Origin of the sequence: Streptomyces sp. NPDC079141, from assembly GCF_040686775.1 — a bacterium.
In the GTDB taxonomy this organism is placed as follows: Bacteria; Actinomycetota; Actinomycetes; order Streptomycetales; family Streptomycetaceae; genus Streptomyces.
The window spans coordinates 57,042-113,163 of the sequence record NZ_JBFBLP010000006.1 but is presented as its reverse complement, the minus strand read 5'-3'; the positions used below and the strand labels follow the sequence as shown (position 1 = coordinate 113,163).

Sequence of the window (56,122 nt, the reverse complement as noted above, 5' to 3'; positions counted from 1 at the left end):
GAAGTTGACGTTGTCGGTGAGGTCCTTCCAGACGCCCGACACGCCCCGCACCTGGGCGCGCCCGCCCAGCTGACCTTCGGTGCCGACCTCGCGGGCGACGCGGGTGACCTCGTCGGCGAAGGCGGAGAGCTGGTCCACCATCGTGTTGACGGTCAGCTTCAGTTCGAGCAGTTCGCCGGTCGCCTCGACCGTGACCGTACGGGTCAGGTCGCCGCGGGCCACCGCCGTGGTCACCAGGGCGATGTCGCGCACCTGTGCGGTCAGCCGGGACGCCATGGTGTTGACCGCCTCGGTCACATCCCGCCAACTGCCCGACAGACCCTGCACCTTGGCCCGTCCGCCGAGCCGCCCCTCGGTGCCGACCTCGCGGGCCACCCGGGTCACCTCGCCGGTGAACAGCGACAGCTGGTCGACCATCTTGTTCACGGCGCGGCCCAGCCGGCGCAGATCGCCCCGTAACTGCCGGGTCCCGTCGTGCAGATCGACCCGCTGGGTGAGATCGCCGCCGGCCACCGCGTCCAGCACACGGGTGGCGTTCGCCGCCGGGGCGACCAGGGCGTCGAGCAGCTGGTTCACATCGTTGACCCGGGCCGTCCACTGGCCCTGGCCCGGGCTGGCGGTGAGCCGCTCGTCGAGCCGGCCGTGCCGCACCAGCTCCCGCTTGACCCGCTGCACCTCCGAGTTGAAGTGCAGGCTCCGGTCCAGGATCTGGTTGTAGACCGCGACGAGTTCGGCCACCGGACCGGTGGCCGGATCGGAGACCTTCCGGAAGTCGCCGTCCCGCGCCGATGTCATCGCGGCGAGCAGAGGAAGGAGATCCGATGCTCGAATCTGTCCGTCTTCGAGCACGCGTGTACCACTGTTCTCACTCATGGCGGCCCACTTCGGTAACTCGGTGCTTATGGGCGTGGCCAGTCTGTCACTCTGTGGGCGTCGACTGCGGCGTATTCGTCCGAACCGCTCGGGGAGCTGTCCATGGGGGCCATTCCGGTGCAACGGGAGACTGCTTCCCGTGCCTCCGATGCGCCTGTGCACGAGGGCGCGCGACCGCGTGCGCAGGCGCGCGTGACGCTGCCCGGAAGCTCCCTCGCGCCGGGCTCCGCCCGCGCGTTCGTGCGCGCCCGGATCGCGGAATGGGCCGGACTCGGCCTGCCCGGCAGCGAACACCTCACCGGCTCCCTCGCCGATGACGCCCTCATCGTCACCAGCGAACTCGTCACCAACGCCGTCGTCCACGCCGGAACCGAGGTCGAGCTGGTGTGCCGGGCGGAGGAGACGGGCGCGCTGGTCGTCGAGGTCTCCGACCGCCATCCCTCGCGCGCACCGCACGACGGCCGGGCCGAACTCCCGCACGAGACACCGGAGTACGGCCGCGGACTGCGCCTGGTCGCCCGGCTCGCCGAGGCCTGGGGCGTCACGTATCGCACCGGCATGAAGACGGTGTGGGCCAGACTGCCGGCCGAGGAGAGCGAGGAGCATGCCGCACAGAGCGCCCAGGGCGCTCCCCGCACCCTCGCCATACCCCGCCCCGCCCCGCGGCGGCCCGAGCGCGACCGGGAGTGGCTCAACCGCGGCGCGCTGTCCTTCCTCGCCGAAGCCTCCGACCTGCTCGCCGGACAGCTCGACGAGAACCTGGTCGCCGCGCTCGCCGGGCAGCTGCTGGTGCCCCGGCTGGCCGACTGGTGCGCGGTGTGGCTGGAGGACGAGGCCACCGGCCGCTGGGGCTCCCCGCGCCCGGCCGGAGCCGTGGGCGACCTCCCCGGGGCCGGACCGCACCTCGCCCGGGTCTGGCACGGCAGCGAGACCCGTATCGAGGAACTGCGCCGGACCCTGGAGAAGGACCCGCCGTGCCCGCCGGACGATCTGCGCTCCGGGCCCGTCCCCCACCCCTGGCCCGGCCAGGCGCTCGGCCCGTACGAGGCGGAGGGCACGGCGCTCGCGTACCGGCTGATCGCGGGCGGCCGTCCGCTGGGCACCCTCGTCATCGGGCGGGCCGGACTGCTGGGCTTCCCCGACGAGGTCACCGGGCTCGTGGAGGACCTCGGCCGCCGGGTCGCCCTCGCCATCGGAGCGGCCCGCCAGTACGCCCGCCAGGCCACCATCAGCGCCGTCCTCCAGCGCGGCCTGCTGCCCGGAGCCGTCGCCGAGATCCCCGGGCTGACCAGCGCGCTCGTCTACGAGCCGTGCGACAAGGGCGGACCCAGCGGCGACTTCTACGACCTGTTCCCGGCCGGCGACGGCCGCTGGTGCTTCGCCGTCGGCGACGTCCAGGGCAAGGGGCCCGAGGCCGCCGTCGTCATCGGCCTGGCCCGGCCCTGGCTGCGGCTGCTCGCCCGCGAGGGCTACCGCGTCGCCGACGTCCTCGACCGCCTCAACCAGCTCCTCCTCGACGAGACCACGGAGGCCACCGACGCCGCCGCACGCGCCCTGGCCGGACCGGGCGCCCCCGGCGACGGACCGCAGACCCGCTTCCTGTCCCTCCTCTACGGCGAGCTCGTCCCCTTCGCCGGAGGCGTCCGCTGCACCCTCGCCTCCGCCGGGCACCCGCTGCCGCTGCTGCTCGGCCCCGACGGCAGCGTGCGCACCGCCGCGCAGCCGCAGACCCTCCTCGGGGTCGTCGAGGACGCCACGTACACCAGCGAGACCTTCGAGCTGCGGCGCGGCGACAGCCTGCTGTGCGTCACCGACGGGGTGACCGAGCGGCGCTCCGGCTCGCGCCAGTTCGACGACGGCGACGGCCTCGCGACCGCGCTCGCCGGCTGCGCCGGGCTGAGCGCCGCCCTCATCGCGGAGCGCATCCGGCGGCTGGTGCACGAGTTCGGCGGGCGGCCGCCGGAGGACGATCTGGCGCTGCTGGTGCTCCAGGCCGAGTGAACGCGCGGGGTGCTGGACAATGGAAGGCATGCCTTCCGCACTCCCCGACGGCGAGCCCGTCCCCGACGACGGCGCACTTCCCGCGTCCGCGCTCGCCGGGGCCGCCGACCGACCCCTCGGGTTCTATCTGCACGTCCCGTACTGCGCGACCCGCTGCGGCTACTGCGACTTCAACACCTACACCGCCACCGAGCTGCGTGGCACGGGCGGCGTCCTGGCCTCCCGCGACAACTACGCGGACACCCTGATCGACGAGATCCGGCTGGCCCGGAAGGTCCTGGGCGACGACCCGCGGGCCGTCCGCACGGTCTTCGTCGGCGGCGGTACGCCGACCCTGCTGGCCGCGGACGATCTCGTACGGATGCTGGGGGCGATCCGCGACGAGTTCGGTCTCGCGGCGGACGCGGAGATCACGACGGAGGCGAACCCGGAGTCGGTGGACCCGGCATACCTGGCCACGCTCCGGCAGGGCGGCTTCAACCGGATCTCCTTCGGCATGCAGAGCGCGAAGCAGCACGTGCTGCGGGTGCTGGACCGGACGCACACGCCCGGCCGCCCGGAGGCCTGCGTGGCGGAGGCCCGTGCGGCGGGCTTCGAGCACGTCAACCTGGATCTGATCTACGGCACGCCGGGGGAGTCCGACGACGACTGGCGGGCGTCGCTGGAGGCGGCGCTGGGCGCCGGTCCCGACCATGTCTCGGCGTACGCGCTGATCGTCGAGGAGGGCACCCAGCTGGCCCGCCGCATCCGCCGCGGCGAGGTCCCGATGACCGACGACGACGTGCACGCCGACCGGTACCTGATCGCGGAGTCGGCGCTGTCGGAGGCGGGCTACGACTGGTACGAGGTGTCGAACTGGGCCACCTCGGAAGCGGGCCGCTGTCTGCACAACGAGCTGTACTGGCGGGGCGCCGACTGGTGGGGCGCCGGACCTGGCGCGCACTCGCACGTGGGCGGGGTGCGCTGGTGGAACGTGAAGCACCCCGGGGCGTACGCGGCGGCGCTGGCCACCGGGCGGTCGCCGGGGGCGGGGCGCGAGCTGCTGTCGGACGAGGACCGACGGGTGGAGCGGATCCTGCTGGAGCTGCGGCTGCGCGAGGGCGTGCCGCTGGACCTCCTGCGCACGGACGGGCTGGCGGCCTCGCGCCGGGCACTGTCGGACGGGCTGCTCCAGGAGGAGCCGTACGCGGCGGGGCGTGCGGTGCTGACGCTGCGGGGGCGGCTGCTGGCGGACGCGGTGGTGCGGGACCTGGTGGACTGAGCGGCTACGCGGGGGCCGTGACGAAGTCGATCAGTTCCTCGACCCTGCCCAGCAGCTCCGGCTCCAGGTCCTTGTACGAGGTCACCCTGGCAAGGATCGCCTGCCACACCGCGCCCGTGTTCTCCGACGGCCACCCCAGCGCCCGGCACACGCCCGTCTTCCAGTCCTGGCCGTGCGGGACCCGGGGCCAGGCCTCGATGCCCAGCGACGACGGCTTCACCGCCTCCCAGACGTCGATGTAGGGGTGGCCGACCACGAGGGCGTGCTCGCTGGTCACCTCCTGCGCGATCCGCCACTCCTTCGTGCCGGGGACGAGGTGGTCGACCAGGATGCCCAGGCGCGCGTCCGGCCCCGGGGCGAAGTCCGCGACGATCGACGGCAGGTCGTCCACGCCCTCCAGGTACTCCACCACCACGCCCTCGATGCGCAGGTCGTCGCCCCACACCTTCTCGACCAGTTCGGCGTCGTGCCGGCCCTCGACGTAGATGCGCCCGGCGCGCGCCACGCGCGCGCGTGCACCGGGGACGGCGACGGAACCGGACGCGGTACGGGTCGGTCGCTGCTGCGCCCCGGCGGGGCGTACGAGGGTCACCACCCTGCCCTCCAGCAGGAAGCCCCGCGGCTCCAGCGGGAACACCCGGTGCTTGCCGAAGCGGTCCTCCAGCGTCACCGTGCCCGCCTCGCAGCGGATCACCGCGCCGCAGAAGCCGGTGCCGGGCTCCTCGACCACCAGGCCCGGGTCCGCCGGGACCTCGGGGACCGGCTTGGGCTTCTTCCACGGAGGGGTCAGGTCGGCGGAGTACTGGCGCATTCGGATGACGATAGGAGAAGCCGTCGGGCGATCAGCGCGACACGCCGAAGCGGGCCGCCAGGGCGTCGCGCTGGCGCCGTACGAACGCCGCGTCCACCACCGCTCCGTGACCGGGCACGTACAGCGCGTCCTCGCCGCCCAGGTCCAGCAGCCGGTCCAGGGCGGCGGGCCAGTGCGACGGCACGGCGTCGGGGCCCGCCTGCGGCTCGCCCGACTCCTCGACCAGGTCGCCGCAGAAGACGACCTCCGGGCTGCCCGGGACCAGGACCGCCAGGTCGTGGGCGGTGTGGCCGGGGCCCACGTTCGCCAGCAGCACCTGCCGGCCGCCGCCCAGATCGAGGGTCCACTCGCCGGAGACGTGGTGCCGGGGCGGGGCGAGCGTGTCCACCGCCTCGTCGGCCAGGCGGGCGTCCAGGCCGTTGCGGAGCGCGTCCGCGCGCAGCTCGTCGCGCGCGTGCGGCGCGAACGCCGACTCGATGCCCACCGCGCCGTAGACCTCCGCCCCGGCGAACGCGGCCGCCCCGAAGACATGATCGAAATGGGGGTGCGTCAGCGCGAGATGGGTCACACGGTGACCGGTCAGCGCCTCCGCCCGCATCCGCAGCCGCCCGCCCTCGGCGAGGCTCGACCCGGCGTCGACCACCAGCGCCGTACCCTCGCCGACGACCAGCCCCGCCGTGCAGTCCCAGCCGGGCAGCCGGCAGCGGAAGACCCCGGCCGCCACCTGCTCCCACCCCAGCTCTTCCCAAGTCACCGTCATACGGCGACGCTAGCGGTGACCGCCCGTTCCGGCACGGCGTCGCGGGACCGGCCTTGCCCGGGGTGTACCCCACAGCCGTACACTGGGCCGGGGACGGCTGGCACTCGGACGGACAGAGTGCCAGGTAAGGCGCCAAGGGGACGACTTCTGGAGGTGTGCGCGATGCTGAGTGAACGCAGGCTTCAGGTGCTGCGCGCCATCGTCCAGGACTACGTGGGCACCGAGGAGCCGGTGGGGTCCAAGGCCCTCACCGAGCGGCACAACCTCGGCGTCTCCCCGGCGACCGTGCGCAACGACATGGCGGCGCTGGAGGACGAGGGCTTCATCGCCCAGCCGCACACCAGCGCCGGGCGCATCCCGACCGACAAGGGCTACCGGCTCTTCGTCGACAAGCTGGCCGGCGTCAAGCCGATGACCGCGCCCGAGCGGCGGGCCATCCAGAACTTCCTCGACGGCGCCGTCGATCTCGACGACGTGGTGGCGCGCACCGTACGGCTGCTCGCCCAGCTCACGCGGCAGGTCGCCGTCGTGCAGTATCCGTCGCTCACCCGGTCCACCGTGCGGCACGTGGAACTGCTCTCGCTCGCCCCCGCGCGCGTGATGCTCGTGCTGATCACGGACACCGGCCGGGTCGAGCAGCGGATGGTCGACTGCCCGGCGCCGTTCGGCGAGACGTCCCTGGCCGATCTGCGGGCCCGGCTGAACAGCCGGGTCGCGGGGCGGCGCTTCACCGATGTGCCGATGCTCGTCGAGGACCTCCCCGAGGGCTTCGACATCGAGGACCGGGGCACGGTCTCGGCGGTGCTCTCCACCCTGCTGGAGACCCTCGTCGAGGAGAACGAGGAGCGGCTGATGATCGGCGGCACCGCCAATCTGACCCGCTTCGGACATGACTTCCCCCTCACCATCCGGCCCGTCCTGGAGGCCCTTGAGGAGCAGGTCGTGCTCCTCAAACTCCTTGGCGAGGCCGGGGATTCGGGCATGACCGTGCGCATCGGGCACGAGAACGCCTACGAGGGACTCAACTCCACGTCCGTGGTGTCGGTCGGCTACGGTTCGGGCGGCGAGGCAGTCGCCAAGCTCGGCGTGGTCGGACCGACCCGCATGGATTACCCGGGAACGATGGGAGCGGTACGCGCAGTGGCACGGTACGTCGGACAGATCCTGGCGGAGTCGTAAGTGGCCACGGACTACTACGCCGTTCTCGGCGTGCGCCGCGACGCGTCGCAGGAAGAGATCAAGAAGGCCTTCCGGCGGCTCGCACGCGAGCTGCACCCGGACGTCAACCCGGATCCGAAGACCCAGGAGCGGTTCAAGGAGATCAACGCCGCTTACGAGGTGCTGTCGGACCCGCAGAAGAAGCAGGTCTACGACCTCGGCGGCGACCCGCTCTCGCAGTCCGGCGGTGCCGGTGCGGGCGGGTTCGGGGCCGGTGGCTTCGGGAACTTCTCGGACATCATGGACGCGTTCTTCGGGACCGCGTCGCAGCGGGGGCCGAGGTCGCGTACGCGGCGCGGCCAGGACGCGATGATCCGGCTGGAGATCGAGCTCGACGAGGCGGCCTTCGGCACGACGAAGGACATCCAGGTCGACACCGCCGTCGTCTGCAACACCTGCAACGGCGAGGGTGCGGCGCCGGGGACCTCCGCCCAGACGTGTGACATGTGCCGCGGGCGCGGCGAGGTCTCGCAGGTGACGCGGTCCTTCCTCGGGCAGGTCATGACCTCGCGGCCGTGTCCGCAGTGCCAGGGGTTCGGCACCGTGGTCCCGACGCCGTGTCCGGAGTGCGCGGGCGACGGACGGGTCCGCTCCCGGCGCACGCTCACGGTCAAGATCCCGGCCGGTGTCGACAACGGCACGCGGATCCAGCTCGCGGGCGAGGGCGAGGTCGGGCCCGGCGGTGGTCCCGCCGGTGACCTGTACGTCGAGATCCATGAGCTGCCGCACAACATGTTCCAGCGGCGCGGGGACGATCTGCACTGCACGGTGACCATTCCGATGACGGCGGCGTCACTCGGCACGAAGGTGCCGTTGGAGACGCTGGACGGTCTTGAGGAGGTCGACATCCGGCCCGGGACCCAGTCCGGGCAGTCGATTCCGCTGCACGGGCGCGGTGTCACGCATCTGCGCGGCGGCGGGCGCGGTGACCTCGTCGTCCACGTCGAGGTGCAGACACCGACGAAGCTGGACCCCGAGCAGGAGCGGCTGCTGCGCGAGCTGGCCAAGCTGCGCGGCGAGGAGCGCCCGCAGGGGCAGTTCCAGCCGGGGCAGCAAGGGTTGTTCTCGCGGTTGAAGGATGCCTTCAACGGTCGCTGACGGCATGGGAGGACGGGTGGCCCCGTCCTCCCGTGCCGCACGTACCGGCTGGTCCAGGCCAGGCGGAAGGGTGGATTCGGAACTGTTCGGGGGACGTGACAACATGCCGTCATGTCCTCCGCGCTGACCGATCTTTTCCCCCATCCGATCGTGCAGGCCCCCATGGCGGGCGGCGTCTCCGTGCCGACGCTTGCCGCCGCCGTGAGCGAGGCCGGTGGGCTCGGGTTCCTTGCTGCCGGGTACAAGACCGCCGACGGCATGTACCAGGAGATCAAGCAGTTGCGGGGGCTCACGGGCCGCCCCTTCGGGGTGAACCTGTTCATGCCGCAGCCGGAGTACGCGGACGCGGCTGCCGTCGATGTCTACGCCCATCAGCTGGCCGGCGAGGCGGGCTGGTACGAGAGCGAGCTGGGCGATCCCGACAGCGGGCGGGACGACGGCTACGACGCCAAGCTCGCCGTGCTGCTGGACAATCCGGTGCCCGTGGTCTCCTTCCACTTCGGCGTGCCCGGCCCCGAGGTACTGGAGTCCCTGCGGCGTGCCGGAACCTTCACCCTCGTCACCGCCACCACCGCCGACGAGGCCCTCGCCGTGCAGCGGGCCGGCGCCGACGCGGTGATCGCGCAGGGGATCGAGGCCGGCGGGCACCAGGGAACGCATCGCGACAACCCCGAGACCGACGGGACCGGGACAGGGCTCCTCTCGCTGATCGGGCAGATCCGGGAGACGGTCGCCCTCCCGATCGTCGCGGCCGGCGGCATCATGCGCGGCAGCCAGATCGCCGCCGTCCTCGCCGCGGGCGCGAGCGCGGCCCAGCTCGGCACGGCGTTCCTCGCCACCCCCGAGTCCGGTGCGAACCCCGTGCACAAGCAGGCCCTGACCAACCCGCTGTACGTCCGCACCGAGCTGACCCGCGCCTTCTCCGGGCGGCCCGCCCGCGGGCTCGTCAACCGGTTCATGCGTGAGCACGGGCCCTACGCCCCCGCCGCCTACCCGGAGGTCCACCACCTCACCTCGCCGCTGCGCAAGGCGGCCGCCAAGGCGGGCGATGCGCAGGGCATGGCGCTGTGGGCGGGACAGGGCCACCGGATGGCCCGTGAGCTGCCCGCCGGGCAGCTGGTGGAGGTGCTGGCGGCCGAACTCGACGCGGCCAGGACAGCGTTGTCGGTACGGCAGGAAGGCGGTGCGGGGCGATGACGGCTCCGGTGTTCGTGGTCGAGCACTTCGACGCGCAGGGCGGCGGACGGTACGTCCTCGACGGCCCCGAAGGGCGGCACGCGGTCTCCGTGAAGCGGCTGCGGCCCGGCGAGGATGTCATCCTCACCGACGGGGCCGGGCGCTGGGCGGACTGCGTGGTGCTGGAGACCGAGGGCAAGGACCGGCTCGTGGTGCAGATGGACTCGGTCACGGAGGAGCCCGAGGAGTCTCCCCGGATCACCGTCGTCCAGGCCCTGCCCAAGGGTGACCGCGGTGAGCTCGCCGTGGAGACCATGACCGAGGTAGGCGTCGACGCGATCGTCCCCTGGGCCGCCTCCCGCTGCATCACGCAGTGGAAGGGCGAGCGGGGTCTGAAGGCGCTCGGTAAGTGGCGGGCCACCGCCCGGGAGGCCGGCAAGCAGTCCCGGCGCGTCCGCTTCCCCGAGGTCGCCGACGCCGCAACGTCCAAGCAGGTCGCGGCACTTCTCGCCAAGGCCGACTTCGCCGCCGTACTCCATGAGAGCGGTGAGGAACCGCTGGCGGCCGTGGAGCTGCCTGCCGAGGGGGAGATCGTGCTGGTCGTCGGGCCCGAAGGGGGCGTGGCGCCGGAGGAGTTGGCGCTCTTCGAGGAGGCCGGGGCGAAGCCCTACCGGCTCGGGCCCAGTGTGCTGCGTACATCGACCGCGGGGACCGCCGCCGCGGCCCTGCTCCTCGGCCGCACCGGTCGCTGGTCCTGACACCGAAAGGGACGTGCTCCGTGGAACTCGCCCAAGTCCGGCTCCTCGTCACCGACTTCGCCGCCTGCTACGGCTTCTACGCCGATGTCCTCGGCCTCAAGCCGCAGTCGGGGACGCCGGACGGGCCGTACGAGAAGTTCAGCCCCGCCGCCGGTTCGGCGGGGATCGCCCTCCAGGACCGGGCGACGATGGCCGAACTGCTGGGCGAACTCGGCGACCCGGCCACCGGGCACCGTTCCCTGGTGGTCCTGCGCGTCGACGACCTGGACGCCTACTGCGAGCGGATCACCGCCCGCGGCGCGACCCTCGTGCACGGCCCGGCACCCCTGACCGACCGCATGCGCGTCGCCCACCTCAAGGACCCGGAGGGCAATCTGGTGGAGCTCCAGGAGTGGCTGCTGTTCGGCTGACCAGCACAGCCGGGAACAGCTCCCACCCGTCCAACTCCCCGGAGCCCGGCAGCAGTCCGCGCCGGCCCGCCTCGTCCACGAAGGCGCGTACGACACCGGGTTCGCGGAGGTTGAGCGCGGGGCCGGCGCTCTCGGCGACGAGGCCCGAGTGCCAGTAGGCGCCGCCGGAAACGATCCGGCCCTCGCCCCCCGCGAAGACGATCCGGGCGCGGACGCCGTCGAGGTTCAGGTTCAGGACCTCCCGGCAGACGTCGCCGTCCAGGTGCTCGTGCCTGACGGTCCACCAGTAGACCGTCCGCTCGTCCACGACGAGCCTTCTCGGCTTGCGGTCGTTGCGCACTCTCGAACAGTACGTCGATCGGGGCCGCGGGAGTGTTGAGTGGCCGTATGCGCCCTACCGCGGCGGCCGGGACAGTGGCAGGCTGCCCTCCATGGGGGTATTGAGGCGGATTTGGCTTCGCCCGCGCGGGGCGCGAGTGGCAGGTGCGGCGGGACTGGTCGTGGTCGCCGTGGGCGGTGCCGTCGCGTGCGACGCGGTCGGCATGAGCACCGCGTCCATCGCGTACACCACCGACCAGACCGTGACGCGGGAGCTGGAGCGCCAGAAGGCGGACGTCCAGTGGCTCACCTGCCGCGCCTCCTACGGCGACAACGGCAACGGTGCGACGCCCAGCGCGGGCGAGGAGACCGTGGCCGAGGTCGACTGCAACGGCAAGACCAAGGACGGCAAGGACATCAGCGTCGACGGCACCGTCACCCGCGCGATCGACGGCAAGTGCATCCGCGGCGACCTCACCGCCAAGGTCGACGGCAAGGAGTGGTTCCACGTCGAGGGCCTCGGCGACTGCGACGGAACGCCGTCGCCCGTCGTCGTGCCGAGCGGCGGACAGCAGCAGCCGGGCCCCACCGTCACCGTGACCGTCACCAAGACGCTGTGGTGCAAGGAGGATCCGCAGTGCTGGCCCGAGGGCAAGTGATCGAAACCCCTTACCGCGGATCACACCGCTGCGTAGGGTGATCGGGTGACGCAGCCTGCGGCCCCGGCATCGCTGCCCTCCGGGTACCTCCGTTTCCCTCATCTGCACGGCGACCTGGTCGCCTTCACCGCCGAGGACGACGTCTGGCTCGCCCCCCTCGACGGCGGACGGGCCTGGCGGGTCAGCGCGGACAACGTCCCGGTGACCGCGCCGCGCATCTCGCCCGACGGCACCACCGTCGCCTGGACCTCCACCCGCGACGGCGCGCCCGAGGTGCACATCGCCCCGGTGGACGGCGGAGCCTCCACCCGCCTGACGCACTGGGGCAGTTACACCACCCGGGTGCGCGGCTGGACCCCCGACGGGCACGTCCTCGCGACCAGCAGCCAGGGCCGGGCGAGCCGCAGCCGCACCTGGGCGCACGCCGTCCCGCTCGACGGAGGACCGGCGACGACCCTGCCGTACGGGCCCGTCGGGGGTGTGGCGTACGGGCCGCGCACCGTGCTGCTGTCCGCGGGCATGAGCCTGGAGGCGGCACGGTGGAAGCGCTATCGGGGCGGTACGGCGGGGAAGTTGTGGATCGACCCCGAGGGGGACGGGGAGTTCGTCCGGCTGCATCAGGAGCTCGACGGCAACATCGAGTACCCCGCCTGGGTGGGCGAGCGGATCGCCTTCCTCTCCGACCACGAAGGCGTGGGCGCGCTCTACTCCTCGCTCGCCGACGGGTCCGAGCTGCGCCGGCACACGCCCCTCGACGGCTTCTACGCCCGGCACGCGGCCTCCGACGGCACCCGGGTCGTGTATGCCTGCGCCGGTGAACTGTGGCTGCTCGACGACCTCGACGGGGCCGAGCCGCGCCGCCTGGACATCCGGCTCGGCGGGCAGCGCACCGACCGGCAGCCGTATCCGGTCAACGCCGCCCGCTGGTTCGGCTCCGCCGCCCCCGACCACACCGCGCGCGGCAGCGCCGTCTGTGTGCGCGGCGCCGTGCACTGGGTCACCCACCGCTCCGGCCCCACCCGCGCGCTCGCCGCCGAACCCGGCGTACGGGCTCGCAAGCCGCACACCTTCCGCGCCGAGGGCGAGGACTGGGTGGTGTGGGTGACCGATGCCGAGGGCGACGACGCCCTGGAGTTCGCCCCGGCCACCGGACTCGCCCCGGGCGCCACCCCGCGCCGGCTCGCCGCCGGGCAGCTCGGCCGCGTCCTCGACCTCGCCGTGGCACCGGACGGCAGCCGGGCCGCCGTCGCCGCGCACGACGGACGCGTGCTGCTCGTCGAGCGCGAGAGCGGCGAGGTGCGCGAGGTCGACCGCAGCGGGGACGGCGACGTGTCCGGGCTGGTGTTCTCGCCCGACTCCGCCTGGCTCGCCTGGTCGCACCCCGGCCCGCGCCCGCTGAGCCAGCTGCGCATCGCCAACACCACCGATCTGTCGGTCACCGAGGCGACCCCGCTGCGCTTCCAGGACTACGCGCCCGCCTTCACCCAGGACGGCAAGCACCTCGCCTTCCTCTCCGCGCGCTCCTTCGACCCCGTCTACGACGAGCACGTCTTCGACCTCGCCTTCGTGGTCGGCTCCCGCCCGTACCTGATCACCCTGGCCGCCACGACGACCTCGCCGTTCGGGCCGCAGCGGCACGGGCGGCCCTTCGACGCGCCGGACAAGGACGAGACGCCCGACAGCGAGGGCACCCCGACCACCCGTATCGACCTCGAAGGGCTCGCCGACCGGATCGTGCCGTTCCCGGTCGAGGCCGCCCGCTACACCGACCTGCGCGCCGCCAAGGACGGTCTGCTGTGGCTACGGCACCCCGTCACCGGCGAACTCGGCGCCTCCCGGGCCGTACCGGAGGACCCCGACCCCAAGGCCGAGCTGGAGCGCTACGACCTCGTCCAGCAGCGGGTCGAGCATCTCGCCGCCGACGCCGACCACTTCGAGGTCAGCGGCGACGGCAAGCGGGTGCTGCTGTGGACCGACGGCCGGCTCAAGGTCGTCCCCAGCGACCGGCGGGCCTCGGGCGACGAGGACAGCGACACCAACATCACCGTCGACCTCGGCCGGGTGCGGCAGACGATCGACCCGGCCGCGGAGTGGCGGCAGATGTACGAAGAGGCCGGCCGCGTCATGCGGGACCACTTCTGGCGGCCGGACATGAGCGGGGTCGACTGGGACGGCGTGCTCGACCGGTACCGGCCGGTGCTGGAGCGGGTCGCCACGCACGACGACCTCGTGGACCTGCTGTACGAGGTGCACGGCGAACTCGGCACCTCGCACGCCTACGTCGTCCCGCGCGGCGGACACGGCGGCGGGGCCCGGCAGGGGCTGCTCGGCGCCGACATCTCCCGCCGGGCGGACGGAAGTTGGCGGATCGAGCGGATCCTGCCGTCGGAGACGTCCGACCCGAAGGCCCGTGCGCCGCTCGCCGCGCCCGGGGTCGCGGCGCGGGCCGGGGACGCGATCGTCGCGGTGGGCGGGGTGCCGGTGGACCCGGTGGCCGGGCCCGGCCCGCTGCTGGTCGGCACGGCGGGGCGGCCGGTCGAGCTGACCGTGTCACCGGCCGGCGGGGGCGAGCTGCGGCACGCGGTGGTCGTTCCCGTCGCCGACGACGAGCCGTTGCGGTACCACGACTGGGTGGCCGGGCGGCGGGCGTACGTCCATGAGCGGTCCGGCGGACGGCTGGGCTATCTGCATGTGCCGGACATGCAGGCGCCCGGGTGGGCCCAGATCCACCGGGACCTGCGGGTCGAGGTGGCCCGGGAGGGGCTCGTGGTGGACGTCCGGGAGAACCGGGGCGGGCACACCTCCCAACTGGTCGTGGAGAAGCTGGCGCGGCGGATCGTGGGGTGGGCGGTGCCGCGGGGCATGCGGTCGTACAGCTATCCCGAGGACGCACCGCGCGGGCCTGTCGTCGCGGTGGCGGACGAGTTCTCCGGGTCCGACGGCGACATCGTCAACGCGGCCATCAGGGCGCTCGGGATCGGACCGGTGGTGGGGACGCGGACCTGGGGCGGCGTCATCGGCATCGACAGCCGCTACCGGCTGGTCGACGGCACGCTGATCACCCAGCCGAAGTACGCGATCTGGCTTGAGGGTTACGGCTGGGACGTGGAGAACCACGGCGTGGATCCGGACGTGGAGGTCGTGCAGCGGCCGCAGGACCATGCGGCGGGCCGGGACGCACAACTGGACGAGGCGATCAGGCTCGCGCTGGAGGCGCTGGAACAGAACCCGGCGAAGACACCACCCTCGCTGCCCTGACCGGCTCGATACGATGCCCCGTACGAGATCACCGGCGTGAAGGAGACACGCGCATGGCAGGGGAGCCGCAGGACGACTGTCTGTTCTGCAAGATCGTCGCCGGGACCATCCCGGCCACGATCGTCCGCGAGACAGAGACCACCATCGCCTTCCGGGACATCAACCCCCAGGCGCCCACCCACGTCCTGGTCATCCCCAAGGCGCACTACAAGAACGCCGCAGCCCTCGCCGCCGGCGCTCCGGAACTCACCGCCGACCTCCTGCGCGAGACGCAGGCGGTCGCCGACGAGGACAAGCTGGAGAGCTACCGCATCGTCTTCAACACCGGCAGCGGTGCCGGCCAGACCGTCTGGCACGCCCACGCGCACGTCCTCGGCGGCCGTGGCCTGGAATGGCCTCCCGGATAAGTCACCGTGTCCGTACGTGAACTGGTGGTGCTCGGCACCGCGAGCCAGGTGCCGACCCGGCACCGCAACCACAACGGCTATCTGCTGCGCTGGGACGGCGAGGGCATCCTCTTCGACCCCGGCGAGGGCACCCAGCGGCAGATGCTGCGGGCCGGAGTCGCCGCCCACGACCTCAACCGGATCTGCGTCACGCACTTCCACGGGGACCACTCGCTCGGCCTCGCCGGGGTCATCCAGCGCATCAACCTCGACAAGGTGCCGCACGAGGTGACCGCGCACTACCCGAAGTCCGGGCAGCGCTTCTTCGATCGTCTGCGGTACGCCACCGCCTACCGCGAGACCGTCGACCTCCGGCAGGCACCGGTCGCCCAGGACGGCGTGATCGCCTCCGGCGGCGCGTACACGCTGGAGGCCCGCAAGCTCTCGCACCCCGTCGAGTCCTACGGCTATCGCGTCGTCGAACCCGACGGCCGCCGCATGCTGCCCGAACGGCTCGCCGCGCTCGGCATCAAGGGCCCGGACGTCGGCCGGATCCAGCGCGAGGGCTCCCTGCGTGGTGTCTCGCTGGACGAGGTCAGCGAGGCGCGTCGCGGGCAGCGGTTCGCGTTCGTCATGGACACCCGGCTGTGCGACGGCGTGCACGCCCTCGCCGAGGGCTGCGACATGCTCGTCATCGAGTCGACCTTCCTCGACGAGGACGTCGACCTCGCGGTCGAGCACGGCCACCTCACCGCCGGACAGGCGGCACGGGCGGCGCGGGACGCGGGCGTACGGCATCTGGTGCTCACGCACTTCAGCCAGCGCTACAGCGAGCCCGAGGAGTTCGAACGGCAGGCGCGGGCGGCCGGGTTCGAGGGCGAGCTGACGGTGGCGCACGATCTGCTCCGGGTGCCGGTTCCGAAGCGTCGGTGAAACGCCCGTACGATGCTTTGATGCCCCTCCCGAAAGCTGAACTGCACCTCCATATCGAAGGCACTCTGGAGCCGGAGCTCGCCTTCGAGCTGGCCGCCCGCAACGGCGTCGAGCTGCCGTACGCGGACACCGACGAGCTCCGTAAGGCCTACCGGTTCGAGGACCTCCAGTCCTTCCTGAACCTGTACTACGAACTGATGGCGGTGCTGCGCACCGAGCGGGACTTCGAGGACCTCGCCGACGCCTACCTCGCCCGCGCCGCCGCGCAGGGCGTGCGGCACGCGGAGATCTTCTTCGACCCGCAGGCCCACCTCGCCCGGGGCGTCGCCATGGGCACGGTCGTCGAGGGGCTCTCCCGCGCGCTGGAGCGCAGCGAGGAGCGGCACGGCATCTCCACCCAGCTGATCATGTGCTTCCTGCGGGACGAGTCGGCCGAGTCGGCCATGCAGACCCTCGACGCCGCCCGCCCCTACCTCGACCGGATCGTCGGCGTCGGTCTCGACTCCGCCGAGGTCGGCCATCCGCCGGTGAAGTTCCGCGAGGTCTACGAGGCCGCCGCGGAGCTCGGGCTGCGTCGGGTGGCGCACGCCGGTGAGGAGGGGCCGCCGGAGTACATCACCGAGGCCCTGGACGTGCTCGGCGTCGAGCGGATCGACCACGGGCTGCGCTGCATGGAGTCGCCCGAGCTGGTGGAGCGGCTGGTCCGGGAGCGGGTGCCGCTGACGTTGTGCCCGCTGTCCAACGTCCGGCTGCGGACCGTCGACGTGCTTGCCGAGCATCCGCTGCCGGCGATGCTGGAGGCGGGGCTGATGTGCACGGTCAACTCCGACGACCCTGCCTACTTCGGCGGGTACGCGGGGGACAATTTCCACGCAGTGCGTGAGGCGCTGGGCCTGGGGGAGGAGCAGCTGCGGGAGCTGGCCCGGAACTCGTTCCTGGCGAGCTTCTTGGAGCATGACGAGGAGCGGCGGGCTCGGTATCTCGCGGAGGTCGAGGCGTACGAGTTCTAGGCCGCCGTTGCCTTGTCGTAGGCGTGCGTTTCCACCGCGATTTCCACCACCGGCAGTGAACGCCTTCCCGCGGTCATCGCCACCACCGTCATCGGCACCGCCACCACCAGCAACCCCGCCGCCAGCACCGCCCCCATCGTGGGGAAGCCCGCCCGGGCAGCCAGCACACTGCCCGTCAGCGGGCCCGCCGCCGTGCCCAGCGAGGACGCCGAGCCGACCAGGACCGCCCAGCGGCCCCGGCCGTCGAGGGAGGCGGCGAGGCCGATGACGTACGAGAGAACGATCGGGTAGAGCGCGTTCCAGGTGATCTCGCCGGTGGCGAAGGTGGTCAGGTCGGTCGCGGACGCGCTCACCGCGATGCAGGCGGCGATGACTGCCGTACCGACGCCTATGGGGACGGCGAGCCCGAGCCGGGGGCCCAGTGCGCTCGCCACCACGACGCCGACCAGTCCGGCGCCCAGGGCGATCGCGAACACCGCGCCCACCGTGACCTCGCTCAGGTGCGCCTGGGTGAGGCCGATCCGGCCGCTGACGCCCCACAGGGAGTTCTGCGCGAGCGACCAGCACATCAGGGCGGCGGCGAGGACGAGGCCGGAGCGGGGGTGGGGCAGCGGGTCCGTTTCGCGGAGGGCGCGGTCGGTGGCCGTGGCGGGGGAGAGCCGCGCGGTCAGCGGCCAGACGGCCAGGGCCGTGAGCGCGATCGCCGCGAGCGGCAGGCCGTGACCGGGGCCGAGGTGCGGCACCGTCAGATACACCGCGCCCGCGAGGGCGGAGACGCCGAGCAGGCCGAACGTGGTCGTGCGGTGGGGGTTGGGCTGGGCGGCGATCCCGGTCGCGGCGACCGCCGTTGCCGTACCGGAGCCGAAGCCGCCGACGACGGTGCCCGCGACGACCGCGGGGACGGAGTGGGTGAGCGCGGCCCCGCCGTAGCCGAGGGCGGCGAGCGTGAGGCCGAGGCGGGCCAGGGTGCGCGGGCCGACGCGGTCCACGCGGGAGGCCAGCAGGAATCCCGCCGAGGCCGAACTCAGCAGCAGGGCACTGCCGATGGCCCCGGCCTGGGTGGCGGTGAGAGGGAGTCCCGAGTCGAGCCTGCCGACGGTGGTCGGGAGCAGGTACGGGGCTAGGTACCCGGCCGTGAAAAGGGCGACGAGGGGCCAGGGCAGGGTGGTGCGGGCGGACACGGGCGTTCCCAGGGCATGCGAAAGAAGCGGCTCAAAAGGGGGATTGGGCGACGACCGTCGACGGACAGGAACGCGCGGGCAATTTGTATCAAGCGGGGGCAGGCGGGAAGAAGGGGAGGGGGTGTGATCCGGCTCACGCTTTGTTTGGCGTCCGTGAAGCCGGGTAGACGCGGCGGCTAGCGCCAGTGCACGGACCCGCCGCCGGACGGCACCACCGCCTCGATCTTCGCCCGGATCTCCCGCATCACGGCCACGATCTGCGCCTCGTGCGCGGGCGTCAGCCGGGCCACCGGCACCGAGCAGCTGATCGCGTCCTCGGCGGGGGAGTCGTAGCGCAGGGCGAAGCCGAAGCCGACGATGCCCGTCACGCCCTCCTCGCGGTCGACGGAGTAGCCGCGTGCGCGGATGGCGGCGAGGTCGGCCGCCAGGGAGGCGCGGTCGGTGTGGCTGTTGGGGGTGAGCGCCTCGTACGGGCCCTCGGGGAGGTCGTCGTCGGGGCGTTCGGCCAGCAGCGCCTTGCCCAGGGCGCCCACGTGCGCGGGCAGCCGGCGGCCCACGCGGCTGATCGTGCGCAGGTACTCGTGGGACTCGCGGGTCGCCAGGTAGGCCACGTCCCGGCCGTCGAGGCGGCCCAGGTGGATCGTCTCGCCGAGCGCCTCGGACGCCTCGTCGAGATACGGGCGTACGACGCGGACGCGGGGGTCGGAGTCGAGGTAGGCGGTGCCGGTGAGCAGGGCGTGGATGCCGATGCCGTAGAGGGAGCCGGTGACGTCGGTGCGGACCCAGCCGCGGGAGATCAGGGTCTGCAGCAGCGCGTACATGGAGCTGCGCGGGACTTCCAGCTCGTCCGCCAGCTCCTGGAGGCGGGCCGGGCGGTCGCCGCGGGCGGCGAGGAGTTCCAGCAGCTCGACGGTGCGTGCGGCCGACTTCACTTCGCGGACGCCGCCTGCTTCCGAGTGGCCGCCCCCTGTCTCTGACATGCGCCGATCGTAAACGGGCGGGGCGGCGCCATTGACGGTCGTCGTTCGTGTACCTAGCCTCGATTTTCATATATGGATTGCGTCTACATAGGGAGATGGGTGTGGGTACCGACACGGCCCGGCGGCTCCGGGACGGCATGGCGCGCGGCGTGCTGTCGTTCCCGCTCACGAGCTTCCACGAGGACGGCTCCCTCGACCCGGACGGCTTCCGCGCCCATGTCGCGGCGCAGATCGCCACCGGGCCCGGCGCCGTCTTCCCCGCCTGCGGCACCGGGGAGTTCTTCTCGCTGGACGAGGACGAGTACCGCACGGTCGTCACCATCGCCGTCGAGGAGGCGGGCGGACGCCTGCCCGTCGTCGCCGGCACCGGCTACGGCTGGGCCCAGGCCCTGCGGTTCGCGCGCATCGCCGAGGAGGCCGGCGCCGACGCCTTGCTGGTGCTGCCGCACTACCTCGTCGCCGCACCGCAGGACGGCCTCGTGCGTCAGGTGGAGCGGATCGCCGCGGGCACCCGGCTGCCGCTGATCGCCTACCAGCGCGGTCAGGTCGCCTTCACCGCCGACTCGCTGAAGCGCCTTGCCCGCATCCCGAACCTCATCGGGCTCAAGGACGGCCACAGCGACCTCGACCGGCTCCAGCGCCTCACCCTCGCCGCCCCCGAGGACTTCCTGTTCTTCAACGGCGCCGCCACCGCCGAGATCCAGGCCCGCGCCTACGCCGCCGTCGGCGTCCCCGCCTACTCCTCCGCCGTCCACGCCTTCGCGCCCGAGATCGCGGACGCCTTCTTCGCCGCCCTGCGCGACGGCGACGACAAGGTCGTGGAGCGGCTGCTGCGCGACTTCTACGTCCCGCTCGTCGAACTCCGTGACCGGCAGCCCGGATACGCCGTGTCCCTGGTGAAGGCGGCGGCCCGGCTGCGCGGCCGCCCGGTGGGACCCGTGCGCGCCCCGCTGGCCGACCCCTCGGCCGCCGACCTGGCCGACCTGAGGAACCTTCTGACCGCCGGACTCGATCTCGTAGGAGCCTCGCTGTGAACCTCGCCATCGCCGACGTCCGGCTCACCCCGATCCTGATCGCCGACCCGCCGCTGCTCAACACGCAGGGCGTGCACCAGCCGTACACGCCCCGGCTGATCGTGGAGGTCGTGACCGCCGACGGGATCACCGGCGTCGGCGAGACCTACGGCGACACCAAGTACCTGGAGCTGGCCCGGCCCTTCGCCACGAAGCTGATCGGGCGTCAGGTGCACGACCTCAACGGGCTGTTCACCGTCGCGGACGAGGTCGCCGTGGACTCCGCGCGGGTCGACGAGCAGGTCGACGTCGGCGGGCTGCGCGGTGTCCAGACCGCCGACAAGCTGCGGCTGTCCGTGGTCTCCGGGTTCGAGGTGGCGTGTCTGGACGCGTGGGGCAAGGCGGCCGGGCTGCCCGTGCACGCGCTGCTCGGCGGCAAGGTGCGGGACACGGTCGAGTACAGCGCCTACCTCTTCTACAAGTGGGCCGGCCACCCCGAGGGCGTGGCGGCCGAGCAGGACGACTGGGGTGCCGCCGTCGACCCGGCCGGAGTCGTGGCACAGGCGCGGAAGTTCACCGAGCGGTACGGCTTCACCTCCTTCAAGCTCAAGGGCGGTGTCTTCCCGCCCGAGGAGGAGATCGCCGCCGTACGCGCGCTCGCCGAGGCGTTCCCCGGGCATCCGCTGCGGCTCGACCCCAACGGCGCCTGGAGCGTGGAGACTTCGCTGGCCGTCGCCAAGGAGCTCGGTGACGTCCTCGAATACCTGGAGGACCCCGCGCTCGGCACCCCCGCCATGGCCGAGGTCGCCGCCGGCACCGACGTACCGCTGGCCACCAACATGTGCGTGACGACGTTCGCCGAGATCAAGGAGGCGTTCACCCGCGACGCCGTCCAGGTCGTCCTCTCCGACCACCACTACTGGGGCGGACTGCGCAACACCCAGCAACTCGCCGCCATCTGCCGCACGTTCGGCGTCGGGGTCTCCATGCACTCCAACACCCACCTGGGGATCAGCCTCGCCGCGATGACCCACGTCGCGTCCACCGTCCCCGATCTCCATCACGCCTGCGACTCCCACTACCCCTGGCAGTCGGAGGACGTGCTCACCGAGCGCCTGCGGTTCGAGTCCGGCAGGGTCACCGTCTCCGACGCGCCCGGCCTCGGTGTCGAACTCGACCACGACAAGCTGCGGTTCCTGCACCAACGCTGGCTCGACGACGACGGCACACTGCGCGACCGCGACGACGCGGCCGCGATGCGGGTCACCGACCCCGACTGGGTCACGCCGTCCGTGCCGCGCTGGTAGGCGGCGAGGGTGTCGCCGGTGCCGCGATGACCGGATCCGTACGCGTCCGGGGAAGGCGCCCGGGGCCGCCGGGACGGAGGTGACACCGGGCGCGGCGCGGACCGTACGCGCGGGACCTGCGACAACCTGACGCGACGGGCGGTCGCGGAGTGACGGGCGGCGTGTTGTCAGTGGCGTGGTGCACACTGGCCTGATCCGCACCACGTCAGGGAGCGCACCGTGATCGCGTCCGCCTCGTCCACCGGAAAGGGACCGTCCTCCGTCGCAGGGGGCCCGCTGTGTCCGGACCAGGTCGACCCCCTGGCCGCGCTGCGCACGCCCCTCGACCCGCCCGTGGACGTCTATCTCACGGGCACCGTCTTCCTCGACATCATCTTCACCGGGCTCGACTCCGCTCCGGTGCGCGGGACCGAGTCCTGGGCGCGCGGAATGGGGTCGAGCCCCGGTGGCGTGGCGAACATGGCGACGGCCCTGGCCCGCCTGGGCCTGCGGACCTCACTCGCGGCGGCCTTCGGCGACGACCACTACGGCGAGTACTGCTGGGACGCGCTGGAACAGGGCGAGGGCATCGACCTCACCCCGTCGCGCACGGTCCCCGGCTGGCACTCCTCGGTCACCGTCTCGATGGCGTACGAGGGCGAGCGCACGATGGTCTCCCACGGCCACGAGCCGCCCCCGGAGGAGCCCGCCCCCGACTGCCCGCCCCGCGCGCGTGCCGCCGTCGCGTCCCTGGAGCCGGGGAAGCGGGCGCCGTGGATCGCGCAGGCCGCGGCGAAGGGCGCGCGGATCTTCGGCGACGTCGGCTGGGACGACACCGGGGCGTGGGACCTGGCGGGGCTCGCCGACCTCGAACACTGCGAGGCGTTCCTGCCGAACGCCGAGGAGGCGATGCGCTACACCGGCACGACCTGCCCGCGCGAGGCGGCACACCGGCTGACCGAGCATGTGCCGCTGGCCGTGGTCACCCTCGGCGCGGAGGGCGCGTACGCGGTGGACCGGCGGACCGGGGAGACCGCGGAGGTCCCGGCGATCGCCGTGGAGGCCCTCGACCCCACCGGCGCCGGGGACGTCTTCGTCGCCGGCTTCGTCACCGGCACCCTGGCCGACTGGCCCCTCGCCGACAGACTCGCCTTCGCCGGCCTCACCGCCGCACTCTCCGTCCAGGAGTTCGGCGGCTCACTCTCCGCACCCGGCTGGGCCGAGATCGGCGCATGGTGGCGCCGCATCCAGTCCTACGAGGAGCAGGATCCGGCGGCGCTGCAGAGGTACGCGTTCCTGGAGGCCCTGGTTCCGGAGGAGCTGGCACGGCCGTGGCCGCTGAGGCGGGCGGTGCCGACGATCGGGTTCCGCAGGTCGGCGTGAAACAGGCGCGGCCGGGCCCACCTGGCGGGGGCAGGGGAGGCAGTCTCCGCGGGTGGTGAGGGCAGCGCTCGTTGGGCCTACTCGGCGGGGTGCAGGGGAGGCAGTCCCCGCGGGTGGTGAAGGCAGTGCTTGCTGGGCCTACTCGGCGGGGTGCAGGGGACGCAGTCCCCGCCGGGGTCCAGGGGCGGAGCCCCTGGCAGGGGCTGAAGGGGACGGAGTCCCCTGGGGGTGGGACGGGTAAGGGCGGCGGGGGCGAGGAAAACCCTCAGAACCCCAGCCGCCGCAGCTGCTTCGGGTCCCGCTGCCAGTCTTTTGCGACCTTGACGTGCAGGTCCAGGAAGACCGGCGTCCCGAGGAGCGCCTCGATCTGCTTGCGGGACTTGATGCCGACGTCCTTGAGGCGCTTGCCCTTGGGGCCGATGATGATGCCCTTCTGGCTGGGGCGCTCGATGTAGACGTTGGCGTGGATGTCGAGGAGGGGCTTGTCCGCGGGCCGGTCCTCGCGCGGCAGCATCTCCTCGACCACGACCGCGATGGAGTGCGGCAGCTCGTCGCGCACACCCTCCAGCGCCGCCTCGCGGATCAGCTCGGCGATCATGACCTGCTCCGGCTCGTCGGTCAGGTCGCCCTCGGGGTAGAGCGCCGGCCCCTCCGGCAGTAGCGGGACCAGCAGATCGGCCAGCAGGTCCACCTGCTTGCCCGCGGTCGCCGACACCGGCACGATCTCCGCCCAGGTGATCCCCAGCTCCCTGCCCAGCTGGTCGATGGCGATCAGCTGCTCGGCGAGGGCCTTGGAGTCCACCAGGTCGGTCTTGGTGACGATCGCGACCTTCGGCGTCTTCTTGATCCCGGCCAGTTCCTTGGCGATGAACCGGTCACCGGGGCCGATCTTCTCGTTCGCCGGCAGACAGAAACCGATCACGTCGACCTCGGCCCACGTCGTGCGCACGACGTCGTTCAGCCGCTCGCCCAGCAGCGTGCGCGGCTTGTGCAGACCAGGGGTGTCGACCAGGATCAGCTGGGCGTCCTCCCGGTGCACGATGCCCCGCACGGTGTGCCGGGTCGTCTGCGGCTGGTTGGCGGTGATCGCCACCTTCTGCCCGACCAGAGCGTTCGTCAGGGTGGACTTGCCCGCGTTGGGCCGCCCCACGAAGCAGGCGAAGCCGGCCCGGTGGAGTTCCTCGGCCGGCTGCTGGGATGACTGGCTACGAACGCTCATGGCGTTCATTGTCCCTGATCCACAGGACCCCGCCGTACAACCGTCCGCACACCCCCGCCACGGTGAGTTTCCGGAAACCCCCGTGCAATGAAACGCCCCCGAAACACATCGGTACACGACCGGAAACGCACGCCGGTGAATCTCTGACGAGCCCCCACCCCGTTGGAGACGACACGTGACGACCGTGACCCTCGCCGCTCAAGGCATCGACACCGGCGACACCGCCTGGCTGCTCGCCGCCACCGCCCTCGTCCTGCTGATGACCCCGGGCCTGGCCCTGTTCTACGGCGGCATGGTCCGCACGAAGAGCGTCCTCAACATGCTGATGATGAGCTTCGTGTCGATCGCCCTGGTCACGGTGGTGTGGCTGGCGGCCGGCTACTCCCTCGCGTTCGGCGAGGACGCGGCCGCGGGCCTGATCGGCGGCCTCGACCACCTCGGCATGTCCGGCATCGGCCCGGACAGCGTCCAGGGCACGGTCCCCACCGTTCTCTTCGCCACCTTCCAGCTCACCTTCGCGATCATCACGGCGGCCCTGATCAGCGGCGCGATCGCCGACCGCGCGAAGTTCGGCGCCTGGCTGGTCTTCGTCCCGCTGTGGGCGCTGCTCGTATACGTTCCGGTCGCGCACTGGACCTGGGGCCCGGGCGGCTGGATTCTCACCCACCTCGGCGCACTGGACTTCGCGGGCGGCCTCCCGGTCGAGATCACCTCCGGCGCCTCGGGACTTGCCCTGTGCCTGGTCCTGGGACCGCGGCTCGGATTCAAGAAGGACGCCATGAGGCCGCACAACCTGCCCATGGTCATGCTGGGCGCCGGTCTCCTCTGGTTCGGCTGGTTCGGCTTCAACGCGGGCTCGGCCCTCGGCGCCAACGGCCTCGCGGCCGCCGCCTTCCTCAACACCCTCGCCGCCGGCTGCACCGGCCTGCTGGGCTGGCTCTTCGTGGAGCAGAAGCGCGACGGCCACCCGACCACCCTGGGCGCCGCGTCCGGCGCGGTCGCGGGACTGGTCGCCATCACCCCGTCCTGCGGCTCGGTCTCCCTGCTCGGCGCCCTGGTCGTCGGCCTCGCCGCCGGCATCGTCTGCTCCTACGCCGTGAGCTGGAAGTTCAAGCTCAACTACGACGACTCCCTGGACGTCGTCGGCGTCCACCTGGTCGGCGGTGTCATCGGCACCCTCCTGATCGGCGTCTTCGCCGTCGAGTCGATGACCGGCGGCACCGAGGGCCTCCTCTACGGCGGCGGACTCGCGCAGCTCGGCAAGCAGCTGGTGGCCGTGGTCGCCGTGGCGGCGTACGCCTTCGCCGTCACCTACGGCCTCGGCAAGCTGCTGGACAGGACGCTCGGCTTCCGGGCGAGCGAGGACCAGGAGCACACCGGCCTGGACCTTACGGTGCACGCCGAGACGGCATACGATCACGGCGTCCTGGGCCACGGCGCCCCGGTCAGCTCCTCCGTCGTCCCCTCCGCCCAGAAGGTCAAGAGCCAGGCATGAAGCTCATCACCGCGATCGTCAAGCCCTACCGCCTCGACGAGGTGAAGTCGGCCCTCCAGGAGCTCGGCGTGCACGGTCTGACCGTGACCGAGGCCAGCGGCTACGGCCGTCAGCGCGGCCACACCGAGGTGTACCGGGGCGCCGAGTACCAGGTCGACCTGGTGCCCAAGGTCCGCATCGAGGTCGTCGTCGAGGACGCGGACAGCGACGCCGTCATCGACGCGATCGTGAAGGCCGCGCAGACCGGCAAGATCGGCGACGGCAAGGTCTGGGCGCTGCCCGTCGAGACCGTCGTACGGGTCCGGACGGGCGAGCGCGGCCCCGACGCGCTCTGAGAGCCGCGCTCACCCGTGCGCCTTTGACCGAAAGGTCAGTCGAAGACGAACGGGCCCGGCGACTGCGGCCCGGTCGCCGTGCACGTGATGGTGATGCCGAAGACGGTCATCGTCAGCGAGCCGCCGTAGGCCTCCAGGCTGTCGCCGGGGGCCACGGTGCCGCTGAGCGGGCCGACCTGGACGGGGTCACCGGCGGCCATCGCCGGGTTCTCCGTGCCGGAGAAGACGGTGGTGCCGCCGCCCGCCTTCACCAGGGTGAGGGTGGAGGCGATGGAGTCCTCCGCGAGCGCGACAGGCGCGGTGATCGCGGAGGAGTTGAGGGTCATCGTGGCGGCCGTGCCGTCCTGGGTGGCCGTGAGCGTTGCCTCACCGCCACCGAAGAAGCCGCAGTCCGCGGTGATCGTCGCCGTGCTGGGGGACACGGCGACAGCGGCGGGTGCGAGGACGAGTCCGGTCAGGGCGAGCGTGCCGACCGCGAGTGCCGCACCGGTTGATAAGCGTGTGCCTCTCATGGGGTTCCGGATCCCTTCGGGTGTGGGGGGACCGACGGCCCGTCCTCGGCAGGTGGGTGCGGACACACTGCGGGAGGGCCGAATCTGACGGTCCGTCGGAACTTACGGTCCCATTGATGCGCGAGAGGCCAGGCGCGGCAAGGATGAATTCCGGACGACTCCGAAAGCCCTTTCTGTCCGCTTCAGCCCGCGGTGACCGTCTGCCGCACGGTCCCGTCGGGTCCGGCCAGCAGCACCGGCGTCCCGGCCCCGCCCAGATCCCCTACCGCCGCCAGATCCTCCGCCGACACGTTCTCCGCCTCCGTCACGACCGCCGCCGCCTCCAGCGACTTCGCCCCGGACGCCACGGCCATCGCCACGGCGGTCCGCAGCGCGCTCAGCTTCAGCGAGTCCAGGGCCACGGTGCCGGCGACATAGGTACGGCCGGTCTCGTCACGGACGGCCGCGCCCTCGGGTACACCATTGCGGGCGCGGGCCGAGCGGGCCAGGGTGACGATCTTGCGGTCCTCGGGGTCGAGGGCGTTGGTGTCGGTCATGGGTCGAGGATACGTAGGCGGACGCGCATGCCCCCGTCCTGGGGCCCGCCGGCTCCCGCACGACAGGCCCGAGACGCGGATCTAGAGTGGAACCAGCAACGCATGGGAAGGGCGGCAGCTCATGAGTGTGGTTGCGAGATCTGCTGCGTCGTGTGCCTCGGTTCTTCTGCTGGCGGTGAGCGGAGCGACCGCGTACAGTCTGCCCGCTGACGATCCGTCACCTCAGGAGCTCTTCGAGAAGGCCTCTCCCGCCACCGTGCACATCCTGGGCGAGATGGGCAGCGGAACCGGATTCGTCTACGACGCCGATGAGGGACTCATCCTCACCAACGCGCATGTCGTGGAGGGGGAGTCCGTCCTGAAAGCGGTCGTCGACGGGGGGAGCCCGGTCCCGCTGCGTGTGCTCGGCAGCGATCCCTGTGAGGATCTGGCGGTGCTGAAGCTCAACACCCTGCCGGAGGACCTGAAGGAGCTGGAGTTCGGCGACAGCGAGGAGGTGGAGGCCGGGGACACCGTGACGGCCATCGGCTACCCGCAGTCCCTGCAATCCGATACGGCCGCCGAGAAGCCTGTGTTCACCTCGGGCGCGGTGCAGTCCCCCGACGTCTCCGCCGACCCCGACCCGTACACCCTCCCGCACTACCCGGCCACGATCCAGCACTCCGCCACGGTGAACCCCGGGAACTCCGGAGGACCCCTGCTCGACAGCGACGGCAAGGTCGTGGGCATCAACAGCCTGGGCAACAGCGACGTGGAGAACCAGTACTACTCCATCACCGCCAAACACGCTCAGCGCTTCCTCGACCCGCTCGTCGAGGGCGACAAGAAGAACGCTCCCGGATGGTGGGTCAACTCCCTGGAGGATCCCGCCCTCAGCACCATCTGGGAGGACCCGCAGGACCAGCAGATCATCACCGACGCGCAGACGCAGCTCCTGGAGGAGGGCGTGCAGGGCCTGTTCGTCGTCAACACGTCCAGCAACTCCCCCGCCGAGGAGGCCGTGCTCGGCACGGGCGATGTGATCACCGCGATGAAGGACACCGCCGTGACCTCGGTGCCGGACATGTGCAATGTGCTGCAGTCGTCGGCGGCCGGCGAGCGGATCCGGATCGAGGGTGTGTACGGCCTGGACCTCGACGAGCCGGGAAACCAGGTCGGCCAGGCATGGCAGACCGACCTGGTCCTGTCCGGCAAACCCTAGGACCGGTCCAGGCGGAGGCGTTCGGCGCGCGGCAGACCGGCGACGACCAGGTCGTAGGAGTCCTCGATGAGCTCCCGCACCAGCCTGTCCGGGAGGTCGCCGTCGAGGGTGACCGTGTTCCAGTGCCGCTTGTTCATGTGGTAGCCGGGGGCGATCAGACCCTCGTACTCGCCGCGCAGCCGGATCGCGTCCTCCGGGTCGCACTTCAGGTTGACCTTCAGGGGCCGCGCGTCGATCCAGCTCAGCGCGAACATCTTGCCCAGCACCTTGAAGACCGAGATCTCCGGGGCGAAGGGGAAGTCCTCCTCCGCCGCGTTGAACGACAGACAGAAGTCGCGCAGCTCCTGCGGGGTCACTCGTCCTCCGGCTCTTCCCTCTGGGTGCCCACCGGCTCCACCAGCACGGTCACGATCTTGTTCCGGCGGCCGGCCGCGGCCTCGGCGGTCAGCCGGAGCTCCCGGCCGTCGGGCAGCTCGACCACGGACGAGGCCCCGGCGATGGGCACCCGGCCGAGGGCCTTGGCCAGCAGCCCGCCGACGGTCTCCACGTCCTCGTCGTCGTACTCGTCGAGGCCGTACAGCTCGCCCAGGTCGGTGATGTCGAGGCGGGCGGTGACCCGGTAGCGGTCCTCGCCCAGCTCCTCCACCGGCGGCAGCTCGCGGTCGTACTCGTCGGTGATCTCGCCGACGATCTCCTCAAGGATGTCCTCGATGGTGACGATGCCGGCCGTGCCGCCGTACTCGTCGATGACGACGGCCACGTGCGTGCGGTCCTTCTGCATCTCGCGCAGCAGGTCGCCGGCGTTCTTGGTGTCGGGCACGAAGGCCGCGGGCCGCATCGCCGTGGACACCAGTTCGCTCTCGGCGTCCCGGCTGATGTGCGTCTTGCGGACCAGGTCCTTCAGGTACACGATCCCGACGATGTCGTCCTCGTTCTCCCCGGTGACGGGGATGCGCGAGAAGCCCGACCTGAGCGCCAGGGTCAGGGCCTGGCGGATGGTCTTGTACCGCTCGATGACGACGAGATCGGTCCGCGGAACCATGACCTCCCGCACGAGCGTGTCGCCCAGCTCGAAGACCGAGTGCACCATCCGGCGCTCCTCGTCCTCGATGAGGGACTCCTTCTCGGCGAGGTCGACCAGCGCGCGCAGCTCCGCCTCGGAGGCGAAGGGGCCGCGGCGGAAGCCCTTGCCGGGGGTGAGGGCGTTGCCGATGAGGATCAGCAGCGGCGGGATCGGCCCCATCACCCGGGCGAGCGGCAGCAGCACATACGCGGCGGCCGTCGCCGTGTTCAGCGGATGCTGGCGCCCGATGGTGCGCGGCGATACACCGACCGCGACGTACGACACGAGCACCATCACGCCGATCGCGGCGAGCAGCGCCTGTGTGGTCCCGTCGATCTCGTTCAGACAGGCGTACGTCACCAGGGCGGCGGCGGCCATCTCGCAGGCGACGCGGACCAGCAGCGCCACGTTCAGATAGCGGGTCGGGTCGGCGGCGACCTGGGCGAGCTTCTCGCTGCCGCGCCGCCCGGACCGTACGGCCTCCTCGGCGCGGAAGCTGGAGACGCGGGCCAGGCCCGCCTCCGCGCAGGCGGCGAGCCAGGCGACGACGACCAGCGCGATCGCGCCGAGGACGAGTTGCGGGCTCATGACACGGTCGGCGCGGGGGACGGGCCGGTCATGCCCTTCTCCGCACGCCAGCCGTCCACGATGGCCGCCTGGAGGCCGAACATCTCGGCCTTCTCGTCCGGCTCCTCGTGGTCGTAGCCGAGCAGGTGCAGCACACCGTGGACGGTGAGCAGCTGGAGCTCCTCGTCCATGGTGTGCTGCGTCGGTGCCTCGGCGCCCTGCTTCGTGGCGACCTCGGGGCAGAGCACGATGTCGCCGAGGAGCCCCTGCGGGGGCTCGTCGTCGTCCTTGGACGGCGGCCGGAGCTCGTCCATCGGGAAGGACATGACATCGGTCGGCCCGGGCAGGTCCATCCACTGGATGTGCAGCTGCTCCATGGCGTCGGCGTCCACGACGATCACCGAGAGCTCGGAGAGCGGGTGGATGCGCATCCGTGCGAGCGCATAGCGGGCGATGTCGAGGATCGCCTGCTCATCGACCTCGGTTCCGGATTCGTTGTTGACGTCGATCGACATGGCGCTGTGCTTGTCTACTTCCCCTTGCGCGCGGACTTCGCCCGGCCGCCCTTGTGCGTGCCGTTCTCGGTGCCGTGCTTGCTGTCGTACAGCTCGTACGCGTCGACGATACGGCCGACGAGCTTGTGCCGGACGACATCGTGGGACGACAGCCGGGAGAAGTGGACGTCGTCCAGGCCCTCCAGGATGTCCTGCACCTGGCGCAGACCGGACTTCGTGCCGTTGGGCAGGTCGACCTGCGTCACATCACCCGTGATCACGATCTTCGAGTCGAAGCCGAGGCGGGTGAGGAACATCTTCATCTGTTCGGGGCTGGTGTTCTGGGCCTCGTCCAGGATGATGAAGGCGTCGTTGAGCGTACGGCCGCGCATGTAGGCCAGCGGCGCGACCTCGATGGTCCCGGCGGCCATCAGCCGGGGGATGGAGTCGGGGTCGAGCATGTCGTGCAGCGCGTCGTACAGCGGCCGCAGATACGGGTCGATCTTCTCGTAGAGCGTGCCGGGCAGGAAGCCCAGGCGCTCGCCCGCCTCGACCGCGGGCCGGGTCAGGATGATCCGGTTGACCTGCTTGGACTGAAGCGCCTGCACGGCCTTCGCCATGGCGAGATAGGTCTTGCCGGTACCGGCCGGGCCGATGCCGAAGACGATCGTGTGCTTGTCGATCGCGTCGACGTACCGCTTCTGGTTGAGCGTCTTGGGCCGGATCGTGCGGCCTCTCGACGACAGGATGTTCTGGGTGAGCACCTCGGCCGGGGTCTCGGCGGGCCCCTCGCCGTTCTCGCTCGCCCGGAGCATGGCGATCGAGCGTTCCACTGCGTCCTCCGTCATCGGCTGACCGGTGCGGAGCACCAGCATCATCTCGTCGAACAGGCGCTGGATGAGAGCGACTTCCCTGCTGTCGCCGACCGCGCTGATCTCATTGCCCCGGACATGTATGTCGACCGCCGGGAAGGCCTTCTCGATCACGCGCAGCAGGGAGTCGCCGGACCCCAGCACGGTCACCATGGGGTGCTGGGCGGGGACGGTGAACTGAGCTCGTGCCTGCCCCTGCGCGGGTGTGTGAGCTGTGGGTGTCTGAGTCATGGGCCGGCGCTGTAGGCCTTGCTCGTCCTCCTCGAAAGGGTGTCCGCCCCAGGGGCGGCCTGGCGATTTCCAGGGTACGCCGGGGGACTGACAACCTCGTAGGGCTTTTCACACCGGGCCCGGCAGCACCTCGGACGGCGCCGCCCGGGCCCGGTATCCGTCCGGGGACGGACGGAGGCGGTACCTTGCCCGCCGGCCGCCGGCGCGCTCGGGCGGACCTCTGGAGGGCCGGTGCCGCCGAGCCGCAACCGCACCTCCCGCACCAGCGCCTCCGCGTCCCGGCGGAACGTCCCGGGCCTGCGCGGCCGCAGCACGTCGTTCGCCCTGGCCGCCCCCCTCCCGGACACCGCCCGCCCGGTCATGCCCGGCAGCGCCTGTGCGCGCTGCCCCGCCGTCGTCTCCCGCGCCCGGCGGCCGCGATCCGGACGACGCCCTCGGCGGAGCCCTGCGGGACTTCGCCGACGCGGCCGGTGGCGAGCCGGGCCGTGGGGAGCGTTCCGTGCGGTCAGGGCCGGTGCACCGACATGTCCTGGAGGCCCACCACGCGCAGCAGCCGCAAGCGCTCGTGGGACTCCGTGCCCGGCCGGGCCGTGTGGATGACCAGCAGCTGGTGGTCGCCGTGGCTGAGGAGGATCTCGCAGTCCAGCTCCAGCAGGCCCACCAGCGGGTGCCGGAAGCGTTTGGTGGAGCTCTGCCGCACGGCCACCTCGTGCTTCTCCCACAGCAGGGCGAACTCCTCGCTGCCGGAACGCAGTTCGGCCACCAGCGCGGCCGGCTCCGGGTCGTCCGGGCGGGCCGCCGCCACCGCCCGCAGGTTCGCCACATGGCTGCGCGCGTGCTCCGCCCGGTCCTCCGGCGGGAACAGCTCACGCGCCTCGGGGTCCAGGAAGTAGCGGCGCAGCAGATTGCGCTCGCGCGGCGGCCGGGCCAGGACGTCGCCGGACAGCGCCTTCGCCATCGTGTTCTGCGCCAGCACCTCCCCGCAGTCGCTCACCACCTGGGCCGGGGTGTCGTGCAGCCGGTCCAGGACCAGCAGCAGACCCGGGCGGACATGCGCGGAGCCGCCCGGCCGGCGCGGCGGCTCCTCGCCCGCCAGATGGAAGAGGTGGTCGCGCCCGTCGTCGGTCAGGCGCAGCGCCCGGGCCAGCGCCGTCAGCATCTGGCGGGACGGGCGCGGCCCCCGGGACTGCTCAAGCCGCGTGTAGTAGTCGACCGACATCCCGGCCAGCGAGGCCACCTCCTCGCGGCGCAGGCCGGGCGTGCGGCGCCGGGCGCCCGCCGCCAGGCCCACGTCGGACGGTTCCAGGCGGGCACGGCCGCGGCGCAGGAAGTCGGCGAGTTCGGCTCGGTTCACCCCTCCAGCCTGCGCGAAGCCGCGCGCCTTATCCAGGGACTGCCGATCCCCTGATCGGAAGGTCTCTCCCGGCCCGGACGCCACCGCCCCAGGCTGGTCACCAAGCCGAACAGAGGAGCAACACCATGCTGACGTTGGTGACAGGCGTGACCGGCCAGGTGGGCCGCCGCTTCGTACCGAGGCTGCTGGCGCGGACGGACCGGCGGACGGACCAGGTACGGGTGCTGGTACGGGACGAGGCCCGGGGCGAGCCCTTCGCGGAACGGGGCGCCCAGGTCGTCGTAGGTGATCTGCGCGACGAGGAGGCCCTCGCCAAGGCGGTCGCCGGGGTGGACGCGGTCGTCAACGTCGCGGCCTCCTTCCGCGGGGTGCCGGACGAGGAGGCGTGGGCCGTCAACCGGGAGGCGGCGGTGGAACTGGGCCGCGCCGCGCTGGCCTCCGGCGTACGGCGCTTCGTGCAGCTCAGCACGGGGCTCGTGTACGGCGAGGGCCGGGGCCGCCCGGTGACCGAGGAGGACGAGAGCCGCCCCGGAGGCCGGATGTGGGGCGCCTACCCCGAGGCCAAGGCCATGGCCGAACGCGAACTGCTCGCTCTGGACGGCATGGACGTACGGATCGCCCGCCTCCCCTTCGTCTACGGCGAGGGCGACCCGCACCTGGCCCAGTCCCTGATGTGGGCCGCGCACTGGGCGGCGACCCAGCGCCTCCACATGGGCCACCACGCGGATGTGGCCCAGGGGCTCCTGCGCATCCTCCACGCGCCCGGCGCCGACGGCCGGATCTACAACATCGCCGACGACGCCCCGGTCACGGCGGTGGAGCTGCACCAGCTCAACGGGGTCGAGATCCCCGCCGAGCTGTACGACCGCACGGACCCCGACCCCTGGGCCGTGATCATGTCCACCGAGCGGATCCGCCGGGAGCTGGGCTATCGCCCCCTCTACCCCTCGGCCTGGTCGGCCCGGGAGGCGGGCGCGCTCTGAGCCCGCAGCACGTCGCGGAACCAGCCGTACGACGCCTTCGGAGTCCTCTGCAGCGTCTCGAAGTCGACGTGCACCAGCCCGAACCGCCGGGCGTACCCCTCCGCCCACTCGAAGTTGTCCAGCAGTGACCAGACGAGGTACCCGCGGATGTCCACACCCGCATCGGCCGCCCGGTGCAGCGCGCGGATGTGGCCGTCCAGGTAGGCGATCCGGTTCCGGTCGTCGATGCCCTCGTACGAGCAGCCGTTCTCGGTGATGACGATGGGCGGGAGCCGGTCGCCGTAGCGCTCGCGGAAGCCGGTGAGCAGCTCGGTCAGCGCCTCCGGTACCACGGGCCAGCCGAAGTCGGTCACCGGGACGTCCTCGATCTGCCGTACGGAGAAGGGGAGTTCGGCGGGAATGGTCACGCCGCCGAACTCGATGTCGGCGCCCTGCGGGGCGCCCACCCGGGTCGGGGCGTAATAGTTGATGCCGTAGAAGTCGAGCGGCTCCCCGATGACCTTGAGGTCGGCGGCGACGTCCCCGGGCATCAACTCGCCGAGGCCCTCCGGGTATTCGCCGAGCAGCACGGGATCGGCGAACAGCCGGTTCAGCAGCAGGTCGTAGAAGCCGGCCGCCTCCAGGTCGGCCGGTTCCCGGGACGCGGGCCAGGTCGGACCGTGCGAGTTGGCGATCCCGATGTCGTCGGCCCCGGCCGCGCGCAGCGCCCGTACGGCCAGTCCGTGGGCCAGCAGCTGATGGTGGGCGGCCGGCAGGGCGTCGAACATCAGCTGCCTGCCGGGCGCGTGGACGCCGAGCGCATGCCCGAACAGGGTGTGCTCGGCGGGCTCGTTGATGGTGATCCACTTCTTGACGCGGTCACCCAGCCGGTCGGCGACGACCGACACGTACTCGGCGAGCCGCGAGGCGGTGTCCCGCTCCAGCCAGTCCAGTCCGGCCGGCAGATCCCAGTGGAAGAGCGTGGGGACCGGGCGGACGCCCGCCGCGCACAGCTCGTCGACCAGCCGGTCGTAGAAGTCGAGACCGCCGGCGGACCGGACCCTCGGCCAGGACACGGAGAAGCGGTACGCGCCGACGCCAAGGCCTGCCAGCAGCGCCACGTCCTCGCGGTAGCGGTGGTAGTGGTCGCAGGCCACCGCCGCCGTGGAGCCGTCCTTCACCGCGAAGCCGTCCCACACGGACGGCTCCCGGAGATCGGCCGCGCCCTCGATCTGATGGGCCGAGGTCGACACGCCCCACAGGAAGCCGCCCGGGAACTGAGGTATCGGATCAGTCGCCATGCGCCGGATCATCCGTACCGCGGGTAACGGAAGTCAACGGCCGGGCGTGAAGAACCCGTTACGCCCCTTCCTTGAGAACCTTTGTGATCAGCTTCCGCTGCTCCTCGCTGAGCCGGGGATCCGCGCAGTACACCGTCTTCCCGTCCACGGTGATCTGGTAGCTGAAGCCGTCCGGAACGCCGACGGGCGGCGTGCCCCGGCCGCCGGCGACCGCCTTCTCGGCCAGGGCCTGCCACTCGGACGCGTCGGGCCGCCCCGAGGTCTCCACCTCGGCGAACCGCTCGATGCCCGCAAATCCGCCGGTGCGCCTCACCTGAATACGCATGAGGACCTGTCTAGTACGGATTCACAGGGTGCGCACCCCGACCTGCTCCCAGGCCTTCAGCACCGCCTGGAGCTCCTCGCCGCCGTCGCCGTACCGTGCCTTCGCGGCATCGACGGTCAGCTTGGCGAAGTCGGCGAACAGTGCCTGGGACTTCAGCTCGCCCCCGGTCAGCACGTCGTACCAGATCTGTCCGGCGCGCTCCCAGGCGTGGCCGCCGAGGGCGGTGGCCGCGAGGAAGAACGCGTGGTTGGGGATGCCGGAGTTGATGTGGACTCCGCCGTTGTCGCGGCCGGTGCGGACGTAGTCGTCCATGGTCGCGGGCTGCGGGTCCTTGCCGAGGACGTCGTCGTCGTAGGCCGTGCCCGGCTCCTTCATGGAGCGCAGGGCCTTTCCGGTGACGCGCGGGGCGAGCAGGCCCGCGCCGATCAGCCAGTCGGCCTCGGCGGCGGTCTGCCCGAGCGTGTACTGCTTGATGAGCGCGCCGAAGACATCCGACATCGACTCGTTCAGCGCGCCGGGCTGGCCGAAGTAGGTCAGGTTCGCGGTGTACTGCGTGACGCCGTGGGCCAGTTCGTGCCCGATGACGTCGATCGGGATGGTGAAGTCGAGGAAGATCTCGCCGTCCCCGTCGCCGAACACCATCTGCTCGCCGTTCCAGAAGGCGTTGTTGTAGTCCTTCTCGTAGTGCACGGTCGCGTCGAGCGGCAGTCCGCCGCCGTCGATCGAGTTGCGCTCGTAGGCCTTCAGGAACAGCTCGAAGGTGGCGCCGAGACCGGCGTAGGCACGGTTGACGGTGGCGTCCTTGCCGGGCTCCTCGCCCTCGCCGCGGACCTGGCGGCCGGGCAGGTCGGTGCCGTGCCGGGCGTCGTAGATCGTGCGCTGCGGCTTGTCCGGCTCCGCCCCGACGGGCGGGGCCACGGACGGTGCGCCGAGGACGGTGGTCAGCCGGCGGTGGGTGCGCTCGTAGGCGTCTCGCTGGAGGGTCCGGCGGGCCGGACCGGCGAGCACGGGGTCCTCGGCCTGGGCGAGCTTGTCGAGGACGTGGGGCGGTACGACGGTGCAGAAAACGGGCACGTGGCCCCCGTTGGTCGTCATGCCCGGCACCCTTGCACTGCGTTATGCCGCTGTCACTACCCGCAACCATGATTGGTGAAATGTGCCGACAAGACGCCCGTCCAGCGGTCACGGAGTGGTATGGCGCACTTTTCGTCCAGTTTGTCCCGCCGGTCCCGCATACTGATACGCACCGCCGTATCCGGAGAGGGCTCGGCTAGCATGCGGAGCATCATGCATTTCGGGCTGCTCCTCCTTAGCTGCCGCGGCGAGGGCCTGTAGTCGAGGCCGACCCCCTCCCCGCGGTGCTTGGCGTTGCGTCGTCGGCCGTCCTTCCGGACACCTTGAGGAGCCCGAAGCATCATGGCGAATCGCCAGCAGCCCAGCCCCATGCCGATCCACAAGTACGGTCAGTACGACCAGGTCGACATCCCGGACCGTACCTGGCCGAACAACCGGATCACCGTCGCTCCCCGCTGGCTCTCCACGGACCTGCGCGACGGCAACCAGGCCCTGATCGACCCCATGTCGCCCGAGCGCAAGCGCCGGATGTTCGACCAGCTGGTCAAGATGGGCTACAAGGAGATCGAGGTCGGCTTCCCGGCCTCCGGCCAGACCGACTTCGACTTCGTGCGCTCCATCATCGAGGAGCCGGGCGCGATCCCCGACGACGTCACCATCTCCGTACTGACCCAGGCCCGTGAGGACCTGATCGAGCGCACGGTGGAGTCCCTGAAGGGCGCCAAGCGCGCGACGGTCCACCTGTACAACGCCACCGCCCCGGTCTTCCGCCGGGTGGTGTTCCGCGGCTCCAAGGACGACATCAAGCAGATCGCCGTCGACGGCACCCGCCTGGTGATGGAGTACGCCGAGAAGCTGCTGGGCCCGGAGACCGAGTTCGGCTACCAGTACTCGCCGGAGATCTTCACCGACACCGAGCTGGACTTCGCGCTGGAGGTCTGCGAGGCGGTGATGGACGTCTACCAGCCGGGCCCGGGCCGCGAGATCATCCTCAACCTGCCCGCCACGGTGGAGCGTTCGACGCCGTCCACGCACGCGGACCGCTTCGAGTGGATGAGCCGCAACCTGTCGCGCCGCGAGTACGTCTGCGTCTCCGTCCACCCGCACAACGACCGCGGTACGGCCGTCGCGGCGGCCGAGCTGGCGCTGATGGCCGGCGCCGACCGCGTCGAGGGCTGTCTGTTCGGGCAGGGCGAGCGCACCGGCAACGTCGACCTGGTCACCCTGGGCATGAACCTGTTCTCGCAGGGCGTCGACCCGCAGATCGACTTCTCCGACATCGACGAGATCCGTCGTACGTGGGAGTACTGCAACCAGATGGAGGTCCACCCGCGCCACCCGTACGTGGGCGACCTGGTCTACACGTCCTTCTCCGGCTCCCACCAGGACGCCATCAAGAAGGGCTTCGACGCGATGGAGGCCGACGCGGCCGCCAAGGGCGTCACGGTGGACGACATCGAGTGGGCCGTCCCCTACCTGCCGATCGACCCGAAGGACGTCGGCCGCTCCTACGAGGCGGTCATCCGGGTCAACTCGCAGTCCGGCAAGGGCGGTATCGCGTACGTCCTGAAGAACGACCACAAGCTGGACCTGCCGCGCCGGATGCAGATCGAGTTCTCGAAGATCATCCAGGCGAAGACGGACGCCGAGGGCGGCGAGGTCACCGGCGGCGACATCTGGGCCGTCTTCCAGGACGAGTACCTGCCGAACCCCGGGAACGCGTGGGGTCGTATTCAGGTCAAGAACAACCAGTCGACCACCGACACCGACGGCGTGGACACGCTGAAGGTGGAGGCCACGGTCGACGGCCAGGACACCGTCCTGACCGGTTCCGGCAACGGTCCGATCTCGGCCTTCTTCGACGCCCTGCAGTCCATCGGCATCGACGTACGCCTGCTGGACTACCAGGAGCACACGATGAGCGAGGGTGCGTCCGCGCAGGCCGCCTCCTACATCGAATGCGCGATCGACGACAAGGTTCTGTGGGGCATCGGCATCGACGCGAACACGACGCGTGCCTCGCTGAAGGCCGTTGTTTCGGCCGTCAACCGCGCTACGCGCTGACCAGCCTGACCGGCGGTTTGGGACCCCGTTCGCCGTTTTGCCGGCGGGCGGGGTCCCGTCGTATACCGGCCAATGACCATGCAGGTCACGGAAAGGTCTCGTCCGGGGTACTGACTCCGCCTCTTGTATGTGGCTAACATCACGCAAGCGCGGCGATGTTGCCGCGGGGTTTCGCGGAGGTGCGACGTGCTGCCAGGACGGGGACGAAACGGCCGTGCCGCGAGGCCTGCCCGGATTCTGGGGACCCGCACCGCGTGGACGACCGTCGGCGACGGCGAGTTCTTCTGTCCCGGCTGCGGAGGCGACCGCAACTACCAGCGGCTGACCGGACGACGCCGCTTCACCATGCTCGGGGTGCCCGTGCTGCCGCGCGGCGAGACCGGACCGGTCGTGGAGTGCGCCGCCTGCCGCCGCCACTTCGGCACCGACGTCCTCGACCACCCGACCACCACCCGCTTCTCCGCGATGCTCCGCGACGCCGTCCACACCGTCGCCCTGGCCGTGCTCGCGGCGGGCGGCCCCTGCGCCCGTACGGCGCTGGAGTCGGCGGCGGTCACGGTCCGCGCGGCCGGCTTCGACGACTGCACCGAGGAACAGCTCGACGCCCTGGTCGAGGCGCTGGCCGCGGACACCGGCCGGATCGCCGGCGAGCCCTGCGGGGCCGGTCTGGCCATAGAGCTGCACGAGGCCCTGGACCCGCTCGCCCCGCACCTGGCCCCCGCCGGCCGCGAGTCGATCCTCCTCCAGGGCGCCCGCATCGCCCTGGCCGACGGCCCCTACACGCCCGCCGAACGCGAGGTCCTCAGCACCGTCGGCGCGGCCCTCACCATCTGCGGCGACGACGTGACCCGGCTGCTGGCGGCGGCGCGTACGCCGTCCTGATACTCCCGCGGGAGTAACGCCCCCGCGGCATCACCCCCGGCAGTACTCCGCAACTCGCCCTCACGCCCGACGATCGGGCCCCCTCGCGCCGGGAGTCTGGAGACGAACCAGACCACCCGACCGGAGGGAGGCCCGTCTCATGGGGGCCGTTAGGACAGCCGTACGACGTCGGCGGGGCGTTCCCTGGCTTGTGCTCGGGCTGTGGATCGCCGTGCTGGCGATCACCTCGCCGTTCGCCTCGAAACTGGAGGACGTGCAGCGCGACCGCGCCGTCGACTACCTGCCGGCCAGTGCCGACTCCACGCAGGTCGCGAAGCTCCAGGAGCAGCTGCCGGGCGGCGAGACCACGCAGATGGTGGTGGTCTACCACCGCGACGGCGGACTGACCGCCGCCGACAAGGCCACCGCCGCCGACCAGATCGCCGAGATCGCGGGCGCCCACCGGCTCACCGGCGACCCGGCCGCCGTCCCGTCCAGGGACGGCACCACCCTGATGTACCCGGTGGCCAGCAACGAACCCGGGACGGACGAGAAGCTCCGGGACGAACTCGTCAACGACGTCCGGGACGTGGCCGTCGGCGGCGACGGGCTCAGCGTCGAGGTCGGCGGCGAGGGAGCGCTCGCCACCGACGCAGCCGAGGTCTACAACTCGCTCGACGGACCGCTGCTTTACACCACCGTCGCGGTCGTCGCGCTGCTGCTGATCCTGATCTACCGCAGCCCGTTCCTGTGGCTGGTGCCGCTGGTCGTCGCGGGCACGGCCAACTACCTGTCGACGGGCGTCGCCTACGGGCTCAACCAGTGGTTCGGCACCTCGGTGACCGGCCAGAGCACCGGCATCATGACGATCCTCGTGTTCGGCGCGGGCACCGACTACGCCCTGCTGCTCGTCGCCCGCTACCGCGAGGAACTGCGCCGCATCGAGCGCCCGTACGAGGCCATGGTCGCCGCCCTGCGCGGCTGCGGGCCCGCCGTGCTGGCCTCCTCCGGCACCGTCGCCGCCGGTCTGCTCTGTCTGCTCGCCGCCGACCTCAACTCCAGCCGCGGCATGGGCCCGCTCGGCACCGTCGGCGTGCTGTGCGCCCTCGTCGCCATGCTGACCCTGCTGCCGGCCGTCCTGGTCCTGCTCGGCCGCCGCGTCTTCTGGCCGCTGATCCCGCGCTACGGCAGCACCCCCAAGGCCCGCCGCTCCCTGTTCGCGGCGATGGGCAGCTCCGCCGGACGCCGCCCGCTGACCGTCCTGGCCGGCGGCGGTCTCCTGCTCGGTGTGCTGGCGCTCGGCACCCTCAACCTGCCCGACGCCATCAAGCAGGAGGACTCCTTCACCAGCAAGCCCGACGCGGTCGCCGCCATGGAGACCCTCAACCGCGCCTACCCCGAGCGCGGCACCCAGCCCATCAGCGTCATCACCCCCGCCGACCGCGCCGAGACCACCCTGGCCGACATCCGTGGCACCGAGGGCGTCGACAGCGCCGAAACGGGACGCAGCAGCGAGGGCTGGACCGAGATCTCCGTCATCGCCAAGGACGCTCCCCAGTCCGCCGGGGAGACCGCGACCATCGAGAACCTGCGCGACGGACTCGACGGCTCCTACGTCGGCGGACCGAGCGCCGAACAGATCGACCTGAAGGACACCAACGCCCGCGACCGGATGGTCGTCGTACCGCTCGTGCTGGTGTCCGTGCTGCTCATCCTGGTCGTCCTGCTGCGCTCGCTCGTCGCGCCCCTGCTCCTGGTGGCGGCCGTGGTCGCCGTGTGGGGCGCCGCCCTCGGCATCGGCGGACTCGTCTTCGGACCCGTCTTCGGCTTCGAGGGCACCGATCCCGGCCTCGGACTCCTCTCCTTCGTCTTCCTGGTGGCGCTCGGCGTCGACTACGGCATCTTCCTGATGCACCGGATGCGCGAGGAATCCCTGAACGGCGCCGAACCCGTCGCCGCCGCGCTCACCGCGCTGCGCACCACGGGCGGGGTCATCGCCTCCGCCGGACTCGTCCTCGCCGCCACCTTCGCGGTGCTCACCAACATGCCGCTGGTGCAGCTCGTCGAACTCGGCTTCGTCATCGCGGTGGGCGTGCTGCTCGACACCTTCCTGGTCCGCACCTACCTGGTGACCAGCGCCGCCGTCGCGCTGCGCCGCAAGGTGTGGTGGCCGGGCGCCCTGTCCCGCGAACCCGAGACGCCGACGCCGCCGAAGGAGCCGGAGCGGCTGGAAGCGGTGACGCACTGAACCGGACCGACCGGCGCCCCTCCTCTCCCGGAGGGGCGCCGTTCCGGCGGAGGATGGGCCCCATGCACCTCACCACGACTCCGGTGCGGCCCCGCCTCGGCGAACGGATCATGGCGGCGGTCAACCGCGACCCGCGGACCGCCCCGCACGGCACCCGCAACGACGCGCTGCTGGCGGCCGCGCTCGCCGTACTCGCCGTGCTCATCGGGCTGTTCATCGACAAGGGCCGCCGCCCCGACGCGCTGGGCTGGACCCTGCTGCTCGCCGCCCATGTGCCGCTGGTGTGGCGCAGGCGGCGGCCGCTGCTCGTGTTCGCCACGGTGGCGGCGCTCGTCATGACCTACCACGTCCTCGACAACAACCACGGCGCACCCATCGGGGCCTCGCTGGTCGTGCTCTACACGATCACCGTCACCCAGCCGCCGCTGCGCTCGATCCTGGTCGCCGCCGTGGGCCTCGGCATCTCCCTGACCGCGATGCTCACCTTCGGCGAGGACAAACGGGCCGTCGACCTGCTGCGCATCTACGGCTGGGTCCTCGCCGTCATCTTCATCGGCATCGCCACCCGCTACTACCGCCAGTACGTCGCCGCCATCGTCGAACGCGCCGTACGCGCCGAACGCACCCGCGAGGAGGAGGCCCGCCGCCGGGTCGCCGAGGAGCGGCTGCGCATCGCCCGCGACCTGCACGACCTGCTCGCCCACAGCATCACGCTCATCGGCGTGCAGACCTCCGTCGCCGCGCACGTCCTGGCCGCCGACCCCGAGCGCCTGGACCGGGAGACGGTCGCCAAGGCGCTCGACGACATCGCCGAGACCTGCCGCAGCGCCCGCGGCGAACTGCGCACCACCCTGGAGGTGCTGCGCGAGCAGGGCGCGGTGGGGGAGCCGCGCGGCCCGCTGCCCGGCCTCGACGGGGTGCCCGACCTGGTGGCGGCCGCCCGGCTCGCGGGCGCCCGGGTCGACGAGGACGTACGGGTACGGCAGCTGCCGCCCGCCGTCGGCGCCGCCGCCTACCGCATCGTGCAGGAGGCGCTGACCAACGCGGTCCGGCACGCGGGCCCCGAACCGGCCGTCCACGTCGAGCTGTACGAGCGGGACGGCGCCGTCCGCCTGTCGGTTGCCGACGACGGCACCGGCCCGACCCCCGGCGGCTCGCCCGGGTTCGGACTGGTGGGAATGCGGGAGCGGGCGCGCAGCGTGGGTGGCACACTCGACGCCGGGCCGCGCAGGCAGGGCGGCTTCGAGGTGACCGCCGTACTGCCGCTGACGTCCTTGGAAGGGGCCCGATGACCATCCGCGTACTGCTCGCCGACGACCAGACCCTGGTACGGGCCGCGTTCGCGATGCTCGTGGAGTCGGCGCGGGACATGGAGGTCGTCGGCCAGGCGGGCACCGGCCGGGAGGCCGTCGCGCTGGCCCGCAGCGAACGGGCCGACCTGGTGGTGATGGACATCCGGATGCCCGACCTGGACGGCATCGAGGCGACCCGGCTGATCGCCGGCGACGAGGAACTGGCCGGGGTGCGGGTGCTCGTCCTGACCACCTACGACACCGACGAGCACATCGTGGAGGCGCTGCGGGCGGGCGCCTCCGGCTTCCTGGTGAAGGACACCCGGCCGGCCGAACTCCTCGACGCCATCCGCACGGTGGCGGCCGGGGAGGCGCTGCTCTCGCCGGGGCCGACGGCACGGCTGATCGAGCGGTTCCTGCGCAGCCCGTCCACGCCCACGGCGGGCGGCCCCGAATGCCTGTCGGAGCGGGAGCGCGAGGTGCTGGCGCTGGTCGCGCGCGGCCTCAACAACACCGAGGTGGCCGAGGCGTTGGGGCTCAGCCCGCTCACCGCGAAGACCCACGTCAGCCGCATCATGGGCAAGCTGGGCGCCCGGGACCGGGCGCAGCTGGTCATCGTGGCGTACGAGTCGGGGATGGTGACACCGGGAACCCTGTGACGGACAGGTCACTGTCTGACACTCCGTCAAGGGAGCTCGATGACCCCCCTGAGCCGCACACTCGTAGTCGCCGCTGCCCTCCTCCTCACCCCGCTCACCGCGACCGGCAAGGCCTCGGCGGCCGGCTGCGTCTCCTCCGTCCCCTACGTCTCCGGCCGGGGCGGATACGACACCTACCGCATCCCGGCGACGGTCACCACCCGCCGGGGCACCGTCCTGGCCTTCGCCGAAGGACGGCACGACGGCGCCGGCGACACCGGGAACATCGACATCGTCCTCAGACGCTCCACCGACGGCGGCTGCACCTGGGGTCCGCAGACCGTGGTCGCCGCCGGGAACGGCGACACGCGGGGCAATCCGGCGCCGGTGGTGGACCCGCGCACCGGCGCGGTCGTGCTGGTCACCTCCTACAACAGCGGTGCCGTGACGGAGGCGCAGATCATGCGGGGCGAGGCGGCGCCGCAGGACAGCCGCCGCGTCTTCGTCCAGAGGAGCTGGGACGACGGCTACCGCTTCACACCGCCGCGCGACATCACCGACCAGGTCAAGCCGTCCCACTGGCGCTGGTACGCCACCGGCCCGGGCCACGCCGTGGCGCTTCGGCGCGGCGCGCACGCCGGACGCCTGGTGGTCCCGGCCAACCACTCGGCGGCCCCGCCGCCCGGCTCCGCCGACACCGGCCAGGAGCTCCGCTACTACGGTGCCCACGCCCTCTACAGCGACGACGGCGGCACCACCTGGCGGACCGGGTACGTCGACGACTCCTACGACGGCCTGCACAACGCCAACGAGTCGACGGTCGCCGAACTCCCCGACGGCAGGCTCTACTTCAGCGCCCGCGACCAGCACGGCACCGCCGTCGGCAACCGGCTGGACAGCCACTCCGCCGACGGCGCCGAGACCCTGCTGCGCCCGTACGCGGTCCAGCCCACGCTGAACGAGGTGCCGGTGGTGCAGGGCAGCGTCCTCCAACTGCCCGACCACGGAGCGCCGTTGCTGTTCTCCGGCCCGTCCGTCCCCACCGCCCGCCAGGCCATGGCGATCTGGCGCAGCACCGACGGCGGACTGACGTTCACCAAGGCGCTGACGCTGTCGCAGCACCGGGCCGCCTACTCCGACCTGGTGCGCATCGACCGGGACACGGTCGGGATCCTGTACGAGACGGGGGTGACGGGGACGTACGAGACGATCGAGTTCCGGCGGCTGCCGGCCGGGGCGTTGTACGAGGGGATGGCCCCGGCGCGGCAGCCTTGGGGGGTCAGCGGCTGAAGTCCTGACCCAGTCGGCCCTGCGCGGAGGTCATCCCCAGCTTCGACGAGCTGAAGGAGGCCGAGCCCGTGCCGGTCACCTGGGTGGAGGTGCCCTTGAGCACCCAGACCCCACCGGCCCCGGAGTTCTCCCCCGGTGCCCCGGTGAACAGATCGGCACGCCCGTCGCCGGTGGTGTCGGCCAGGCGCACGGCGGCGCCGAAGGAGTCGGCCTGCTCGGCGGTGCCGGGCACCGACGTGGAGTTCTGGTGGAAGGACTTCGCGCCGGTCACGGTGAGCCCGGTGCCGCCGCCCAGCAGGACGGTCACCGTACCCGCGCCGGTCAGGGTGCCGATGGCCTCCCCCGGGGCGCCGATCGCGAGGTCGAGACGGCCGTCGCCGTTCACGTCGCCGAGGTCGACCGCGCTGCCGAAGCCGTCCTCCTTCTCGGCGGTGCCCGGGACACCCGCGCTGTCCTGGTGGAGCTGGACGCGCGGGCTCGCGGTGTCCGGGCCGGACGCGGTGCCGCGCACGATCTCGACGGCGCCGCCCACCTCGTTGACGTCGCCGACGCCAGGCCTGTCGTCCACATTGGCCCGACCGAGCACCATGTCGGCGTAGCCGTCCCGGTCGAGGTCGCCCACGGCGATGTCGACGCCGCCGTCCAGGAGCTCGCCGGTCTTCGCGTCCTTCAGGGTCTGCGCGGCCGCCAGCCCGTCCCGGCTGCCCGCGAAGTAGCGCACCAGGCGGGGGCCGTGGTCGCCCAGCTCCCCCGAGGAGGTCGAGACGACGCCGACGACGTCGGTGATGCCGTCGCCGTTGACGTCTCCCGTGGCGAGCGCGGGGTTGTCCCACGGCTCCCATCCCGGAATGTCATAGTCCGGGTTTTCGACCTGGAGGTCCATCGCCTCGGTGCGGGCCGGACCGGTGGTCCGGCTGAACGGGCCGTAGGAGACCGTGGTGCCGGTGGCGACGTCCTGGTGGCCGTCCCCGTCGAAGTCGCCGGCGGTCAGGACCGCGCCGAGGTTCTCGCGCTGGTACGTGCCCCTGACGGCGGTGCCGCCGGTGAGGCCGCTCTGGCCGCCCCACAGCACGGTCAGCGAGCCCGCCGCGCCGAGGGTTCCGGTGGTCTCGCCGGACGATCCGACGACGAGGTCGGTGTAGCCGTCGCCGTCCAGGTCCGTGGCCGTCATGGCGGAGCCGAACCGGTCGTAGGCCTCGGCCGTGCCCGGCACCCCGGTGGTGTTCTGGTGGTGGACCTTGCGGGTCTGGTCCTTCAGCGCGAGGGTGCGGCTGCCGTACGTCACGGCGACGTATCCGGCCTGCTGCTGGCCGCTCACGGTGGCGTGCGGCGCGGCCGCGGCCGTGTCGGCGACGCCGTCGCCGTTGAAGTCGGCCTTGGCCAGGCCGGTGGTGGTCCCGGCGGCTGGGGCGGCGGCCTGGGCCATCGGCGCGAGGGCGGCCGATGCCGCCATCGCCACGGCCGTGGCCACCGTCATACGAAGTGTGCGCTTGCGCACAGGGCCTCCTGCTCAGAGTGCGGTTGCATGACGGGTCGTCAGATCCGACCCGCACACACCACAAGACCCACGGCGAAACCGAATGGTTGTACGCACTCCACGCACACTCCATTCGGTGTTCACCTCACAGGAGACCGGCCGCCGCCAGGAACTTCCCCACCCGCTCCACCTCGGTGCCGGACAGCGGCACCTGCGGTTCGGCCGTCACCGGGCAGTCGATGACCCCGCGCAGATGCAGCGCCGCCTTGAACGCGCCGAGCGCCGAGGAACTGCCGCCCATCCGGGCCGGGTCCCCGACGCCGACGATCCCGAACAGTGCGCACAGCCGCTCCTGTTCCGCCCGCGCACCCTCCCGGTCGCCCTCCTGGAACAGCCGGTGGAGACGGACGTAGCCGTGCGGGTCGACGTTGGCCAGGCCGGGCACCGCGCCGTGGGCGCCGAGCGCCAGGGCCGCGTCGACGAGCAGCTCGGAGCCGGTCAGGACGCTGAACCCGGGATGCGCGCGGGCCCCGGTAACCACCGTGCGGAAGGAGCCCAGGTCGCCGCTGGAGTCCTTCACCCCGGCCAGCACCCGGTCGGCGGCGAGCCCCAGCAGCAGCTCGGCGGGGAGCTTGGTGTGCACGGCCGCCGGGATGTCGTAGGCGATCACCGGGACCGGACTCGCGGCCGCGATCCGGCGGTAGTGGTGGACGATCTCCGAGGGGTGGGTGCGGGCGTAGAAGGGTGCGGTGACGACGACGGCCTCGGCGCCGGCCGCGGTGACCGCCGTGACGTGGTCCAGCACCCGCGGGGTGCTCATGTCGATGGCCCCGGCGAGCACCGGGAGTTGGCCGCCCACATGTCCCACGACGGCCTCGACCACCTGCCTGCGCTGCCGGTCCGTCAGAAAGGCCGCCTCCGAGGTCGAGCCGAGCACGAACAGCCCGTGCACCCCGCCGCCCACCAGATGGTCGACCAGCCTGAGCAGCGAGTCCACGTCCACCTCGCGGTCCGGTGTCAGGGGCGTGCAGACGGGCGGAACGACACCGGTGAGCGGGATCATGAAGGCTCCCTTGCGGACTGCGCCAGGTCGCGGGTCGACCGGCCCTCCTCCACAGGATGGTGGCAGCGGAAGCGATGTCCGGGCGTGGACGCGGCGGAGAACTCCGGCATCTCCCGCTCGCACACCTCCGTCGCCCGCCAGCACCGTGTCCGGAACGGGCAGCCGCTCGGCGGACGCGTCGCCGACGGCACCGGCCCGGCCAGCGGGATCGGGTCGACCGGGTCGAGCAGCCCGGGCGTGGCGGAGAACAGGGCGCGGGTGTACGGGTGACAGGAGCGGTCCGTCACCCGGTCGGCCGGCGCCTCCTCCACGATCCGGCCCAGGTACATGGTGATCACCCGGTCGCTCATCCGCCGGACCGTCTGGATGTCGTGCGAGACGAAGACCAGGGCCAGGCCCAGGCGTTCCTTGAGGTCCAGCAGGAGGTTGAGGATCTGGGCGCGGACCGAGACGTCCAGCGCGCTCGTCGGCTCGTCCGCCACCACCAGGTCCGGGTCGAGGGCCAGGGTGCGGGCGATGGCGACGCGCTGGCGCTGGCCGCCCGACAGCTGGCCGGGCAGGGCTCCGGCGAGCGCGCCCGGCAGCCCCACCAGGGACATCAACTCCCGTACCCGGTCCTCACGTTCGCGCTTGGTGCCGTGCTCGTGCACGTCCAGCGGGTCGCGCAGGATCTGCCGGACCGTCAGCCGCCGGTTCAGGGCCGTGGCCGGGTCCTGGAAGATCATGCCGGTGCTGCGGCCCACCGTCGCCCGCCGCTCGGCCGCCGGCATCGTCCACAGGTCGCGGCCCCGGAAGGACACCGTGCCCGACGTCGGCCGGTCCACGCCCACCAGCACCTTCGCCAGCGTCGACTTGCCGCACCCCGACTCGCCCACCACGCCGACCGTCTCGCCGGGCGCCACCGCGAGGTCGGCGCCGGTCAGCGCGTACACCCGGTCCCGGGTGAACACACCGCCGCTGCGCGCCTTGTGGACGACATGGGTGCCCAACAGCTCGACGATCGCGCTCACTTCACGGCCTCCGTCGTCACCAGTTCGACCGCCGGGTGATGGCAGGCCGCCGTGTGCGTACATGTGCCCACCAGGTCCGGCGGGGTGGTGCGGCAGATCTCGCTCGCCAGCGGGCAGCGGTCGGCGAAGCGGCAGCCCTCGGGGAAGTCGGCGGGGGAGGGCACGACGCCCTTGATCTGCGTCATCCGCTCGGCCGCCCCCTCCAGCGACAGCACGCTGCCGAGCAGCCCGCGCGTGTAGTGGTGGGCCGGCGCCTCCACCAGGTCGGCGGTCACGCCCGTCTCGACGACCTGGCCGCCGTACATCACCACCACCCGGTCGGTGACGTCCGCGACCAGGGCCAGGTCGTGCGAGACGAGGATCAGCGCGAAGCCCAGCTCCGCGCGCAGCCGCAGCAGCAGGCCCATGATCTGGGCCTGCACGGTCACGTCCAGGGCGGTCGTCGGCTCGTCGGCGACGATCAGCTTCGGGTCCCGGGACAGGGACATGGCGATCAGGACGCGCTGGCGCTGGCCGCCGGAGAGCTCGTGCGGATAGCTGCGCAGGATGCGGTCGGGGTCGAGGCCGACCAGCGTCAGCAGCTCCTCGGGGCTGCGGCGGCCGCCGCGCCGGACGACCTGTTTCAGCTGGGCGCGGATGGTCATCGCCGGGTTCAGGGAGGACAGGGCGTCCTGGTAGACCATCGCCATCTCGTGGCCGAGCAGCCGGCGCCGTACCCGCATCGGCTCGGCCAGCAACTCCCGCCCGCCGAAGCGGACCTGGCCGCGCACCCGGGCGCCCCGCGGCTCCAGGCCCATCACCGCGAGCGCGGTCAGCGACTTGCCGCAGCCCGACTCGCCGACCAGGCCCAGGACTTCGCCGGGCCGCACCTCGAAGCTGATGCCGTCGACGATGTCCACGCCCCGGTGCCGGCCCTCGAAGCCGATGGCCAGGTTCTCCACGGCCAGCACCGGCCGGTCGCCCTCGGGCAGCGGCCGGGCCCGGGCGCGCAGCCGCCGGGCGGCCTCCGCGAGCCCCGGCAGCTGGACGACCTCGCCGCTGCCGGGCTCCGGCGCCTGAAGGCGGTCGCCGTCCTCGGGTACCTCGACGTCGCGGGCCGCCGGTGCCGCCCACGCGTCCGAGACCCCCTCGGAGAGGATGTTCAGCGACAGCACGGTGACCAGCATCAGCAGGCCCGGGAAGACCGTCGCCCACCAACCCCCGGTCAGCACCATGTTCTTGCCGTCCGCGATGACACTGCCCCACGACGGGTCGGGCGGCCGCACCCCCGCGCCGATGAAGGACAGCGACGCCTCGAAGACGATCGCCTCGGCGACCTGCACGGTGCAGAACACCAGCACGGGCGCCGCGCAGTTGACCGCCACGTGCCGCCACACGATGTGCGGGGTGCGGGCGCCGATCACCCGTTCCGCGGTCACATAGTCCTCGCCGTACTGGTCGAGGATGTTCGCCCGTACGACCCGCGCCACCGGCGGGGTGAACAGGAACGCGATCGCGCAGATCAGGACGGTGATCCCACCCCCGAAGACGGCCACCAGCACGGCCGCCAGCGCGATCCCGGGGAACGCCATCACCACGTCCAGGCAGCGCATCAGCGTCTCGTCGACCGCCTTGCGGGAGGTCGCCGCGACCGCCCCGATCAGCGCGCCCGCCACCAGGGCGAGCGCGGTCGCGCCGAGCCCGATCGCCAGCGACCAGCGGGCCCCGTACATCAGCCGGCTGAGGATGTCCCGGCCCAGGCTGTCCTGGCCCATCCAGTGCTCGGCGGACGGATGGCCGGTGCCGTCGACGGGCGGCTGCTGGTCGAGCGGATCGTGCGGGGCCAGGAGCGGGGCGAACACGGCGACGAACACCACCAGCGCCAGGAAGCACACGGCGAGCCTCGACAGCAGCGGAAGCCTGCGCCAGCCGCGCAGCCGGACGCCGGGCCGGGCGAGCGCCTCGGTGAGGCTCTTGCGCGTCATGATCATGCGGCGGAGTCCCTCAGTCGCGGGTTGACCAGCAGATAGAGGATGTCGATGACGAGGTTGACGACGACGAAGCCGAACGCCGTCGTGAGCACGACCCCCTGCACGACGGCCGGGTCGCCGTTCTTCACGGCGTCGATCATCAGCTTGCCCATGCCGGGCAGCGAGAAGATCGTCTCGATGACGACCGCGCCGCCCAGCAGATAGCCGACCCGCAGACCGAGCACGGTCAGCGGGTTGATCAGGGCGTTCCGCAGCACGTTGCGGCCCACGACCACCCGCGGCGGCAGCCCGCTGCCGATCGCCGTCCGGACGTAGTCCTTGTCCAGCTCCTCCACCACCGACGTCCGCACGATCCGGGTGAGCTGCGCCGCGACCGGCAGCGACAGGGCGAGCGCGGGCAGGGTCATCGTCCTGAGCCAGCCGGTGAAGGAGTCGGCCGGGTTGATGTAGCCGCCGGTCGGGAACCAGCCGAGGTCGACCGCCAGGTACTGGATCATCAGCAGCGCCAGCCAGAAGCCGGGGGCGGCCACCCCGGTCAGGGAGAGCACCCGGATGATCTGGTCGGGCAGCCGGTCGCGGTGGACGGCCGCGGTCACACCGCCGGCCAGCGACAGCACCACCGCGATGCCGAGGCCCAGGAACGTGAGCTGGAGGGTGAGCGGCAGCGCGGTCATCACCTGGTCGACCACCTCGCCGCGGGTGAGGGTGCTGGTGCCCAGGTCGCCGTGGGCCAGGTCGCCGACGAAGCCGGCGTAGCGCACGGGCAGGGGGTCGAGCAGGCCGTGCTCCTCGCGGAAGTCGTGCAGTTGCTGCGGGGTCGGGTTGGCGCCCTGGAAGAACGCGGACGCCGGGTCGACGTCGGAGAACCGCATCACCAGGAAGACGAACAGCACGATGCCGAGCGTCAGCGGCACGAGCAGGGCGATACGGCGGAGCAGGATGCGGACGACCGCGGTCATGGCCTCAGGCCCACTTGGCCTGGAGGAGGTTGATACCGGGGTACGGCTGTGCCCTTATGCCGGTGAGCCGGCCCGGGTCCCATGCCGTCATCAGCTCGTTGTGCACGACCGGGTAGAGCACGGCCTGTTCGGCGACGACGTCGATGTAGTCCTGGATCATCGCCTTCTTCCGGGCCGGGTCCGGCTCCCGCGTGGCCCGGTCCATGTCCTTGAAGAGCTGCTTGGCGACGAGGTCGTCGGCCCAACGGGTGTACTGCATCCACAGGTTGGCGGGTCCGTAGTTGTAGTGCATGATCAGGTCCGCGTCGAGGCCGAACTGGTTGGGGTTCGAGGCGGCGGCCACGACCTGGTAGTCCTGCTTCTGGTCCATCTTGGTGAAGACGGCGGTCGTCTCCTGCGGGGAGAGGGTCGTCCGCGCACCGATCGCGTCCCAGGAGGACTTGATCGTCGGCAGACAGTCCACGATCCAGCTGACGTTCACCGCGAGGATGTCGATCTTCAGCCCGCTGACCCCGGCCTGCTTCAGCAGCGCCTTCGCCCGGTCGGGGTCGTAGTCGTAGACCGTCTTCGCCCTCCGGTACGAGGGGTTGGCCTCGTTGAGGAAGGAAGTCGACGGTGTGCCATGGCCCTTGAGCGCCACCTCGACCATCTTCTCGGTGTCGACGGCGTAGTGCAGCGCCTGCCGTACCCGCACGTCGTCGAAGGGTTTGTGCCGGGTGTTGAACATCAGGAACAGGTTGTTCATCCCGGACCCGCCCGCGACCGTCAGCCCGCCGCTCTCCAGCCGGGGGGCATTGGCGTACGGGATGTTGTCCGCGATCTGCGCGCCCGCCCGGTCGCCCGAGATACGGGCGACGCGCGGGGCCGCGTCCACGATCGTCAGCCAGTTCATCCTCCGGAAGGCGGGCGGGCGCGGGCCGTTGTAGCCGTCGAAGGCCTCGAAGGTGGTGTTGGACTTCGGGTGGTGCGCGGTCTGCCGGTACGGCCCCGAGCCCACCGCGAGACCCCTGATCGCGTCGTCCCAGGCGCCCGGCCGGGAGAACACGTGCCGCGGCATGACCTTGGCCAGGGTGAGCCGTGAAATCCCCTCCGGGAAGGGGAACTTGAGCACCAGCTCGACACTGCGGTCACCGGTCCTGCGGACCTCCTTCAGCCAGCTCGCGAAGAAGCCCTTGGCGAGGGTCTGGGTGTCCGGGTCGAGGATCCGGTCGAAGACGAACACGACGTCGTCGGCGGTGACGGGCTTGCCGTCGTGGAAGGTCGCGCCCTCCCGCAGCGTGAACCGCCATGAGGTGCCGCTCAGGTCGCCCGGCACCTCGGTGGCCAGGGCCGGGTACGGCTCGCGGGAGATGGGGTCGGTGTCGAGGAGCCCCTCGTAGATGTGGTGGTTGGCCGCCATGGCGAACGCCGACGCGGTCTGGGTGGGGTCCCAGCTGCCGTCGTTGCCGTAGCCGATGACCGCCGTCAGGGTGCGGTTCGCGCCCCCGCCCCCGCCGCCCGTGTCGTTCGTGGACTCCGGCCCGGCGGAACAGGCCGCGACGGCGGCCGAGGCCCCGAGGGCGCCGGTGTACTTCAGGAACGACCGGCGGTGCAGCGCCGGCACGTCGTGGGTCACGTCGCGCACGGTTCCTCCAAGGGGGGAGTGAAGAGGAGATACGACGTCCTACGTCCTGGTCAGCCGCGACCATAGGAGCGGCCGTGGGGGCGGTCAAGGCATCGCACACGAATGGCGTATTCCGCCACAGGTCGGACCAATGGCGGTGCGAAATGGCGGGAGTTGACCCTGATGGGCGCCGGAGGTGGGACGTGGGACGTCCCGGCGCGTACGATGCCGCGCATGGCCGGGGAGACCGGGAACAGTCGCATACGGCGCGCGGTGGTCCAGCTCATCCTCGACCGCAGGCTCCGGCCGGGCGCGCCCCTGCCCACCGAGACCGAGCTGATGACGGACCTCGGCGTCAGCCGCAACTCCGTCCGCGAGGCCCTCAAGGCGCTCCAGGCGCTCGACATAGTGGAGATCCGGCACGGCTACGGCACCTATGTCGGGCAGGCCTCGCTGACTCCGCTCGTGGACGGCCTGACCTTCCGCGCCCTCGCCGGACATGACCACGACACCGGGGCGCTCGCCGAGATGCTCCAGGTGCGCGAGGTGCTGGAGGACGGGCTGCTGCGCCGGGTGGTGGCGACGATCACCGAGGCCGAGCTGGACCGGCTGGAGGAGGTGGTCGACCGGATGGGCGCCGCCGGCCGCGCGGGTCTGCCCTTCGACGAACTCGACCGGGAGTTCCACGAGTTGCTCTACGCCCCGCTCGGCAACTCCCTCGTGCCGCAGCTCCTCGGCGCCTTCTGGACCGTCTTCCGCCGTGTCTCCGGCACCCTCGGCCACCCCGGCAGGCCGGCCCCCGAACTCACCGTCCGCCGCCACCGCGACATCGTCACCGCACTGCGCGCCCGGGACGTCGAGGGCGCGCAGCACGCGATGGCGGTCCACTTCCGCGGCATCGAGGCCCGTACCGCGCCGGGCGCAGACGCATAGGGGGTGCCGCCCCCTGTAACGGCACCCCCTCTGCGCCGGCCGCCCGCCCTACGGCAGGGTCTTCTCGTACGTCTCGTCCTGGTCGGAGTCGTACAGGAGCTTGCCGTCGGCGTCGTAGCCCTTGACCCGGGGGGCCACCGTGACCTGCTGGTTCAGTTCGCCCGTGGCCACGAACCAGCCGTGGTCCAGGACGGCCTCGCCGGTCTCGCCGCCGTAGGAGACGGTCACCCTGGCCACCTTCGGGTCGACCGTGCCGATCGCACCCCACCGGAAGGGGAGCTTCCAGTTGCCGCGGTCCAGATAGGACTGCTGGTACAGCTTGCCGGCGTTCATGTCCGGCACGACCGCGGGGGTGTCCGGCCCGTAGGAGCCGCCGCTGCCCGCGTTGATGCCCTGGGCCTCGCCGTCGCGGATGTTGCAGATCATCCGCCGCTGATCGGGGTCGTCCTTGCGCACCCCGACGACGTACATGCCGTCGCCGGGCGCGTTGGAGTCGCCGGTGCTCCTCATCGCCAGGAGGATCCGGTAACCGTCCGCCCGCCCCAGGTCCGTGCCGGGCGGGCCGGCGGAGAACTTCTGGTCGTAGGCGAGGCACGCGTCGATCGCGTCCGCGGCCTGCTCGAAGGTGATCCCGTCCATGAGCTGCCCGTCCGTGGCCGGCCGCGCGGGACCGGACGGGGTCGGGGACGGTGTGGGGGAGGCGGCCCGCGTGGCACTGACCGTCGGCGTCGGTGTCGTCGCCACCTCCGAGCCCCCGCCCCCGCCGAGCGCGTACGCCCCCACGGGCATCGCGGCCAGCGTCACCAGCACCGCCCCGGCCGCCGCCACCCTGCGCCGCCGCTCCACCACGCCCCGGCGGCGGATCTCCGGGTAGGGCGCCGCCGACGGACGGATCGTGTACGCGTCCTGCGCGAGCAGCTCGCGCAACTGCTCCTCGAAGTCCCGCTCGTTGTGTTCCTCGCTCACCTGTGGGTCCCCCCGTTCGGCACATGGCTGTGGTCGGAGCCGCCCATCACCCGCGCGAGCCCCGGATACGTACGCAGCTTCGCCAGGCCCTTCGACGCCTGGCTCTTGACCGTGCCGGGCGAGCAGCCGAGCACCTCGGCGACCTCCGCCTCGGACAGGTCCTCCCAGTAGCGCATGACGACCACCGCCCGCTGTCGGGGCGGCAGTTGGGCGAGGGCGGGCAGCAGGGCGCTGCGCTCGTCGGCCCAGGCGTAGGCCTCGTCGCGGCCCGCCGTCTCCGGCGGCGCCGCGGTCAGCGCCTCCGGGACGCGCCGCTTGCGGAACCGGTCGCTGTTGCAGCTGACGAGCATCCGCCGGACATACGCCTCCGGGTTGTCGCTGCGCGCGACGCGCCGCCACGACCGGTACGCCTTCGCCAGCGCCGTCTGCGTCAGATCCTCGGCGTGGTGTGCGTCGCCCGTCAGCAGATAGGCGGTCCGCACGAGATGGGACCACCGCGCCCGGACGAATTCCTGGAACCGGTCCTCTTGTTCGGCCTGCATCAAGCACCCTCCCTCGCCCTCCAGACCACCATTGCCGCGGATTCGGTTGCCCGGGTTCCCCGGCCGGGTTGGAATGAGCGGATGGCGCAGGAGAAGGAGTGGGACGAGCGGGACCCCGGCGTGCTCCGGCTGCCCTCGGGACGCCTGATCCGGGGCCGCGCCCTGCGCCGCCCCCTCGACCCCGGGGCGCCCGCCCCCTCGTACGGGGTCTACCTCCTCGGCGCCGAACCCCCCGAAGTCCCCTGGGAGTCCCGCTGGCTGCGCTGGCCCGACTTCCGGCTCCCGGCCGACCGCGCTGAGGCCCGTGCGGTGCTGGCCGAGGCCTGGCGCCGGGCCGCGGCGGAGCGGGTCGAGGTCGCCTGCGGCGGCGGACGCGGCCGTACGGGCACGGCGCTGGCCTGTGTGGCGGTCCTGGACGGGGTCCCGCCCGCCGAGGCCGTCGCGTACGTCCGCCGCCACTACGACCCTCACGCGGTGGAGACGCCGTGGCAGCGGCGGTACGTACGACGGTTCAGCTGAGCGTCTCGGCCAGCACCGACGCCGTCTGTGCGACCAGGGCGTTGTCCCAGGCCGCGCTCTGGTCGGGCTTTGTGGTCAGCACGGCCAGGACGATCGGGGTGCCGTCCTCCGTCCAGGTGATGCCGGCGTCGTTGGCGGTGCCGTAGGAGCCGGAGCCCGTCTTGTCGGCGAGCGTCCAGGCCGGTGGCAGGCCCGCGCGGAAGCGGGCGGTGCTGGTGGTGTTGGCGAGCAGCCAGCGGGTGAGCAGCTCGCGGTCCGGGCGGCTGAGGGCGTCACCGAGGACGAGGCGGCCGTAGGTGCGGCCGATCGCCGCCGGACTGGTGGTGTCCGTGATCCGCCACGGCTCGGCCGAGTTGAGGTCCGGCTCGTAGCG

53 protein-coding genes (2 of these 53 only partly in view) are annotated in these 56,122 nt (G+C 72.0%); 27 read left to right on the top strand and 26 right to left on the bottom strand.

Annotation, left to right across the window (positions count from 1 at the left end):
- Positions 1-795 carry the 5' portion of a HAMP domain-containing protein gene (locus AB0Q90_RS19095; protein WP_363160186.1) on the bottom strand. The gene continues 3,228 nt to the left of window position 1, outside the view, so 795 of the gene's 4,023 nt are visible here — the first part of the coding sequence; the start codon lies at positions 793-795; its stop codon lies off the left edge, out of view.
- Between the two features lie 180 nt (positions 796-975).
- Between AB0Q90_RS19095 and AB0Q90_RS19090 the strand changes: the two genes are divergently transcribed.
- Both AB0Q90_RS19090 and hemW read left to right on the top strand, forming a co-directional pair.
- Entirely contained in the window at positions 976-2,874 is a 1,899-nt protein-coding gene (locus AB0Q90_RS19090; RefSeq protein WP_363160185.1) for a SpoIIE family protein phosphatase, read from the top strand.
- Positions 2,875-2,902: 28 nt separating this feature from the next.
- Positions 2,903-4,135: a radical SAM family heme chaperone HemW gene (gene hemW, locus AB0Q90_RS19085; RefSeq protein WP_363160184.1), complete on the top strand. Its 1,233-nt coding sequence runs from the start codon at positions 2,903-2,905 to the stop codon at positions 4,133-4,135.
- A 4-nt stretch (positions 4,136-4,139) separates the two neighbouring features.
- Here the strand turns inward: hemW and AB0Q90_RS19080 are convergent, their stop codons facing one another.
- Entirely contained in the window at positions 4,140-4,946 is an 807-nt protein-coding gene (locus tag AB0Q90_RS19080; protein ID WP_363160183.1) for a DUF3097 domain-containing protein, read from the bottom strand.
- Between the two features lie 31 nt (positions 4,947-4,977).
- Positions 4,978-5,706, bottom strand: a complete 729-nt coding sequence (locus AB0Q90_RS19075) for an MBL fold metallo-hydrolase (RefSeq protein ID WP_363160182.1) — start codon at positions 5,704-5,706, stop codon at positions 4,978-4,980.
- Positions 5,707-5,868: 162 nt separating this feature from the next.
- Between AB0Q90_RS19075 and hrcA the strand changes: the two genes are divergently transcribed.
- The 5 genes from hrcA (at position 5,869) to AB0Q90_RS19050 (ending at position 10,366) form a co-directional block, all read left to right on the top strand.
- Positions 5,869-6,885, top strand: a complete 1,017-nt coding sequence (gene hrcA, locus AB0Q90_RS19070; RefSeq protein WP_363160181.1) for a heat-inducible transcriptional repressor HrcA — start codon at positions 5,869-5,871, stop codon at positions 6,883-6,885.
- Complete coding sequence (gene dnaJ, locus AB0Q90_RS19065; RefSeq protein WP_363160180.1) at positions 6,886-8,022, top strand: molecular chaperone DnaJ; 1,137 nt, start codon at positions 6,886-6,888, stop codon at positions 8,020-8,022.
- A gap of 111 nt (positions 8,023-8,133) precedes the next feature.
- Positions 8,134-9,219, top strand: coding sequence for a nitronate monooxygenase (locus AB0Q90_RS19060; protein ID WP_363160179.1), 1,086 nt, complete (start codon positions 8,134-8,136; stop codon positions 9,217-9,219).
- Positions 9,216-9,956 (top strand): 16S rRNA (uracil(1498)-N(3))-methyltransferase, encoded by a 741-nt coding sequence (locus AB0Q90_RS19055; RefSeq protein WP_363160178.1) that lies wholly within the window; start codon positions 9,216-9,218, stop codon positions 9,954-9,956. Before AB0Q90_RS19060 ends, AB0Q90_RS19055 begins: the two co-directional genes overlap by 4 nt.
- Positions 9,957-9,976: 20 nt before the next feature.
- Positions 9,977-10,366, top strand: coding sequence for a VOC family protein (locus AB0Q90_RS19050; protein ID WP_363160177.1), 390 nt, complete (start codon positions 9,977-9,979; stop codon positions 10,364-10,366).
- Here AB0Q90_RS19050 and AB0Q90_RS19045 read toward each other — a convergent pair.
- Positions 10,311-10,706, bottom strand: coding sequence for a hypothetical protein (locus AB0Q90_RS19045; protein ID WP_363160176.1), 396 nt, complete (start codon positions 10,704-10,706; stop codon positions 10,311-10,313). The two genes, AB0Q90_RS19050 and AB0Q90_RS19045, sit on opposite strands and share 56 nt — an antisense overlap.
- A gap of 91 nt (positions 10,707-10,797) precedes the next feature.
- On the opposite strand from AB0Q90_RS19045, the gene AB0Q90_RS19040 reads away from it, so the two are divergent.
- From AB0Q90_RS19040 to AB0Q90_RS19020, 5 genes are read left to right on the top strand one after another with little or no spacing between them, the layout of a single operon-like run.
- The gene (locus AB0Q90_RS19040) at positions 10,798-11,343 is read left to right on the top strand and encodes a hypothetical protein (RefSeq protein ID WP_363160175.1); all 546 of its coding nucleotides are present in this window, start codon (positions 10,798-10,800) and stop codon (positions 11,341-11,343) included.
- Positions 11,344-11,388: 45 nt separating this feature from the next.
- Entirely contained in the window at positions 11,389-14,601 is a 3,213-nt protein-coding gene (locus tag AB0Q90_RS19035) for a S41 family peptidase (protein ID WP_363160174.1), read from the top strand.
- Between the two features lie 53 nt (positions 14,602-14,654).
- Positions 14,655-15,008, top strand: a complete 354-nt coding sequence (locus tag AB0Q90_RS19030; protein ID WP_363160173.1) for a histidine triad nucleotide-binding protein — start codon at positions 14,655-14,657, stop codon at positions 15,006-15,008.
- A gap of 6 nt (positions 15,009-15,014) precedes the next feature.
- Positions 15,015-15,920, top strand: coding sequence for a ribonuclease Z (locus AB0Q90_RS19025; protein WP_363160172.1), 906 nt, complete (start codon positions 15,015-15,017; stop codon positions 15,918-15,920).
- A 20-nt stretch (positions 15,921-15,940) separates the two neighbouring features.
- Positions 15,941-16,930: an adenosine deaminase gene (locus AB0Q90_RS19020; protein WP_363160171.1), complete on the top strand. Its 990-nt coding sequence runs from the start codon at positions 15,941-15,943 to the stop codon at positions 16,928-16,930.
- Here AB0Q90_RS19020 and AB0Q90_RS19015 read toward each other — a convergent pair.
- Positions 16,927-18,111, bottom strand: a complete 1,185-nt coding sequence (locus AB0Q90_RS19015; RefSeq protein WP_363160170.1) for an MFS transporter — start codon at positions 18,109-18,111, stop codon at positions 16,927-16,929. The two genes, AB0Q90_RS19020 and AB0Q90_RS19015, sit on opposite strands and share 4 nt — an antisense overlap.
- A gap of 176 nt (positions 18,112-18,287) precedes the next feature.
- Positions 18,288-19,091, bottom strand: a complete 804-nt coding sequence (locus AB0Q90_RS19010) for an IclR family transcriptional regulator (protein ID WP_363160169.1) — start codon at positions 19,089-19,091, stop codon at positions 18,288-18,290.
- Between the two features lie 95 nt (positions 19,092-19,186).
- Here AB0Q90_RS19010 and AB0Q90_RS19005 point away from each other — a divergent pair, with 95 nt between their 5' ends.
- The 3 genes from AB0Q90_RS19005 to AB0Q90_RS18995 all read left to right on the top strand — a co-directional run bounded on the left by AB0Q90_RS19005 (position 19,187) and on the right by AB0Q90_RS18995 (position 22,773).
- Entirely contained in the window at positions 19,187-20,125 is a 939-nt protein-coding gene (locus AB0Q90_RS19005; protein ID WP_363160168.1) for a 5-dehydro-4-deoxyglucarate dehydratase, read from the top strand.
- Complete coding sequence (locus AB0Q90_RS19000; RefSeq protein ID WP_363160167.1) at positions 20,122-21,411, top strand: glucarate dehydratase family protein; 1,290 nt, start codon at positions 20,122-20,124, stop codon at positions 21,409-21,411. Before AB0Q90_RS19005 ends, AB0Q90_RS19000 begins: the two co-directional genes overlap by 4 nt.
- A 276-nt stretch (positions 21,412-21,687) precedes the next feature.
- Positions 21,688-22,773: a PfkB family carbohydrate kinase gene (locus tag AB0Q90_RS18995; protein WP_363160361.1), complete on the top strand. Its 1,086-nt coding sequence runs from the start codon at positions 21,688-21,690 to the stop codon at positions 22,771-22,773.
- Positions 22,774-23,038: 265 nt separating this feature from the next.
- Here the strand turns inward: AB0Q90_RS18995 and era are convergent, their stop codons facing one another.
- Complete coding sequence (era, locus tag AB0Q90_RS18990; protein WP_363160166.1) at positions 23,039-23,992, bottom strand: GTPase Era; 954 nt, start codon at positions 23,990-23,992, stop codon at positions 23,039-23,041.
- A 184-nt stretch (positions 23,993-24,176) separates the two neighbouring features.
- Here era and AB0Q90_RS18985 point away from each other — a divergent pair, with 184 nt between their 5' ends.
- Positions 24,177-25,487 (top strand): ammonium transporter, encoded by a 1,311-nt coding sequence (locus AB0Q90_RS18985; RefSeq protein WP_363160360.1) that lies wholly within the window; start codon positions 24,177-24,179, stop codon positions 25,485-25,487.
- A complete protein-coding gene (locus AB0Q90_RS18980; protein WP_363160165.1) occupies positions 25,484-25,822 on the top strand; it encodes a P-II family nitrogen regulator in 339 nt (112 codons plus the stop codon). Before AB0Q90_RS18985 ends, AB0Q90_RS18980 begins: the two co-directional genes overlap by 4 nt.
- Positions 25,823-25,857: 35 nt before the next feature.
- Here the strand turns inward: AB0Q90_RS18980 and AB0Q90_RS18975 are convergent, their stop codons facing one another.
- Positions 25,858-26,334 (bottom strand): hypothetical protein, encoded by a 477-nt coding sequence (locus tag AB0Q90_RS18975; protein ID WP_363160164.1) that lies wholly within the window; start codon positions 26,332-26,334, stop codon positions 25,858-25,860.
- A gap of 182 nt (positions 26,335-26,516) precedes the next feature.
- Positions 26,517-26,870 carry a cytidine deaminase gene (locus AB0Q90_RS18970; protein ID WP_363160163.1) on the bottom strand — a complete coding sequence of 118 codons (354 nt, stop codon included), beginning with the start codon at positions 26,868-26,870 and terminating at the stop codon, positions 26,517-26,519.
- Between the two features lie 175 nt (positions 26,871-27,045).
- Between AB0Q90_RS18970 and AB0Q90_RS18965 the strand changes: the two genes are divergently transcribed.
- Positions 27,046-28,071 (top strand): trypsin-like peptidase domain-containing protein, encoded by a 1,026-nt coding sequence (locus tag AB0Q90_RS18965; RefSeq protein ID WP_363160162.1) that lies wholly within the window; start codon positions 27,046-27,048, stop codon positions 28,069-28,071.
- On the opposite strand, the gene AB0Q90_RS18960 is transcribed toward AB0Q90_RS18965, so the two are convergent.
- The 5 genes from AB0Q90_RS18960 to AB0Q90_RS18940 all read right to left on the bottom strand — a co-directional run bounded on the left by AB0Q90_RS18960 (position 28,068) and on the right by AB0Q90_RS18940 (position 32,652).
- Positions 28,068-28,427 carry an MmcQ/YjbR family DNA-binding protein gene (locus AB0Q90_RS18960; RefSeq protein WP_363160161.1) on the bottom strand — a complete coding sequence of 120 codons (360 nt, stop codon included), beginning with the start codon at positions 28,425-28,427 and terminating at the stop codon, positions 28,068-28,070. The genes AB0Q90_RS18965 and AB0Q90_RS18960 overlap by 4 nt on opposite strands.
- Positions 28,424-29,722 (bottom strand): hemolysin family protein, encoded by a 1,299-nt coding sequence (locus tag AB0Q90_RS18955; RefSeq protein WP_363160160.1) that lies wholly within the window; start codon positions 29,720-29,722, stop codon positions 28,424-28,426. Before AB0Q90_RS18955 ends, AB0Q90_RS18960 begins: the two co-directional genes overlap by 4 nt.
- Positions 29,719-30,216 (bottom strand): rRNA maturation RNase YbeY, encoded by a 498-nt coding sequence (ybeY, locus tag AB0Q90_RS18950; protein WP_363160159.1) that lies wholly within the window; start codon positions 30,214-30,216, stop codon positions 29,719-29,721. Before ybeY ends, AB0Q90_RS18955 begins: the two co-directional genes overlap by 4 nt.
- Before the next feature lie 14 nt (positions 30,217-30,230).
- Positions 30,231-31,298, bottom strand: a complete 1,068-nt coding sequence (locus tag AB0Q90_RS18945) for a PhoH family protein (RefSeq protein ID WP_363160158.1) — start codon at positions 31,296-31,298, stop codon at positions 30,231-30,233.
- 505 nt (positions 31,299-31,803) lie between these two features.
- The gene (locus tag AB0Q90_RS18940; protein WP_363160157.1) at positions 31,804-32,652 is read right to left on the bottom strand and encodes a helix-turn-helix transcriptional regulator; all 849 of its coding nucleotides are present in this window, start codon (positions 32,650-32,652) and stop codon (positions 31,804-31,806) included.
- A gap of 125 nt (positions 32,653-32,777) precedes the next feature.
- Between AB0Q90_RS18940 and AB0Q90_RS18935 the strand changes: the two genes are divergently transcribed.
- Positions 32,778-33,635 carry an NAD-dependent epimerase/dehydratase family protein gene (locus AB0Q90_RS18935; protein WP_363160156.1) on the top strand — a complete coding sequence of 286 codons (858 nt, stop codon included), beginning with the start codon at positions 32,778-32,780 and terminating at the stop codon, positions 33,633-33,635.
- Here the strand turns inward: AB0Q90_RS18935 and AB0Q90_RS18930 are convergent.
- The 3 genes from AB0Q90_RS18930 to AB0Q90_RS18920 are packed head-to-tail and all read right to left on the bottom strand — an operon-like array spanning position 33,593 to position 36,335.
- Positions 33,593-34,927 carry a GH1 family beta-glucosidase gene (locus AB0Q90_RS18930; RefSeq protein ID WP_363160155.1) on the bottom strand — a complete coding sequence of 445 codons (1,335 nt, stop codon included), beginning with the start codon at positions 34,925-34,927 and terminating at the stop codon, positions 33,593-33,595. The two genes, AB0Q90_RS18935 and AB0Q90_RS18930, sit on opposite strands and share 43 nt — an antisense overlap.
- Before the next feature lie 46 nt (positions 34,928-34,973).
- Positions 34,974-35,240: a protealysin inhibitor emfourin gene (locus tag AB0Q90_RS18925; protein ID WP_363160154.1), complete on the bottom strand. Its 267-nt coding sequence runs from the start codon at positions 35,238-35,240 to the stop codon at positions 34,974-34,976.
- Between the two features lie 21 nt (positions 35,241-35,261).
- Positions 35,262-36,335 (bottom strand): M4 family metallopeptidase, encoded by a 1,074-nt coding sequence (locus AB0Q90_RS18920; protein WP_363160153.1) that lies wholly within the window; start codon positions 36,333-36,335, stop codon positions 35,262-35,264.
- A gap of 321 nt (positions 36,336-36,656) precedes the next feature.
- Between AB0Q90_RS18920 and leuA the strand changes: the two genes are divergently transcribed.
- The 6 genes from leuA to AB0Q90_RS18890 all read left to right on the top strand — a co-directional run bounded on the left by leuA (position 36,657) and on the right by AB0Q90_RS18890 (position 44,707).
- Entirely contained in the window at positions 36,657-38,378 is a 1,722-nt protein-coding gene (gene leuA / locus AB0Q90_RS18915) for a 2-isopropylmalate synthase (protein WP_363160152.1), read from the top strand.
- A 186-nt stretch (positions 38,379-38,564) separates the two neighbouring features.
- On the top strand, positions 38,565-39,260 hold the full coding sequence (locus AB0Q90_RS18910) for a TerB family tellurite resistance protein (protein ID WP_363160151.1): 696 nt from the start codon (positions 38,565-38,567) through the stop codon (positions 39,258-39,260).
- A gap of 139 nt (positions 39,261-39,399) precedes the next feature.
- Positions 39,400-41,487: an MMPL family transporter gene (locus AB0Q90_RS18905; RefSeq protein WP_363160150.1), complete on the top strand. Its 2,088-nt coding sequence runs from the start codon at positions 39,400-39,402 to the stop codon at positions 41,485-41,487.
- Positions 41,488-41,549: 62 nt separating this feature from the next.
- Positions 41,550-42,779 (top strand): histidine kinase, encoded by a 1,230-nt coding sequence (locus AB0Q90_RS18900; RefSeq protein WP_363160149.1) that lies wholly within the window; start codon positions 41,550-41,552, stop codon positions 42,777-42,779.
- Positions 42,776-43,438, top strand: coding sequence for a response regulator transcription factor (locus AB0Q90_RS18895; RefSeq protein WP_363160148.1), 663 nt, complete (start codon positions 42,776-42,778; stop codon positions 43,436-43,438). Before AB0Q90_RS18900 ends, AB0Q90_RS18895 begins: the two co-directional genes overlap by 4 nt.
- Before the next feature lie 39 nt (positions 43,439-43,477).
- The gene (locus AB0Q90_RS18890) at positions 43,478-44,707 is read left to right on the top strand and encodes a sialidase family protein (RefSeq protein WP_363160147.1); all 1,230 of its coding nucleotides are present in this window, start codon (positions 43,478-43,480) and stop codon (positions 44,705-44,707) included.
- Here AB0Q90_RS18890 and AB0Q90_RS18885 read toward each other — a convergent pair.
- The 6 genes from AB0Q90_RS18885 to AB0Q90_RS18860 all read right to left on the bottom strand — a co-directional run bounded on the left by AB0Q90_RS18885 (position 44,697) and on the right by AB0Q90_RS18860 (position 52,810).
- Positions 44,697-46,205 (bottom strand): FG-GAP and VCBS repeat-containing protein, encoded by a 1,509-nt coding sequence (locus AB0Q90_RS18885; protein WP_363160146.1) that lies wholly within the window; start codon positions 46,203-46,205, stop codon positions 44,697-44,699. The two genes, AB0Q90_RS18890 and AB0Q90_RS18885, sit on opposite strands and share 11 nt — an antisense overlap.
- Positions 46,206-46,329: 124 nt before the next feature.
- The gene (locus AB0Q90_RS18880; protein ID WP_363160145.1) at positions 46,330-47,247 is read right to left on the bottom strand and encodes a dihydrodipicolinate synthase family protein; all 918 of its coding nucleotides are present in this window, start codon (positions 47,245-47,247) and stop codon (positions 46,330-46,332) included.
- The gene (locus AB0Q90_RS18875; RefSeq protein WP_363160144.1) at positions 47,244-48,257 is read right to left on the bottom strand and encodes an ABC transporter ATP-binding protein; all 1,014 of its coding nucleotides are present in this window, start codon (positions 48,255-48,257) and stop codon (positions 47,244-47,246) included. The genes AB0Q90_RS18880 and AB0Q90_RS18875 overlap by 4 nt, the downstream gene beginning before the upstream one ends.
- On the bottom strand, positions 48,254-50,227 hold the full coding sequence (locus tag AB0Q90_RS18870; protein ID WP_363160143.1) for a dipeptide/oligopeptide/nickel ABC transporter permease/ATP-binding protein: 1,974 nt from the start codon (positions 50,225-50,227) through the stop codon (positions 48,254-48,256). Before AB0Q90_RS18870 ends, AB0Q90_RS18875 begins: the two co-directional genes overlap by 4 nt.
- Positions 50,224-51,186: an ABC transporter permease gene (locus tag AB0Q90_RS18865; protein WP_363160142.1), complete on the bottom strand. Its 963-nt coding sequence runs from the start codon at positions 51,184-51,186 to the stop codon at positions 50,224-50,226. Before AB0Q90_RS18865 ends, AB0Q90_RS18870 begins: the two co-directional genes overlap by 4 nt.
- A gap of 4 nt (positions 51,187-51,190) precedes the next feature.
- Positions 51,191-52,810, bottom strand: coding sequence for an ABC transporter substrate-binding protein (locus AB0Q90_RS18860; protein WP_363160141.1), 1,620 nt, complete (start codon positions 52,808-52,810; stop codon positions 51,191-51,193).
- A 204-nt stretch (positions 52,811-53,014) separates the two neighbouring features.
- On the opposite strand from AB0Q90_RS18860, the gene AB0Q90_RS18855 reads away from it, so the two are divergent.
- Positions 53,015-53,722: a FadR/GntR family transcriptional regulator gene (locus tag AB0Q90_RS18855; protein WP_363160359.1), complete on the top strand. Its 708-nt coding sequence runs from the start codon at positions 53,015-53,017 to the stop codon at positions 53,720-53,722.
- 48 nt (positions 53,723-53,770) lie between these two features.
- Here the strand turns inward: AB0Q90_RS18855 and AB0Q90_RS18850 are convergent, their stop codons facing one another.
- Both AB0Q90_RS18850 and AB0Q90_RS18845 read right to left on the bottom strand, forming a co-directional pair.
- On the bottom strand, positions 53,771-54,688 hold the full coding sequence (locus AB0Q90_RS18850; RefSeq protein ID WP_363160140.1) for a hypothetical protein: 918 nt from the start codon (positions 54,686-54,688) through the stop codon (positions 53,771-53,773).
- A complete protein-coding gene (locus tag AB0Q90_RS18845) occupies positions 54,685-55,230 on the bottom strand; it encodes a SigE family RNA polymerase sigma factor (protein WP_363160139.1) in 546 nt (181 codons plus the stop codon). Before AB0Q90_RS18845 ends, AB0Q90_RS18850 begins: the two co-directional genes overlap by 4 nt.
- A gap of 81 nt (positions 55,231-55,311) precedes the next feature.
- Here AB0Q90_RS18845 and AB0Q90_RS18840 point away from each other — a divergent pair, with 81 nt between their 5' ends.
- Positions 55,312-55,749: a protein phosphatase gene (locus AB0Q90_RS18840; protein WP_363160138.1), complete on the top strand. Its 438-nt coding sequence runs from the start codon at positions 55,312-55,314 to the stop codon at positions 55,747-55,749.
- On the opposite strand, the gene bla is transcribed toward AB0Q90_RS18840, so the two are convergent.
- Positions 55,742-56,122: the final stretch of a class A beta-lactamase gene (gene bla, locus AB0Q90_RS18835; protein ID WP_363160137.1), read on the bottom strand. It continues 495 nt past the right edge of the window; only the last 381 of its 876 coding nucleotides appear in the window; its start codon lies off the right edge, out of view; it ends in the stop codon at positions 55,742-55,744. The genes AB0Q90_RS18840 and bla overlap by 8 nt on opposite strands.

Excerpts from the sequence above, each read along its gene's own strand:
- AB0Q90_RS18930 (WP_363160155.1), bottom strand. The coding sequence starts at position 34,927 with ATGATCCGGCGCATGGCGACTGATCCGATACCTCAGTTCCCGGGCGGC.
- AB0Q90_RS19010 (WP_363160169.1), bottom strand. The coding sequence starts at position 19,091 with ATGTCAGAGACAGGGGGCGGCCACTCGGAAGCAGGCGGCGTCCGCGAA.
- AB0Q90_RS18920 (WP_363160153.1), bottom strand. The coding sequence starts at position 36,335 with ATGACGACCAACGGGGGCCACGTGCCCGTTTTCTGCACCGTCGTACCG.
- hrcA (WP_363160181.1), top strand. The coding sequence starts at position 5,869 with ATGCTGAGTGAACGCAGGCTTCAGGTGCTGCGCGCCATCGTCCAGGAC.
- AB0Q90_RS18925 (WP_363160154.1), bottom strand. The coding sequence starts at position 35,240 with ATGCGTATTCAGGTGAGGCGCACCGGCGGATTTGCGGGCATCGAGCGG.
- AB0Q90_RS18865 (WP_363160142.1), bottom strand. The coding sequence starts at position 51,186 with ATGACCGCGGTCGTCCGCATCCTGCTCCGCCGTATCGCCCTGCTCGTG.
- AB0Q90_RS18895 (WP_363160148.1), top strand. The coding sequence starts at position 42,776 with ATGACCATCCGCGTACTGCTCGCCGACGACCAGACCCTGGTACGGGCC.
- AB0Q90_RS19030 (WP_363160173.1), top strand. The coding sequence starts at position 14,655 with ATGGCAGGGGAGCCGCAGGACGACTGTCTGTTCTGCAAGATCGTCGCC.
- AB0Q90_RS18975 (WP_363160164.1), bottom strand. The coding sequence starts at position 26,334 with ATGAGAGGCACACGCTTATCAACCGGTGCGGCACTCGCGGTCGGCACG.
- AB0Q90_RS19020 (WP_363160171.1), top strand. The coding sequence starts at position 15,941 with ATGCCCCTCCCGAAAGCTGAACTGCACCTCCATATCGAAGGCACTCTG.
- AB0Q90_RS18855 (WP_363160359.1), top strand. The coding sequence starts at position 53,015 with ATGCCGCGCATGGCCGGGGAGACCGGGAACAGTCGCATACGGCGCGCG.
- leuA (WP_363160152.1), top strand. The coding sequence starts at position 36,657 with ATGGCGAATCGCCAGCAGCCCAGCCCCATGCCGATCCACAAGTACGGT.
- AB0Q90_RS19055 (WP_363160178.1), top strand. The coding sequence starts at position 9,216 with ATGACGGCTCCGGTGTTCGTGGTCGAGCACTTCGACGCGCAGGGCGGC.
- ybeY (WP_363160159.1), bottom strand. The coding sequence starts at position 30,216 with ATGTCGATCGACGTCAACAACGAATCCGGAACCGAGGTCGATGAGCAG.
- AB0Q90_RS18900 (WP_363160149.1), top strand. The coding sequence starts at position 41,550 with ATGCACCTCACCACGACTCCGGTGCGGCCCCGCCTCGGCGAACGGATC.
- AB0Q90_RS19040 (WP_363160175.1), top strand. The coding sequence starts at position 10,798 with ATGGGGGTATTGAGGCGGATTTGGCTTCGCCCGCGCGGGGCGCGAGTG.
- AB0Q90_RS18935 (WP_363160156.1), top strand. The coding sequence starts at position 32,778 with ATGCTGACGTTGGTGACAGGCGTGACCGGCCAGGTGGGCCGCCGCTTC.
- AB0Q90_RS18880 (WP_363160145.1), bottom strand. The coding sequence starts at position 47,247 with ATGATCCCGCTCACCGGTGTCGTTCCGCCCGTCTGCACGCCCCTGACA.
- AB0Q90_RS19005 (WP_363160168.1), top strand. The coding sequence starts at position 19,187 with ATGGGTGTGGGTACCGACACGGCCCGGCGGCTCCGGGACGGCATGGCG.
- AB0Q90_RS19060 (WP_363160179.1), top strand. The coding sequence starts at position 8,134 with ATGTCCTCCGCGCTGACCGATCTTTTCCCCCATCCGATCGTGCAGGCC.
- AB0Q90_RS18890 (WP_363160147.1), top strand. The coding sequence starts at position 43,478 with ATGACCCCCCTGAGCCGCACACTCGTAGTCGCCGCTGCCCTCCTCCTC.
- AB0Q90_RS19080 (WP_363160183.1), bottom strand. The coding sequence starts at position 4,946 with ATGCGCCAGTACTCCGCCGACCTGACCCCTCCGTGGAAGAAGCCCAAG.
- AB0Q90_RS18905 (WP_363160150.1), top strand. The coding sequence starts at position 39,400 with ATGGGGGCCGTTAGGACAGCCGTACGACGTCGGCGGGGCGTTCCCTGG.
- AB0Q90_RS19075 (WP_363160182.1), bottom strand. The coding sequence starts at position 5,706 with ATGACGGTGACTTGGGAAGAGCTGGGGTGGGAGCAGGTGGCGGCCGGG.
- era (WP_363160166.1), bottom strand. The coding sequence starts at position 23,992 with ATGAGCGTTCGTAGCCAGTCATCCCAGCAGCCGGCCGAGGAACTCCAC.
- AB0Q90_RS18955 (WP_363160160.1), bottom strand. The coding sequence starts at position 29,722 with ATGAGCCCGCAACTCGTCCTCGGCGCGATCGCGCTGGTCGTCGTCGCC.
- AB0Q90_RS18980 (WP_363160165.1), top strand. The coding sequence starts at position 25,484 with ATGAAGCTCATCACCGCGATCGTCAAGCCCTACCGCCTCGACGAGGTG.
- AB0Q90_RS18870 (WP_363160143.1), bottom strand. The coding sequence starts at position 50,227 with ATGATCATGACGCGCAAGAGCCTCACCGAGGCGCTCGCCCGGCCCGGC.
- AB0Q90_RS18840 (WP_363160138.1), top strand. The coding sequence starts at position 55,312 with ATGGCGCAGGAGAAGGAGTGGGACGAGCGGGACCCCGGCGTGCTCCGG.
- hemW (WP_363160184.1), top strand. The coding sequence starts at position 2,903 with ATGCCTTCCGCACTCCCCGACGGCGAGCCCGTCCCCGACGACGGCGCA.
- AB0Q90_RS18945 (WP_363160158.1), bottom strand. The coding sequence starts at position 31,298 with ATGACTCAGACACCCACAGCTCACACACCCGCGCAGGGGCAGGCACGA.
- AB0Q90_RS18845 (WP_363160139.1), bottom strand. The coding sequence starts at position 55,230 with ATGCAGGCCGAACAAGAGGACCGGTTCCAGGAATTCGTCCGGGCGCGG.
- AB0Q90_RS18970 (WP_363160163.1), bottom strand. The coding sequence starts at position 26,870 with ATGACCGACACCAACGCCCTCGACCCCGAGGACCGCAAGATCGTCACC.
- AB0Q90_RS19090 (WP_363160185.1), top strand. The coding sequence starts at position 976 with ATGGGGGCCATTCCGGTGCAACGGGAGACTGCTTCCCGTGCCTCCGAT.